The sequence below is a fragment of the Austwickia sp. TVS 96-490-7B genome, assembly GCF_019331795.1.
Classification (GTDB): domain Bacteria; phylum Actinomycetota; class Actinomycetes; order Actinomycetales; family Dermatophilaceae; genus Austwickia.
Genome location: NZ_JAHPZL010000008.1, coordinates 279,104 through 336,774, shown reverse-complemented (window position 1 = coordinate 336,774; position 57,671 = coordinate 279,104). Strand labels below are relative to the sequence as shown.

Annotated in this window: 52 protein-coding genes, 2 tRNA genes, 2 pseudogenes and 1 riboswitch (1 of these 57 cut by a window edge); of the genes and pseudogenes, 46 read left to right on the top strand and 10 right to left on the bottom strand. The window is 62.8% G+C overall.

Features of this window, described 5'->3' with window-relative positions:
• From KEM60_RS12110 to KEM60_RS12075, 8 genes are all read left to right on the top strand, one after another.
• Nucleotides 1-901, top strand: partial view of a ParA family protein gene (locus KEM60_RS12110; protein WP_255574660.1) — the 3' portion only. 20 nt of this gene lie to the left of the window's left edge; the window shows 901 of its 921 coding nt (coding positions 21-921); the start codon falls outside the window, past its left edge; the stop codon is at nucleotides 899-901.
• Nucleotides 902-930: 29 nt separating this feature from the next.
• Nucleotides 931-1,845: a ScpA family protein gene (locus tag KEM60_RS12105; protein WP_255574564.1), complete on the top strand. Its 915-nt coding sequence runs from the start codon at nucleotides 931-933 to the stop codon at nucleotides 1,843-1,845.
• Complete coding sequence (gene scpB / locus KEM60_RS12100; protein WP_255574563.1) at nucleotides 1,838-2,458, top strand: SMC-Scp complex subunit ScpB; 621 nt, start codon at nucleotides 1,838-1,840, stop codon at nucleotides 2,456-2,458. Before KEM60_RS12105 ends, scpB begins: the two co-directional genes overlap by 8 nt.
• Nucleotides 2,455-3,534, top strand: a complete 1,080-nt coding sequence (locus KEM60_RS12095) for a pseudouridine synthase (RefSeq protein WP_219107861.1) — start codon at nucleotides 2,455-2,457, stop codon at nucleotides 3,532-3,534. The genes scpB and KEM60_RS12095 overlap by 4 nt, the downstream gene beginning before the upstream one ends.
• Nucleotides 3,535-3,536: 2 nt before the next feature.
• Nucleotides 3,537-4,658 (top strand): prephenate dehydrogenase, encoded by a 1,122-nt coding sequence (locus KEM60_RS12090; protein WP_255574562.1) that lies wholly within the window; start codon nucleotides 3,537-3,539, stop codon nucleotides 4,656-4,658.
• A gap of 109 nt (nucleotides 4,659-4,767) precedes the next feature.
• Nucleotides 4,768-5,502: a (d)CMP kinase gene (gene cmk, locus KEM60_RS12085; RefSeq protein WP_219107860.1), complete on the top strand. Its 735-nt coding sequence runs from the start codon at nucleotides 4,768-4,770 to the stop codon at nucleotides 5,500-5,502.
• 152 nt (nucleotides 5,503-5,654) lie between these two features.
• Entirely contained in the window at nucleotides 5,655-7,121 is a 1,467-nt protein-coding gene (der, locus tag KEM60_RS12080) for a ribosome biogenesis GTPase Der (RefSeq protein WP_370626362.1), read from the top strand.
• 109 nt (nucleotides 7,122-7,230) lie between these two features.
• Nucleotides 7,231-7,304 (top strand) — tRNA-Pro (locus KEM60_RS12075).
• A gap of 288 nt (nucleotides 7,305-7,592) precedes the next feature.
• On the opposite strand, the pseudogene KEM60_RS16970 reads toward KEM60_RS12075, so the two are convergent.
• Nucleotides 7,593-7,973: pseudogene (locus KEM60_RS16970) on the bottom strand (ABC transporter permease); the annotation flags it as partial.
• A gap of 190 nt (nucleotides 7,974-8,163) precedes the next feature.
• On the opposite strand from KEM60_RS16970, the gene KEM60_RS16615 reads away from it, so the two are divergent.
• The 12 genes and pseudogenes from KEM60_RS16615 (at nucleotide 8,164) to KEM60_RS12020 (ending at nucleotide 22,677) form a co-directional block, all read left to right on the top strand.
• Nucleotides 8,164-8,316: a hypothetical protein gene (locus KEM60_RS16615; protein WP_255574561.1), complete on the top strand. Its 153-nt coding sequence runs from the start codon at nucleotides 8,164-8,166 to the stop codon at nucleotides 8,314-8,316.
• Between the two features lie 1,113 nt (nucleotides 8,317-9,429).
• Nucleotides 9,430-9,621, top strand: a pseudogene (locus tag KEM60_RS16965) (hypothetical protein); the annotation flags it as partial.
• A gap of 67 nt (nucleotides 9,622-9,688) precedes the next feature.
• Entirely contained in the window at nucleotides 9,689-10,288 is a 600-nt protein-coding gene (locus tag KEM60_RS12065) for a CDP-alcohol phosphatidyltransferase family protein (RefSeq protein ID WP_255574560.1), read from the top strand.
• Nucleotides 10,289-10,491: 203 nt separating this feature from the next.
• Nucleotides 10,492-10,881, top strand: coding sequence for a glycine cleavage system protein GcvH (gene gcvH, locus KEM60_RS12060; RefSeq protein ID WP_219107858.1), 390 nt, complete (start codon nucleotides 10,492-10,494; stop codon nucleotides 10,879-10,881).
• Nucleotides 10,882-11,055: 174 nt separating this feature from the next.
• Nucleotides 11,056-11,493 carry an FHA domain-containing protein gene (locus tag KEM60_RS12055; protein ID WP_219108192.1) on the top strand — a complete coding sequence of 146 codons (438 nt, stop codon included), beginning with the start codon at nucleotides 11,056-11,058 and terminating at the stop codon, nucleotides 11,491-11,493.
• A gap of 121 nt (nucleotides 11,494-11,614) precedes the next feature.
• A complete protein-coding gene (locus KEM60_RS12050; protein ID WP_219107857.1) occupies nucleotides 11,615-12,124 on the top strand; it encodes a bifunctional nuclease family protein in 510 nt (169 codons plus the stop codon).
• A gap of 266 nt (nucleotides 12,125-12,390) precedes the next feature.
• Nucleotides 12,391-12,975 (top strand): MerR family transcriptional regulator, encoded by a 585-nt coding sequence (locus tag KEM60_RS12045; RefSeq protein WP_219107856.1) that lies wholly within the window; start codon nucleotides 12,391-12,393, stop codon nucleotides 12,973-12,975.
• Nucleotides 12,976-13,019: 44 nt separating this feature from the next.
• Nucleotides 13,020-13,122: riboswitch (glycine riboswitch) on the top strand.
• 75 nt (nucleotides 13,123-13,197) lie between these two features.
• Nucleotides 13,198-16,077, top strand: coding sequence for an aminomethyl-transferring glycine dehydrogenase (gene gcvP / locus KEM60_RS12040; RefSeq protein ID WP_219107855.1), 2,880 nt, complete (start codon nucleotides 13,198-13,200; stop codon nucleotides 16,075-16,077).
• Nucleotides 16,078-16,220: 143 nt separating this feature from the next.
• The gene (locus KEM60_RS12035) at nucleotides 16,221-17,714 is read left to right on the top strand and encodes a glutamate--cysteine ligase (protein WP_219107854.1); all 1,494 of its coding nucleotides are present in this window, start codon (nucleotides 16,221-16,223) and stop codon (nucleotides 17,712-17,714) included.
• A gap of 162 nt (nucleotides 17,715-17,876) precedes the next feature.
• Nucleotides 17,877-19,079, top strand: coding sequence for a pyrophosphate--fructose-6-phosphate 1-phosphotransferase (locus KEM60_RS12030; RefSeq protein ID WP_219107853.1), 1,203 nt, complete (start codon nucleotides 17,877-17,879; stop codon nucleotides 19,077-19,079).
• Nucleotides 19,080-19,547: 468 nt separating this feature from the next.
• Nucleotides 19,548-21,566: an FG-GAP-like repeat-containing protein gene (locus KEM60_RS12025; RefSeq protein ID WP_219107852.1), complete on the top strand. Its 2,019-nt coding sequence runs from the start codon at nucleotides 19,548-19,550 to the stop codon at nucleotides 21,564-21,566.
• A gap of 142 nt (nucleotides 21,567-21,708) precedes the next feature.
• Entirely contained in the window at nucleotides 21,709-22,677 is a 969-nt protein-coding gene (locus KEM60_RS12020) for a cation diffusion facilitator family transporter (RefSeq protein ID WP_370626361.1), read from the top strand.
• Nucleotides 22,678-22,682: 5 nt separating this feature from the next.
• Here KEM60_RS12020 and KEM60_RS12015 read toward each other — a convergent pair whose 3' ends face one another.
• A complete protein-coding gene (locus KEM60_RS12015) occupies nucleotides 22,683-24,236 on the bottom strand; it encodes an Hsp70 family protein (RefSeq protein WP_219107851.1) in 1,554 nt (517 codons plus the stop codon).
• A 225-nt stretch (nucleotides 24,237-24,461) separates the two neighbouring features.
• Here KEM60_RS12015 and KEM60_RS12010 point away from each other — a divergent pair, with 225 nt between their 5' ends.
• Nucleotides 24,462-24,953, top strand: coding sequence for a DUF664 domain-containing protein (locus KEM60_RS12010; protein ID WP_219107850.1), 492 nt, complete (start codon nucleotides 24,462-24,464; stop codon nucleotides 24,951-24,953).
• 486 nt (nucleotides 24,954-25,439) lie between these two features.
• On the opposite strand, the gene KEM60_RS12005 is transcribed toward KEM60_RS12010, so the two are convergent.
• The gene (locus KEM60_RS12005; RefSeq protein WP_219107849.1) at nucleotides 25,440-25,949 is read right to left on the bottom strand and encodes a hypothetical protein; all 510 of its coding nucleotides are present in this window, start codon (nucleotides 25,947-25,949) and stop codon (nucleotides 25,440-25,442) included.
• A gap of 634 nt (nucleotides 25,950-26,583) precedes the next feature.
• Here KEM60_RS12005 and KEM60_RS12000 point away from each other — a divergent pair.
• Nucleotides 26,584-28,527 (top strand): collagenase, encoded by a 1,944-nt coding sequence (locus KEM60_RS12000; protein ID WP_219107848.1) that lies wholly within the window; start codon nucleotides 26,584-26,586, stop codon nucleotides 28,525-28,527.
• A 3-nt stretch (nucleotides 28,528-28,530) separates the two neighbouring features.
• On the opposite strand, the gene KEM60_RS11995 is transcribed toward KEM60_RS12000, so the two are convergent.
• Nucleotides 28,531-29,235 (bottom strand): GntR family transcriptional regulator, encoded by a 705-nt coding sequence (locus KEM60_RS11995; RefSeq protein WP_219107847.1) that lies wholly within the window; start codon nucleotides 29,233-29,235, stop codon nucleotides 28,531-28,533.
• A 145-nt stretch (nucleotides 29,236-29,380) separates the two neighbouring features.
• On the opposite strand from KEM60_RS11995, the gene KEM60_RS11990 reads away from it, so the two are divergent.
• From KEM60_RS11990 to KEM60_RS11920, 15 genes are all read left to right on the top strand, one after another.
• Nucleotides 29,381-30,151, top strand: coding sequence for a 1-acyl-sn-glycerol-3-phosphate acyltransferase (locus KEM60_RS11990; RefSeq protein ID WP_219107846.1), 771 nt, complete (start codon nucleotides 29,381-29,383; stop codon nucleotides 30,149-30,151).
• Between the two features lie 69 nt (nucleotides 30,152-30,220).
• Nucleotides 30,221-32,332, top strand: coding sequence for an ATP-dependent DNA helicase RecQ (locus tag KEM60_RS11985; protein ID WP_219107845.1), 2,112 nt, complete (start codon nucleotides 30,221-30,223; stop codon nucleotides 32,330-32,332).
• Between the two features lie 92 nt (nucleotides 32,333-32,424).
• A complete protein-coding gene (locus KEM60_RS11980; RefSeq protein ID WP_219107844.1) occupies nucleotides 32,425-32,667 on the top strand; it encodes a FeoA family protein in 243 nt (80 codons plus the stop codon).
• Nucleotides 32,664-34,649 carry a ferrous iron transport protein B gene (feoB, locus tag KEM60_RS11975; protein WP_219107843.1) on the top strand — a complete coding sequence of 662 codons (1,986 nt, stop codon included), beginning with the start codon at nucleotides 32,664-32,666 and terminating at the stop codon, nucleotides 34,647-34,649. The genes KEM60_RS11980 and feoB overlap by 4 nt, the downstream gene beginning before the upstream one ends.
• A 408-nt stretch (nucleotides 34,650-35,057) precedes the next feature.
• Nucleotides 35,058-35,315, top strand: a complete 258-nt coding sequence (locus KEM60_RS11970; RefSeq protein ID WP_219107842.1) for a DUF3263 domain-containing protein — start codon at nucleotides 35,058-35,060, stop codon at nucleotides 35,313-35,315.
• Nucleotides 35,316-35,375: 60 nt separating this feature from the next.
• Nucleotides 35,376-35,603 carry a hypothetical protein gene (locus tag KEM60_RS11965; RefSeq protein WP_219107841.1) on the top strand — a complete coding sequence of 76 codons (228 nt, stop codon included), beginning with the start codon at nucleotides 35,376-35,378 and terminating at the stop codon, nucleotides 35,601-35,603.
• Nucleotides 35,604-35,634: 31 nt separating this feature from the next.
• On the top strand, nucleotides 35,635-37,644 hold the full coding sequence (locus KEM60_RS11960) for an ATP-binding protein (RefSeq protein ID WP_219107840.1): 2,010 nt from the start codon (nucleotides 35,635-35,637) through the stop codon (nucleotides 37,642-37,644).
• Nucleotides 37,641-39,647 (top strand): ATP-binding protein, encoded by a 2,007-nt coding sequence (locus KEM60_RS11955; RefSeq protein ID WP_219107839.1) that lies wholly within the window; start codon nucleotides 37,641-37,643, stop codon nucleotides 39,645-39,647. Before KEM60_RS11960 ends, KEM60_RS11955 begins: the two co-directional genes overlap by 4 nt.
• Nucleotides 39,648-39,751: 104 nt before the next feature.
• Nucleotides 39,752-39,839, top strand: a tRNA-Leu gene (locus tag KEM60_RS11950).
• Between the two features lie 192 nt (nucleotides 39,840-40,031).
• Nucleotides 40,032-40,310 (top strand): hypothetical protein, encoded by a 279-nt coding sequence (locus KEM60_RS11945; protein ID WP_219107838.1) that lies wholly within the window; start codon nucleotides 40,032-40,034, stop codon nucleotides 40,308-40,310.
• Nucleotides 40,307-40,633, top strand: a complete 327-nt coding sequence (locus KEM60_RS11940) for a type II toxin-antitoxin system PemK/MazF family toxin (RefSeq protein ID WP_219107837.1) — start codon at nucleotides 40,307-40,309, stop codon at nucleotides 40,631-40,633. The genes KEM60_RS11945 and KEM60_RS11940 overlap by 4 nt, the downstream gene beginning before the upstream one ends.
• A gap of 37 nt (nucleotides 40,634-40,670) precedes the next feature.
• The gene (locus tag KEM60_RS11935; protein ID WP_219107836.1) at nucleotides 40,671-40,823 is read left to right on the top strand and encodes a hypothetical protein; all 153 of its coding nucleotides are present in this window, start codon (nucleotides 40,671-40,673) and stop codon (nucleotides 40,821-40,823) included.
• 899 nt (nucleotides 40,824-41,722) lie between these two features.
• Nucleotides 41,723-42,418, top strand: coding sequence for a transposase family protein (locus KEM60_RS11930; RefSeq protein WP_219107835.1), 696 nt, complete (start codon nucleotides 41,723-41,725; stop codon nucleotides 42,416-42,418).
• Between the two features lie 361 nt (nucleotides 42,419-42,779).
• Nucleotides 42,780-43,094, top strand: a complete 315-nt coding sequence (locus KEM60_RS11925) for a hypothetical protein (protein ID WP_219107834.1) — start codon at nucleotides 42,780-42,782, stop codon at nucleotides 43,092-43,094.
• A gap of 359 nt (nucleotides 43,095-43,453) precedes the next feature.
• A complete protein-coding gene (locus tag KEM60_RS11920; protein ID WP_219107833.1) occupies nucleotides 43,454-43,942 on the top strand; it encodes a transposase family protein in 489 nt (162 codons plus the stop codon).
• 260 nt (nucleotides 43,943-44,202) lie between these two features.
• On the opposite strand, the gene KEM60_RS11915 is transcribed toward KEM60_RS11920, so the two are convergent.
• From KEM60_RS11915 to KEM60_RS11905, 3 genes are read right to left on the bottom strand one after another with little or no spacing between them, the layout of a single operon-like run.
• On the bottom strand, nucleotides 44,203-44,622 hold the full coding sequence (locus tag KEM60_RS11915) for a DUF350 domain-containing protein (protein ID WP_255574557.1): 420 nt from the start codon (nucleotides 44,620-44,622) through the stop codon (nucleotides 44,203-44,205).
• A complete protein-coding gene (locus KEM60_RS11910; RefSeq protein ID WP_219107832.1) occupies nucleotides 44,619-46,004 on the bottom strand; it encodes a glutathionylspermidine synthase family protein in 1,386 nt (461 codons plus the stop codon). The genes KEM60_RS11915 and KEM60_RS11910 overlap by 4 nt, the downstream gene beginning before the upstream one ends.
• A gap of 1 nt (nucleotide 46,005) precedes the next feature.
• On the bottom strand, nucleotides 46,006-46,758 hold the full coding sequence (locus KEM60_RS11905; RefSeq protein ID WP_219107831.1) for a hypothetical protein: 753 nt from the start codon (nucleotides 46,756-46,758) through the stop codon (nucleotides 46,006-46,008).
• Between the two features lie 217 nt (nucleotides 46,759-46,975).
• Here KEM60_RS11905 and KEM60_RS11900 point away from each other — a divergent pair, with 217 nt between their 5' ends.
• Both KEM60_RS11900 and KEM60_RS11895 read left to right on the top strand, forming a co-directional pair.
• Nucleotides 46,976-47,293: a primosomal protein gene (locus tag KEM60_RS11900; protein ID WP_219107830.1), complete on the top strand. Its 318-nt coding sequence runs from the start codon at nucleotides 46,976-46,978 to the stop codon at nucleotides 47,291-47,293.
• Between the two features lie 190 nt (nucleotides 47,294-47,483).
• A complete protein-coding gene (locus tag KEM60_RS11895; RefSeq protein ID WP_219107829.1) occupies nucleotides 47,484-48,335 on the top strand; it encodes an undecaprenyl-diphosphate phosphatase in 852 nt (283 codons plus the stop codon).
• A 13-nt stretch (nucleotides 48,336-48,348) separates the two neighbouring features.
• Here the strand turns inward: KEM60_RS11895 and corA are convergent, their stop codons facing one another.
• On the bottom strand, nucleotides 48,349-49,326 hold the full coding sequence (corA, locus tag KEM60_RS11890; protein WP_219108189.1) for a magnesium/cobalt transporter CorA: 978 nt from the start codon (nucleotides 49,324-49,326) through the stop codon (nucleotides 48,349-48,351).
• A 72-nt stretch (nucleotides 49,327-49,398) separates the two neighbouring features.
• On the opposite strand from corA, the gene KEM60_RS11885 reads away from it, so the two are divergent.
• From KEM60_RS11885 to KEM60_RS11865, 5 genes are all read left to right on the top strand, one after another.
• Nucleotides 49,399-50,088, top strand: a complete 690-nt coding sequence (locus KEM60_RS11885) for an MSMEG_4193 family putative phosphomutase (RefSeq protein ID WP_219107828.1) — start codon at nucleotides 49,399-49,401, stop codon at nucleotides 50,086-50,088.
• A gap of 9 nt (nucleotides 50,089-50,097) precedes the next feature.
• Complete coding sequence (locus tag KEM60_RS11880) at nucleotides 50,098-50,667, top strand: DUF3090 family protein (protein WP_219107827.1); 570 nt, start codon at nucleotides 50,098-50,100, stop codon at nucleotides 50,665-50,667.
• On the top strand, nucleotides 50,595-51,542 hold the full coding sequence (locus tag KEM60_RS11875; RefSeq protein ID WP_219107826.1) for an SCO1664 family protein: 948 nt from the start codon (nucleotides 50,595-50,597) through the stop codon (nucleotides 51,540-51,542). The genes KEM60_RS11880 and KEM60_RS11875 overlap by 73 nt, the downstream gene beginning before the upstream one ends.
• Nucleotides 51,543-51,563: 21 nt before the next feature.
• Nucleotides 51,564-52,850 (top strand): cysteine--1-D-myo-inosityl 2-amino-2-deoxy-alpha-D-glucopyranoside ligase, encoded by a 1,287-nt coding sequence (gene mshC / locus KEM60_RS11870; RefSeq protein ID WP_219107825.1) that lies wholly within the window; start codon nucleotides 51,564-51,566, stop codon nucleotides 52,848-52,850.
• A gap of 123 nt (nucleotides 52,851-52,973) precedes the next feature.
• Nucleotides 52,974-53,345 (top strand): VOC family protein, encoded by a 372-nt coding sequence (locus KEM60_RS11865; RefSeq protein WP_219107824.1) that lies wholly within the window; start codon nucleotides 52,974-52,976, stop codon nucleotides 53,343-53,345.
• A 171-nt stretch (nucleotides 53,346-53,516) separates the two neighbouring features.
• Here the strand turns inward: KEM60_RS11865 and KEM60_RS11860 are convergent, their stop codons facing one another.
• Complete coding sequence (locus KEM60_RS11860; protein ID WP_219107823.1) at nucleotides 53,517-54,848, bottom strand: trypsin-like serine protease; 1,332 nt, start codon at nucleotides 54,846-54,848, stop codon at nucleotides 53,517-53,519.
• Nucleotides 54,849-55,207: 359 nt separating this feature from the next.
• Nucleotides 55,208-55,927, bottom strand: coding sequence for a copper homeostasis protein CutC (locus tag KEM60_RS11855; protein WP_219107822.1), 720 nt, complete (start codon nucleotides 55,925-55,927; stop codon nucleotides 55,208-55,210).
• A 170-nt stretch (nucleotides 55,928-56,097) separates the two neighbouring features.
• Between KEM60_RS11855 and yaaA the strand changes: the two genes are divergently transcribed.
• Together yaaA and KEM60_RS11845 are read left to right on the top strand one after the other, a co-directional pair.
• Complete coding sequence (gene yaaA / locus KEM60_RS11850) at nucleotides 56,098-56,883, top strand: peroxide stress protein YaaA (protein ID WP_219107821.1); 786 nt, start codon at nucleotides 56,098-56,100, stop codon at nucleotides 56,881-56,883.
• A gap of 177 nt (nucleotides 56,884-57,060) precedes the next feature.
• On the top strand, nucleotides 57,061-57,671 hold a 611-nt coding region (locus KEM60_RS11845), incomplete at its 3' end, for an acyltransferase (protein ID WP_219107820.1).

The following is a 57,671-nucleotide window of genomic DNA, read 5'->3' as shown; positions in this document are numbered from 1 at the left end:
GGATGACGACCCCGACACGACGGACTACCACCCCACGATCCCCGGAACCACTCCGGTCGGACAGATCGGAGCCACTGGGCGACCCATGCCCAGCTTCCCCGAGCCACCACCGCTGCACAGCCATGGCCCCGCCCGAGTCATCGCCATGTGCAACCAAAAAGGCGGTGTCGGCAAAACCACTAGCACCATCAACCTCGGAGCCGCGCTCGCCGAGGTGGGTCGCCGGGTGCTTCTGGTCGATTTCGACCCCCAGGGCGCTCTTTCAGTGGGACTGGGCATCCGAGCGCATGACCTGGATGTGACGATCTACAACCTGCTCGTGGAGCCAGGGCTGGATATCCACGATGTCATCGTGCCGACCAAGATGCCCGACTTGGATGTCGTCCCCGCCAACATTGACTTGTCTGCGGCGGAAGTACAGCTCGTCGGTGAGGTCGCCCGAGAGATGGTGCTGGCCAGAGCGTTGCGACCCATCCTGGATGAGTACGACGTCGTCCTCATTGATTGCCAACCGTCTCTCGGCTTGCTGACGGTGAACGCGTTGACCTCCGCGCATGGCGTGATCATCCCGTTGGAGTGCGAGTTTTTTGCGATGCGGGGGGTGGCCTTGCTGGTGGAGACCATCGACAAGGTGTGTGATCGGCTCAACCCGCGGCTGATGATCGACGGGATTCTAGCGACCATGTATGACGGGCGGACGCTGCACAGCAGAGAAGTGGTGCGCAGCGTTGTCGATCACTTCCAAGACCAGGTGTTCCACACGGTGATCACCCGGACGGTGAAGTTCCCAGATGCGACGCTGGCGGCGGAGCCAATCACGGCGTATGCACCAGGGACCAGCGCAGCAGAGTCCTATCAGCAGTTGGCGCGAGAACTCATCTCGCGTGGGGGTGCCGCCTGAACAGCACGTCCGGTGCTGTCACGTCCGAGGTGGGGGCGTCGACGGCTGCCTCGGGGTCGGCGGGGGGCACGTTAGGTGCGGTGGTCCCCGGTGGGGTGCTCACCAAACGTGGTGCCGCCACTCCGTTTGAGGTGCACCTGGATCAGTTTGACGGGCCATTTGACCTGCTACTCGGACTGATTGGTCAGCATCACCTAGATGTCACCGAGATCGCGCTGGCTCGGGTCACCGACGAGTTCATGGCGCATTTACGTCGGTTGCAGCAGGAGAGCCAAGAGTGGGATCTCTCGGAGACCACGGAGTTTTTGCTGGTCGCTGCGACCTTGCTGGAGTTGAAGGCTGCCAGGTTGTTGCCGCGTACGGGCGAGGAGGACGAGGACCTGGAGCTGATTGAGGCTCGGGACCTGCTCTTTGCCCGTCTGTTGCAATATCGAGCGTTCAAGGACGTTTCCGCGGTGTTTGCGGAGCGCATGTCTGGGGTGGGGCGGATCTTCCCGCGGCAAGCAGGGTTGGAGCAGCGTTTTGCTGCACTGTTGCCGGAGCTGACGTGGCGGGCGGAACCGGAGGCCTTTGCGCGGACCGCAGCGGTGGCGATGACGCCGAAGATGCCACCGACGGTGCAGGTGGAGCACCTTCATGCGGCGCGGGTGAGCGTGCAGGAGCAATCCGTGATCCTGATTGGGATGTTACGTCGCGTGGGAGCGTCGACATTTGTCGAGCTGGTCCGAGATGCGGAGAGCACCCTGGTGGTGGTGGCTCGTTTCTTAGTGGTGTTAGAACTTTTCCGAGATGGCGCGGTCGTATTTGAGCAGGGAGAAGCGTTAGGCGCGTTGACGGTGCAATGGATCGGTGGTCAGCACGTGGACGAGGTGTTGTCGCACCGGTTGGGGCGGGAGTACGACGACACAGTCGACGCAGAGGAAGGTCTGATTCCTGGTGACTGAGCATGAGGTCAACGGTGCGACGCAGGGGCGCCGCCGTCCGGACGTGGATGTGTGGGACCTGCCCGGGGGACCGAGAGCTGCCTTGGAAGCGGTCTTGATGGTGGTTGAAGAACCGGTGGGAGCGCGGGACTTGGCGGAGGTGCTGGGACTGCCTGCGACCCAGGTGAAGCGACTGTTGCAGGATCTCGCGGAGGAATATGCCCGTGACCGGCGGGGTTTCGATTTGCGGCAGGTCGATCAGGGGTGGCGTTTTTACTCCCGGTTTGAGTATGCCGAGGTGGTGGAGCGGTTCGTGATGGACGGTCAGCGGGCCCGGTTGTCACAAGCCGCCTTGGAGACCTTGGCCGTGATTGCTTATCGTCAGCCGGTGTCCCGGGCGCGGGTGAGTGCGGTGCGTGGCGTCAATGTTGACGGCGTGGTGCGTACCTTGCTGACTCGTGGTCTGATCCGGGAGGTTGGGACCGATCCTGACCATGGGGCCGTGGTGTACGGCACGACTGAGTTCTTCCTCGACCGGCTGGGCCTCGCCTCGCTGGACGAGTTACCTGCGTTGGCGCCCTATCTGCCCGACGTGGACATGCTTGACGAGATCGCACGAGAGGGCGGCACATGAAGAGAGCAGGAAGTGCGGGATCGGGCCGAGGGCGTCCCGGCGGGAGTGGCCGGTCAGGTCGTCCGGAGAATGGCCGGTCTGGGGCTGGTCGTTCCGGTGCGGGTCGCGGCGGCCGTCCGGCCGGGGAGGGCCGTTCTTCGTCCGGTTCGGGATCGGGGAAGGGTAATCCCGCTGGGAAAGGAGCTGCCGCCGGGAAGGGAGCAGCCGCGGGGAAAGGTCGTCGTACGTCGGCTGGACCGGCCCGCGGCCAAGGCGGATCGGCGCGGCGAGGCCCGGCGAGTTCGCCACGACAGTCAGCGCCGCGGGCGCCGCAGCGTGGCCCGGCTGTCCCGGTGGTGGATGTCCACGACCCGGACGGAATCCGGTTGCAGAAGTTGTTGGCTGGCGCCGGAGTGGGCAGTCGTCGGGCGTGTGAACTCCTGATCAGCGCAGGTCGGGTCGAGGTCGACGGACAGGTGATCCGAGAACTGGGAGTGCGGGTCGACCCGATCCGTCAGTCGGTGCGCGTCGACGGCGAGCGGATCGTGTTGGACGCCTCTCGCATCTATTTGGCGCTGAACAAGCCGCTAGGGGTGGTGTCCACGATGAGCGATGAGCTGGGACGCCCCTGTATCGGTGATCTGGTGCAAAACCGCTCAGAACGGTTGTTCCACGTCGGACGATTGGACGCCGACACAGACGGATTGTTGCTGTTGACCAACGATGGTGAGCTGGCAAACCGACTGCAACACCCGTCGTACGGAGTGCCGAAAACATATGTGGCAGCGGTGCCTGGTCCGGTGGCGCGAGATGTGGGCCGGACGTTGCGTGCGGGGGTCGCGCTCGAAGATGGTGTTGTCGCCGTGGACAGCTTCCGGCTCATCGATTCCCTGCCCGGAAAAGCGGTCGTCGAGGTGGTCTTGCACGAGGGCAAAAAGCACGTCGTACGTCGTTTATTGGAGGCTGTGGGACATCCAGTGGAAACGTTGACCCGGGTGCAGGTGGGACCGGTGCGGTTGGGCGACTTGAAGACTGGGCGGACACGGCCGTTGAACGGCAAGGAGATCGCCGGGCTGTACCAGGCCGCTGGGTTGTGAGCGTGACGTCGTCGCCGGTCGTGGGCACGGTACGGGTGGTGGGGGCTGGGCTGATCGGAGCGAGTGTCGGGTTGGCGCTGAGTCGCACCGGAGTGACGGTGCTGCTCAGCGACCCGTCGCCGACAGCTGCGGCGCTGGCCAGCGACCTTGGTGCTGGACGCGTGGCTGGACCGGCGGACCCCATGCCTGATCTGGTGGTGGTCGCGGCACCCCCGGATGTCACCGCTGCTGTGGTGGCGACCGAGTTGCTGGCATGGCCATCGGCGACGGTCACGGACGTGGCCTCCGTGAAAGGAGAAATCCTCACCGGGGTGCAGCGGGAGCTGGCTGCCCGTGGCGCTGATCCTGGCGCGGCGGACAGATATGTCGGCTCGCATCCCATGGCCGGTCGGGAACGCAGCGGCGCAGTGGCGGCGCGCGAAGACCTGTTTGTGGGCCGCCCGTGGGTGATCGCCGATCGAGATGGTGCGGATGCGGCAGCGGTCTTCATGGTCGACTGGCTGGTCGCTGCGGTAGGGGCTTCACCGGTGCGGATGGCTGCCGATTGTCATGACGCTGCGGTGGCGGCAGTGAGCCATGCTCCGCAGGTCGCGGCGAGTTTGGTGGCGGCCAGATTGCGTGATCTGCCCATTGAGGCAGTGTCTTTGGCAGGGCAAGGGGTGCGCGATGTCACCCGGATCGCGGAGAGCGACCCGGTGTTGTGGACCCAGATCCTGGCTGGAAATGCGGAGTCGGTGTCACAGGTGTTGGTGGCGCTGCAGCAGGACCTGGGAGAGGTGGTGGCGGCATTGCATGAGCTGGCTTCCTCAGGTGAAGCTGCGGGAGCGCGCGCGGTGTTAGCGCGCACGGTGGCGGCCGGTCAGGCGGGGCGAGCTCGGATTCCCGGCAAGCATGGCGCAGCTCCGACGCGATATGGCGTGGTGACAGTGGTGGTGCCGGATGAGCCTGGACGGATCGCCCGGCTGCTCACCGACGTGGGGGAGGCAGGGGTCAACCTGGAAGACCTGCGGTTGGAGCACGATCTGGGACGCGAGGTGGGAGTCGTTGAGCTGCTGGTGGTCCCTGCAGTGGTGGAGTCGTTGGCCCAAGCGCTCATAGCGCTGGGGTGGAAAGTGCATGTGTGACCAGTGTTTCTGATGTGATCGAAGCCTGAGAGCGGTCAGCGCCAGCAGGGACCGTGCTCGTCGCCAGACGTTAGAAAAATCGCCGGGATCGAGGCTAGTCTCTGGCCTCGTGACCGCGACTCATTCCTCCCAGCCCGCTGCTTCCGCTGACCCCGTCGGTACGCCGTCTGTCCCAGGTCTGGTGGTGGCCGTGGACGGGCCGTCGGGGTCGGGCAAATCGAGTGTGTCCCGGCAGGTCGCCGCCCGTTATGGCCTGTCTTATCTGGACACCGGGGCGATGTATCGCGCGGTGACCCTGTGGTGTCTGCGGCAGGGCATCGCTCTGGAAGACGCTGCGGCGGTCGCTGAGGCTGCCCGACGAGTCCCCTTGGTGATGGGCACCGACCCGCAGGCACCGTCGGTGCTGTTGGACGGTGTGGACGTGGGGGAGGAGGTGCGCGACTCCGCCATCTCAGCGCAGGTCTCCCAGGTCGCCACCAACCTCGCGGTGCGGGAGCGCCTCATTGATCTGCAACGGGAGTACATCGCCCGGGGGGCAGCTGGTGCAGGGATTGTCGCGGAGGGGCGGGATATCACCACGGTGGTGGCACCACAGGCTGAGGTCCGGGTGCTGCTGGTGGCCAGTGAGGCTGCTCGGCTACGCCGAAGGTCCTTGCAGCTGCATGGTCAGGCCGGTGATGGGATGGTCGAGCAGGTGCGAGACGAGGTGGTGCGTCGGGATCGCGACGATGCGACAGTCGCTGAGTTCACCGAAGCAGCACCGGGTGTGGTGGTGGTGGACACCTCTGAGCTGACGTTTGAGGAGTCGGTCGCCGCAGTCGAGGCGTTGCTGCCGTTGCGCTGACCGTCTGGTCCTGGTGCGTGCTCCTCTCGGGGTAGCTGTGCAGGTGTGGTGGCGTCGATGCGGCTATTCCGTGCGCTGTCCGCGACAATGGAAGATGCCCGGTGCGCGTAGACGTCGTACCGAGGCTCTCGCATCGACGAATGAGGACGGACGTGACCAGCGATACCCCCGCAGTTCCCGACGACGCCAGCGTGGCAGCCGCGCTGTTGGCGGGGTTGGAAGAGTTCGAACTCGAGGACGAGGATCGTGACCTGATCTCCGGGGCGGATGCTGCTTCGGATGATGACGACCTGATGCAGGATCGTCCGGTGGTGGCGATCATCGGACGACCCAACGTGGGTAAGTCCACGCTGGTCAACCGGATCATCGGTCGACGTGAGGCCGTGGTAGAAGATGTGCCAGGGGTCACCCGAGACCGGGTGGCCTATGACGCGGAGTGGACGGGGCGCCGGTTCACTCTGGTCGACACGGGCGGATGGGAGGTCGATGCCTCCGGGATCCACCTGCGGGTCGCCGAGCAGGCGGAGATTGCTGTCGAGCTCGCAGACGCCGTCATTTTCGTGGTCGATGCCACTGTGGGCGCCACAGACACCGACGAGGCTGTGGTGCGGTTGTTGCGCCGCGCAGGCAAACCGGTGGTGCTGGTCGCTAACAAGGTCGATGACCAACGCGGCGAAGCCGACGCAGCGATGCTGTGGAGCCTGGGATTGGGTGAGCCCTTCCCGGTGTCTGCGCTGCATGGTCGGGGCACTGGGGACGCCTTAGACGCTGTCCTGGCGGTGCTTCCGGAGCGGTCAGCGATCAGCGGGCTCTACCAGCGAGGTGGCCCCCGGCGAGTCGCTCTGGTGGGTCGGCCGAACGTGGGTAAATCCAGCCTGCTCAACAAGCTCGCTGGGTCTGAGCGGGTCGTCGTAGACGACCTGGCCGGGACGACGCGGGACCCGGTCGATGAGGACGTGGAGATTGGCGGGAAGACATGGCGCTTGGTGGACACAGCGGGGATCCGGCGTCGGGTGCACCAGACGCGAGGGGCTGACTTTTACGCCTCGTTGCGGACCCAGGCGGCTTTGGAGAAGGCGGAGGTCGCCGTCGTCCTGATCGACGCAGGACTGCCCATCGCCGAGCAGGATGTGCGGGTGGTCCAGCAGGTCATCGACGCCGGTCGAGCCTTAGTCATCGGCTACAACAAGTGGGACACCCTCGATGAGGAACGCCGCTACTACTTGGAGCGGGAGATCGAGCGGGAGTTTATCCAGGTGCCCTGGGCGCCCCGGGTCAACATCTCTGCGCGCACAGGTCGGCATACCGACAAGTTGGTCCCCGCCTTGGAGACCGCTTTGGAGTCCTGGGATACCCGCATCCCCACAGGCCGGTTGAATGCGTTCCTCGGTGAGGTGGTTGCCGCTCATCCGCATCCGGTGCGCGGGGGCAAGCAGCCACGCATTTTGTTTGCCACGCAGGCGTCGACGCGCCCGCCGCGGTTTGTGATCTTCGCGTCTGGTTTCGTCGAGGCTGGCTACCGGCGGTTCCTGGAGCGGCGTTTGCGGGAAGAATTTAGCTTCGAGGGCAGCCCGATCGAGATTTCGGTGCGAGTCCGGGAGAAGCGTCGCCGTCGATGAACGCAGGGCTTCCGCGCTGTTCACTGCGGGTACGCCGGGTGGCTCGTGGGACCGATTCGATGGATCGGCTGCTGGTGAGGTAATCTCTACCTCGCTCACATGAGCCCACCGGGACGTGGCGCAGCTTGGTAGCGCACTTGACTGGGGGTCAAGGGGTCGCAGGTTCAAATCCTGTCGTCCCGACGGTGGCACCGCAAGGTGCATGAAAACCGGGGTCCGATATCGGACCCCGGTTTTCTGCTTTCTAAGTGGCAGCGAGGTGGACCTGGCATTTTCCTTCCTGGAGGGGGTCAGATGCGGGTGTCCCGTCGGTTGAGGACGAGCGTGGTTCAGCGCGATCAGCAGCGCGGTCAGGACTGCTGAGGCCACGATGATCCTGCCAATGTCCTCCGGCGTGATCGCACCGCTGTCGGTGAAGGAGCCGGTGCCCAGCAGTGTTGTCCGGGTAGCGAGGCCGCAGGGCAATCCGAAGGCGAGCTTGCCGACCGTGATCACCGCGAGCACGAGCACGATCTGCATGATCGCGGTGAGACCGGCTACGACTCCGGCTTTGGCGAGCACGATGCTCAGTGACCGTGTGGGTCCGCTCATGAGGGCGTTCCAGTTACTGCCACGGTGTTCTGTGCGCCAGACGAGGGAGCCGAGGATGGCGATACCGATAGCGAGTGGGAATAGGCCGTAGAAGCCCACGGACTGCAGCCACACGGTGTCCCAGCCGTTCTTGGGATGTGTGCCGCGTGCAAGCTGGGTCGCTGCGCCGGCAAGTACCAGGACGATCGGCAGGAGCGCGACGAACTGGTCGCCTTCGTAGTCGGCGGCTCTTGCCAGGGCGTAGTACCCCCATGGCGTCACATGGTTCAGCGTGGCGGGCAGCCCCTGAGAGAACACCGCTGCCACACAGCCCAGGGCGCCGACCCCGAGGGCCACGAGCTGATTCTCGACTTTCGCCGAGAGCAGGACGTGCAGGGCGAGGACGGCGAGGTTGACTACGAGCACGCAGAGGATGAAGCCACTCCAGTGACTGAGAGGGACAGACACGCGAATGCCTGCCAGGAGCCTGCCCGCGCCCAGCACGATGATCCCGGTGCTGAGCGTCACCGCCGTCACGATGCTGCCGAGCGCGATGAGCTTAGCCCGGCACACCGCGCCGGGGGTGAGACCCGAGGTTGACTGCAGCAGCCAGCCGTTGCTCTGATGCTCGATGTCGGTCTGCCGTGAGGCCAGGACCGCCAGCAGCAGCGGGGAGACCAGGGGGATCCCCAGGGACATCCCGGCGAGTAGCGGGTTCCATGCCCCGGCCTCGTCAGGCGAGAACCCGGGACTGGAGACGACCGTGTAGAGCGCGAGGGCAGCTACCACCCCTGCGGTCTGGCGGTCGTCCAGCCGGGGCACGGCGACCTCGCCTGCCTCGGTCAACCGTGCGTCGAAGGAGCTGAGTCGCGATGTGGCGCGCTGAGGGCGAGAACTGTCGCGTACCCCGATACGTCAGCTGAGGGCCGCTGTCGTGATTCACCACGACACGAGGAGAATTTAAACGCCTAATTGTGCGAATAGCCAAGGCCGAAAAAGTTCGTAGCACCACGTCGCATCCGTTGGGCATGCCCATGTAACTTCGCCTCCATTGGGGTCCCTTGGCGTGAGTGGATGCCTGCCAGAGTGCGAGGGGTAAGGGGGCCACGCAGTCCCTTGCTCCTCTTCCTGGTGAAGTTCTATGACTCCCTACCTGAAGGGCGTGGCAGAGTTGCATGCCTTTACCGCAAATTCTTCCTCGTCAAGTTTAGGGATGTTGATGTCTACCTCATCGCAACCAGGTGATATTGGATATATTGCAGTTGATTCGAAAGCTGCCGTGCGCCAACAGCGCACACCCCATGGGAGAGATAGGTGGCTGGGGGACAAGGTGGAGCTGTGGCAGGCTTCCTGATCTGGGGCGACCTCGACCTCTTCTTTAATTCCATTCGACTCGTATGACCTGCGAATCATGGTGCGGCTGGGATCGGGATGAAAGTCGACGGTCTAGGCGGTGGATGCTCCTGAGCCTGCGGCAAGGGTGAGGCCAGCTCCGTGCACGTAGCTGCGCACAACCTCCGACGTGCGTCATACATGCGTAGTGCATGACAGTGAGGTATCTCCCCACGCAATCGTTGAAGGTATCTCAGTGGGGTGTGGACCATGAACCATCTACTCGCGTAGGTCTAATGGCGCGTAGAAAGCACCCCTGGACATCCGGGCAGAGGGAGTGCTGCGATGGCAACAAGGGTGACGTGCGGCTTCATCGAACGCGCACCGGGATCAGCCTCCGCGCCGTCAGCGTGGTCTTGCGCTCTCGCTCTTCTACCTTGTGGTCGATCGTCGAACTTCTCCGTTGCTCCTGGACCGAGCCGAAGAAAACCTCGACCACACAACGATCGCGTCGAAGCTGGCACCCGCGATCCACGAGGCAGCCGGTTGGTGCCAGAGGATCGTGGCCACGCTCAACGAAAAACTAGCCTCTTCAGGCAGGAGGGCGCATGCCACACCGGCGGAGATGACGCCGTACCAGCCAATCCGGCGGTTAGGCTCCCTAGGTGGAGCTGGAATCCGACGGGTCAAGAGCGGGGGAGGACCGTATCTGGACGGTCGCGAATGTGCTGTCCATGCTGCGACTGGTGGGGGTCCCTGTCTTCTTGTGGTTGATCGTGCTTGGCGAGGATGGGGCAGCTCTGCTGGTGTTGGCACTGTCTGGGGTCACCGACTATTTGGACGGGCAGGTCGCCCGACGTACTCACACCGTCACCCGATTGGGTCAGGTCTTGGACCCGGTCGCTGATCGGCTTTATATCCTTTCCACGCTGATTGGGTTGCTCGTGCGTGGGGTGCTGCCGTGGTGGTTCGCTGTGGCGCTGCTCTCCCGGGACCTGTTGGGGGCGGGGGTGGTCCGTTGGGTGCGTCGAGCGGGTTTCCGTGGCCTACCGGTGCACTTCGTGGGCAAGGCTGCGACATTCAACTTGCTCTATGCCTTTCCGTTGCTCCTCCTGGCGCAATGGCGCCCGGGATGGTCCTGGTGGGTCCTGCCAGTGGCGTGGGCGTTCGCGATCTGGGGTCTCTTGCTCTACTGGCTGGCCCTGGTGATGTACGTCGTTCAGGCTCGTCGGATGGTGGCTGAGCCCGATCTGACAGCGGAGTGAAGCCCCCACGGAGGGGGACTCTTGTCCCGGAGCTATCGGATCATGGGTCTGTCTTGGCTGAATTCGTTGCACGTCACCTGGGCCGCACCTAGGCTCGGTCCCGGACCGGTCGTCGTCACCGTCATGGCGGGGTCGGTTGCCCACCCTCGGGACCGGGCATGAGTTTTCAGGGGCGGGGCACCCGCCAACGTCGAAGGAGCGTCATGAGCGAGCTGGAGTACCCCCAGGACCTGCGGTACACCGCAGAACACGAGTGGGTTCGCATCGGCAACGGCGAGACCGTCCGCGTGGGGATCACGAGCTTTGCCCAGGAGGCCCTGGGCGACGTGGTCTATGTGAGCCTCCCAACGGTGGGTGACACCGTCGAGTCTGGCGACTCGTGTGGCGAGATCGAGTCCACGAAGTCGGTCAGCGACCTGTACAGCCCGTTGAAGGGCGAGGTGACCGCCATCAACGACGCGCTGGACGCGACACCGGAATTGGTCAACTCTGACCCGTACGGCGACGGCTGGATGTATGAGATGACCGTGTCGGATCCGGAGCAGTTGGATGCCTTGATGGACGTGGACACCTACATCGGGCAGTTGTCCTGACGATCCCGCTGACCCGGTGCGGTCCCACCTGATGGCGGGCTGGGCCGCACCGGACGGGTTTTCGTCGGGTATCAGGTAGCCTGACCTCCGCCCCTCCCCGTCTCACGCTGTTAAGGAAGGTGACCGACGGTGACTGACAGTCCCCTCGAGAACCAGATTCGCCGACAAGACCCGATGACCATGCGTTTCACGAGTCTGGGTGACATCGAGGCGCATTCGGGGATGGACCGAGGTTTGTCCAACGAGGACCACGCCACCATTGAGGCGTTGCGTCCGAGCACGGCGTTGCTCTTGGTGCTGAGGGGCCCCAACGCCGGTGCGCGCTTCCTGCTGGACGCGCCGTTGACCACGGTGGGTCGACACCCGGACAGCGACATCTTCCTCGACGACGTCACTGTTTCCCGGAAACACGCGATCTTCGAGCAGGAGGGTGACACGTTCACCGTGCGAGATGTGGGGTCATTGAATGGCACCTACGTCAACCGGGAACGGATCGAACGGATCGCGCTACGGACGGGTGATGAGGTGCAGATCGGGAAGTTCCGGCTGATCTTCTACACGGCTGGGCGCCGTGGCGGGGCCACCGGCTCCATCGATCCCTCTGGTCTCTGAGCGGCCACCGCGAAGGCATCTGTCTACGGGATGACCCGTGGGGAGTTGCCTTCGCCAGGATCGGTGTTCGGTGCGCAGCCCGACCGGGCGCAGGGGCAGGGCGACACGTATCGTGGTGCCCGTGAAGGATCTCGATGTGCTCGGCGTCCGCGTGGAAATGCCCACGAATCAGCCGATTGTGCTGCTCCGGGAACGGGATGGCGACCGCTACCTGCCGATCTGGATCGGCGCTGCTGAGGCTGCGGCGATCGCCTACGCGCAGCAAGGCGTCGTCCCCCCACGCCCGCTGACCCACGATCTGCTGGTGGATGTGATCGCCGCGCTCGGGCATACCCTCACTGAGGTGCGGATTGTGGAGTTGCGAGACCGGGTCTTCCACTCCGCGCTGGTCTTTGCAAATGGGGTGCAGGTGAGCTCTCGGACGTCGGATGCCATTGCGTTGGCTTTGCGTACCGGAGCGCCTATTCGCGCCGGAGACGCCTTGATCGACGAGGCCGGGATCACTGTGGCCGATGACGAAGACGATGAAGTTGAACGGTTCCGGGCTTTCCTTGACCAGGTATCGGCTGAAGACTTCGACCAACCCGGTGGCCCATCAGGTCCCGACCTTCCCGGTGAGCATCGCGGCTAGTCATCGGGGGTCCCAGGCCGTTTCCCAGCACGAAGTGAGACAACTGTCCACGGCGTGTCGCAGAGCGGGTCATTGACGCTGGTGCGCAGCCCTCGTACCGTCACAGGTGAATCACGTAGTCGTGTTTCTCCGCGAGCGAGCCGCCCGGGGTCCTTGTGTCGAGTACGCCGCCAGGGAGCCACACGAGGCGGATCGCACGGTCCGCGAGCGATCTGCGGAACTGCCGGCGTGGTGCCGGACAGCAGTCGGGTGTGTAAGGAGGGGCCGTGGGCCCTACGAACGAGGCAAAGGCGGGGCATCCTGCCACAGCCGCCCAAGGTGTGCTCTTCGACGGTGACCTTCCCGTATGGGATGCCACTGCGGGGTACCGCGGACCGACAGCCCAGCGGGCTGCCGGCATCACCTACCGGCAGCTGGACTATTGGGCCAGAACCGGCCTGGTAGAACCATCAATCCGGGAGGCCGCAGGTTCTGGCTCAGCCCGGCTGTACAGCTTCCGTGACGTGCTCGTCCTGAAGGTGGTCAAACGCCTCTTGGACACCGGTGTGTCGCTGCAGCAGATCCGGGTGGCAGTGGAGCATCTGCGCGAACGCGGGGTGGATGACCTAGCTCAGATCACGTTGATGAGCGACGGGGCCTCGGTCTATGAGTGCACGTCCACTGACGAGGTCATTGACCTGGTGCAGGGTGGACAAGGGGTCTTCGGGATTGCGGTGGGTCGGGTGTGGCGTGAGGTCGAAGGTGAACTAGCACATTTGCCCACCGAGCGCCTCGGTGAAGACGGAATCACCACGATCAGCCACGAAGGCGACCAATTGGCTGCGCGACGGCGCGCTCGCAAGGTCGGCTGACCAGCCGCGCGTAGAGGCGCCGCGGTGTTAACCTGTCGGCGCCGCCACGCTGAATGGGAGAGACCTCGGCACAATTCCGTTGTGCCCGAGGCGCCGAAGGGGCAAGCATCCCCGGAACCTCTCAGGCACCAGGACCATTCGGACAGGCACCTTGAAGCCGTGAGGTGACAAGCGGGGAGGACGCGACGACGCGCCCGCGCGCCGGACGACAGGAGCACCCCGTTGACGACCCATCCTTCCGCGTTGCCTGAGTTCGCCGCGCGTCATATCGGCCCCCGCTACGAGGACATCGTCGAGATGCTCACCGTGATCGGGCGCAAGGACCTCGACGACCTGGTGTCGTCTACGCTTCCGGAAGCGTTACGCGATCAGCTTCCATTGCCGATCACCCCGGCCGACTCTGAGCAGGCGGTGCTGGACGAGCTGCGCCGTATCGCCGCGCAGAACGTGCCGATGACCTCTCTCATTGGTCTCGGCTACTACAACACCGTCACCCCGTCGGTCATTCAGCGCAACATCTTGGAAAACCCTGGCTGGTACACCGCGTACACGCCGTACCAGCCGGAAATCTCTCAGGGACGGCTGGAAGCGCTGCTGAACTACCAGACGATGATCGCTGATCTGACCGGACTGGACATCGCCAACTCGTCGTTGTTGGACGAGGCCACAGCTGCTGGTGAGGCGATGACGTTGATGCGTCGCGCCACCAAAGCTGCCAAGGAGGCGGTCCTCCTGCTGGACCGGCAGGTGTACCCGCAGACCGCAGCAGTGGTCAAAGCGCGGGCGTTGCCGCTGCATATCGACGTCATCGACGCGGATCTCTCCGATGTGGACGGTGCTGACGCATTGATGGCGTTGACCGCTGGACGCCCGGTGTTCGGCGTGATCGTGCAGTGTCCTGGCACGGATGGCACCCTGCACGACTGGCGCAGCCTCGCCGATGCGGTGCACGCCCAGGGGGGATTGGTCACCGCCGCGCAGGACCTGCTGGCCGTCACCTTGATGGTGGAGCCTGGCAGGTGGGGAGCTGATATCGCGGTCGGCACCACGCAGCGATTCGGTGTCCCCATGGGCTTCGGCGGCCCGCACGCCGGTTACCTCGCGGTGCGGGAGCGGTTGGCACGCACCATGCCGGGGCGGCTGGTCGGGGTCAGCGTGGATGCTGATGGCGCCCCGGCGTACCGACTGGCGTTGCAGACCCGGGAACAGCACATTCGGCGAGAGAAAGCGACCAGCAACATCTGCACCGCGCAGGTATTGCTCGCCGTCATGGCGTCGATGTATGCCGTCTACCACGGACCGGCAGGGTTGCGCCGTATCGCCACCCGCGTGCACGGACACGCCGAAGCCGCCGTACAAGCCTTCCGGGCTGCTGGATTGGCAGTCCACGGGGAGTGCCGTTTTGATCGGGTCGTCGTCCGTGTGCCTGGGCGCGCCACTCAAGTGATGAACGCCGCGGTCAGCGCCGGCTACAACCTGTGGCAGGTCGACCCGGACACGGTGGCGATGAGCTTCGACGAGGCCACCACCCCCGCTGATGTGACCGCGGTGTTGGCCGCGTTTGACGTCCGCGAGGTCACCGAAAGCCGTCCGCAAGAACCAGAATGGCCCACGGAGCTGTGTCGTGACGGTGACTTCCTCACCGCCGACGTGTTCAACACGTACCATTCCGAGACCCAGATGATGCGCTACCTGCGGCGTCTCGCTGATAAGGATTACGCCCTGGACCGCGGCATGATCCCGTTGGGCTCATGCACGATGAAACTCAACGCCGCCACAGAAATGCAGGCGATTACCTGGCCCGAGTTCGCCGGGATGCACCCCTTTGTGCCTGCTGACCAGAGCGCTGGCAGCCGTCGGATCGTCGCTGACCTGCAGGCCTGGCTCACTGCGATCACCGGGTACGACGAGGTGACCTTGCAACCGAATTCCGGGGCATCCGGTGAGCTCGCCGCGCTGATGGCGATCCGCGCCTACCACCGTGACCGCGGTGAAGAACAACGCGACATCTGCCTCATCCCGGCCAGCGCCCATGGCACCAATGCGGCCAGCGCCGCCATGGCTGGTTTCCGCGTCGTGGTGGTCAAGACCGCAGATGACGGCAGCATCGATCTGGAGGACCTGCGGGCCAAGGTTGACAAGCATCGGGATGTGCTGGCCGTGATCATGATCACCTACCCCTCCACCCATGGCGTTTACGAGGACACGGTGAGCGAACTGTGTGATCTGGTCCATGCCGCTGGCGGGCAGGTTTACGTCGACGGAGCCAACATGAATGCCCTGGTGGGCTTGGCCAAACCTGGACATTTTGGCGGAGACGCCAGCCATCTCAACCTGCACAAGACCTTTGCTATCCCGCACGGCGGCGGTGGCCCTGGTGTCGGTCCGGTCGGCGTGCGTGCTCATCTCGCGCCGTACCTGCCCAACCACCCCATCGACCCGAGCGCCGGTCCACGGACCAGCCCAGGGCCAGCGGCGGCGGCACCGTTCGGATCAATGGGGGTCATGCCGATCAGCTGGGCCTACATCCGCCTGATGGGAGACGCCGGTCTGACCCGAGCCACCCAGGTTGCTGTGCTCAACGCCAATTACGTCGCCGCCCGGCTGCGGGCGCACTTCCCGGTGCTCTACAGCGGACCTGACGGGGTCGTCGCCCACGAATGCATCCTGGATCTGCGGGATATCACCAAGCGCACTGGCGTGACCGTCGACGATATCGCCAAACGCCTCATCGACTACGGTTTCCACGCCCCGACGATGAGTTTCCCCGTGGCGGGCACGTTGATGGTCGAACCCACGGAGAGTGAAGACAAGATCGAACTCGACCGGTTCTGCGACGCGATGATCGCGATTCGCGCGGAGATCGCCGAGATCGAATCCGGCACTATCACTGCGGACCGGTCCGCGCTACGGGGCGCCCCACACACCGCGGCCTGTCTGGTCCAGGAGTGGACTGCCGACTATGCGCGTGCTGACGCTGTCTACCCTGGTGGCCAAGACCCGGCTACGAAGTATTGGCCGCCGGTGCGCCGCATCGACGGGGCCCACGGGGACCGCAATCTGATCTGTTCGTGCCCAGCACCACAGTCCGACGTGGACTGAGCTGACCCTGCCGGGATGACCCCTGGCGCATCTGGCGATGTTTTCCCTGTCGCTGTCAGATGCGTCAGGGGTCTGCACTGTGCTTTGCTCGACTTCTTGGCAGGATTCCGGTCAGGAATGCTCCAGTCGATCCGGGAGGGGCGATGGGCGCAGGGGTAAACGGCACGGACTGGGACAACCAGGTCCGTCAGCGTTACCGGGAGAAAGTCCGGCAAGACCTGGACGTCTTCGAACGGATGCTGGCCAGTCAACGGTTTGACGGGGGGACTCCCACGACGGGGTGCGAGGTGGAACTGAGCCTAGTGGATGCCGATCTGCGGCCATCACGGTGCGGTGCTGACCTGCTCACTGCCCTCGACGACCCGTCATTTGTCCCTGAATTAGGGCGTTTCAACGTGGAGATGAACATCACTCCGCGAGTACTCGTGGGGGACCGCGCCTTTGACTTGGAAAAAGACCTCGACGAACGCTTGGCAAATCTTCGTCGGATCGGGGCCGGGATGGGGGCGAGTCCGGTGTCGGTGGGGATCGTGCCGACATTAATGCCATCAGATCTCACTGACGGATGGATGAGCCGGGAAAATCGATTTCAGGCTTTGAACGACGCCATCATGCGGGCTCGCGGCGAGGATCTGTGCATCGACATCGAGGGGCACACGGGGGAGAGGGTGGCGTTCTACAGCGATTCGATCGCTCCGGAAAGTGCCTGCACCTCGTTTCAGTTGCATCTTCAGGTGATGCCGCAACGCTTTGCCCGGGTGTGGAATGCCGCCCAAGCGTTGGCTGGCCCGCAAGTCGCGGTCGCAGCGAACTCGCCGTACTTTTATGGGTCCTGCTTGTGGCATGAGACCCGGATCGTGCTCTTCCAGCAGGCTGCAGACACCCGTTCGGTGGAGCTGGTCAACCAAGGGGTGCGGCCCCGAGTGTGCTTTGGCGATCGTTGGATTACGTCGATCTTTGACCTCTTTGAAGACAATGTGCGGTATTACCCGGCGTTGTTGCCCGAACTGTCCGACGAAAATCCGGTGGCGGTCTTGGACGAGGGGCGAGCCCCGCAATTGACTGAGCTGATGCTGCACAACGGGACGGTGTATCGGTGGAACCGGCCGATCTACGACACCAGTGATGGCCGTCCTCATCTTCGGGTGGAAAACCGGGTCTTGCCGTCTGGGCCGACCCCAATCGACATGGTCGCCAATGCCGCGTTCTACTACGGCCTGGTGGCTGCATTGTCGGCTGAGGATCGTCCAGTGTGGACGCAGATGAGTTTTTCTGCTGCCGAAGCTAACTTCCGCAACGGTGCCCGCGACGGGATGCTCGGCCGGATGTATTGGCCTGGCTACGCCACCCTCACTGCCGAAGAACTCACGTTGCGCCACCTCCTGGGAATGGCTCATGACGGTTTGTCTGCGGAAGGGGTGTCCAGTCGGGCGGCTGACCGGTATCTCGGGGTGATCGAAGGGCGTTGCCTGTCCCGCCAGAATGGTGCTTCCTGGCAGATCGACACGGTACGTCGATGGGAGTCCCAAGGACTGGATCGAGCCAGCGCTCTTCGTGAGATGCTCCGCCTCTACATCGAATTCGCTGCCACCAATGAGCCGGTACACACCTGGGCGCTGCCGGAGGATCACGATTGACCGTCCTCCGTCAACGGCAGACGCGCGCAGGGTGGGCAGCAGATCCTGGTGGGTCCGGCGGGGCGAGTGGGTCGGGAGCTGCGCCGACGCCTCGGTCAGAGCTGGGTAGACACGCACTAGGCTGAGGAGCTGTCAGTACGTCGACCCTGGAGCTGATGCAGCATGACCATTCGCCGAGTGGCCCTTCTCACCGCGGGCGGATTCGCCCCCTGTCTGTCCTCCGCCGTGGGCGGTCTCATCGAGCGTTACACGCAGGTGGCCCCCGAGGTCGAGATCATCGCCTACAAGCATGGATATCAAGGCTTGCTCACCGGCGACTACATCACCGTGACCGACGAGGTGCGCGCCAAAGCCGCCTTGCTGCACGAATTCGGTGGCTCCCCGATCGGCAACTCCCGGGTGAAGCTCACCAACACCACTGACCTCATCGCTCGCGGGCTGGTCCCTGATGACGGCACCGACCCCTTGGCGTTTGCTGCAGAGCGGCTGACTGCTGACGGCGTCGACGTCCTGCACACCATCGGTGGAGATGACACCAACACCACCGCGGCTGATCTCGCCGCTCACCTGGAAAAGACCGGCCATCACCTGGTCGTAGTGGGTCTACCGAAGACCATCGATAACGACATCGTGCCGATCCGCCAGTCGTTGGGTGCCATGACGGCTGCGGACCAGGGTGCCCGGTTCGCGGCGAATGTCTTGGCTGAGCACAACTCTGGCTCGCGGATGCTCATCATCCATGAGGTCATGGGCCGTAACTGCGGCTGGCTGACTGCGGCGACAGCCAAGGCCTACCGCGAATGGCTGGACACCCGCGAGTGGCTCCCGGAGATCGGGCTGTCTCGACAGGCGTGGGACATCCACGGTGTGTACGTCCCGGAGATGGACCTTGACATCGACGCTGAGGCCAGCCGACTCAAGACCGTCATGGACGAGGTCGGCAATGTCAACATTTTCCTCTCCGAGGGTGCTGGGGTCTCCGACATCGTCGCGCTCATGGAACGCAACGGCGAGGAGGTCCCCCGGGATGCGTTCGGCCACGTCCGCCTGAACGACATCAACCCGGGCGCCTGGTTCGGCAAGCAGTTCGCCGAGAAGGTGGGGGCGCAGAAAGTCCTGGTCCAGAAGTCCGGATACTTCTCCCGGTCGGCGGCGGCAAACGAGGCTGACCTGGCGCTGATCGCGCAGATGACGACCATGGCTGTCGATGCGGCGTTGGCTGGCACGCCTGGCGTGATTGGCAACGACGAGGAGCGCGGTGACGAGTTGCGCCCGATCGAGTTCGAGCGCATCGCTGGGCACAAGCCGTTTGATGCGTCCGCTCCGTGGTACCAGACGATGTTGAGCGAGATCGGCCAGATCTGATCGCGAGTACGTCGTAGGGGCCGGTGCCATCGCACCGGCCCCTACGCTGTCTGAGGGGTCTGTCGGGGGCGCGGGCTGGCGTCCGAAATGGACCGATACGTCGGCGTTTTGGATGAGCAAAGCTACTCGCCGGTCATATTAAAAATGCATGTGATGCGGCATGAGTTGCGCATCTTCTCTATTCCGTACGATTGTCCAAGAATGTGCTGTGCGAAGATGTTCGCACTCATTCTGTCGATCTCTTGACGTCGCCGGGTTATTCTCATTCAGCTGGCCGCGCAGGCTAGTCAAGGCGCCTCCGTCGGGTTGATCGATGAAGAATTCGCCGTACATTAGCTCATCATTCCGGCGTTGGTGCCGAACGTTCTACAGAGTCCGTTGTGGCCGAATCTGACCGGCAACGGATGTCGATGCAGGGGGTTCTGGTGGCGCATACGCGTCACGACACCAAACGCGAGGAGAAGCGAAGTGCAGTTACGACGACTGACCCCTCTGGTCGGTGGCCTCCTGCTGACCCCGATCTTCGTGGCGCTGCCGCTCGACCTGTCCCAAGCAGGCCCGACACCCCACCCCGTCCAAGGTGACTCATCCCAGACACCACTGGTAGAACGACCCGCGAGCGGGGTTGACGGCGCTGACCATGCCACCTCACCAGAGATTTCCCAAGCCCGTCAGGAAGTCACAGACACCAGCGCTGGGGCCCAACGACTTCCCGATCAGGGCGTCACCGTCCTTAAACTCACCACTCCACAACCGGTCAAAGAACACCTCAGCGCCGTCGGTCTCACCTGGAAAAACGGGACTGGTGGAGCTACAGCAGCGCAGCTACGCACGTTCAAGGACGGCCGCTGGGGCGAGTGGGAGACGATGGAAGTCGATCCCTCCACCGGGCCGGATAGCGGCGCACCGAAAAAAAACAGCGTCCCTGCTGATCAACGCAAGATCGGTAGCGAGTTGTACATGGTGTCCGGGGCCACCCAGGTCCAAGCACGCATCCTGGGCGCACCCGGACATGCCCCCGTGGACCCACAACTCACCGTGATCGACCCCGGGGAATCTGAGGCCGATGCCACCGTAGGCACCGCTCAGGTCGGTGCCGCCCAGGCCGTCACTCCACGACCAGCGATCTACACCCGAGCCCAATGGGGAGCCGACGAATCCTGGCGGACCGGCACCCCAGAAAACAACACCCCCCGCGGCATCGTCATCCACCACACCGCCGACACCAACAACTACACCGCCGACATGGTGCCCGGCATGATGCGCTCGATGTACCGCTACGCCACGAAGATCCTGGGATGGGATGACATCGCCTACAACTTTGTGATCGACCGGTGGGGACGGATCTGGCAGGGCCGAGCGTGGCTCTATCCTGAACAGCCAGTCTTCCCCGCAGCGCAGCTCAGCAACAACGATCGCGGTGTCGGGGTCTCAATGCTCGGCAACTATGAAGAGGAACGACTCTCAGGGTCAGCTCGGGCCGCACTGGTCAAGCTCCTCGCGTGGAAGGCCAGCTTGCACGGCATCAACCCGCTCGGCAGCACCACCTGGTACAACAACAAAACCGACCGGTACGAGACAATGCCCACCATCAATGGGCACCGCGACCACTACTACACCGCCTGTCCAGGGGCCAACCTGTACCCCCTCATCCCCGGAATCCGCAAGGACGTCGCTGCCGCCATGTCCTCCCCAAGCGGACCGGTCACTCCCAGCAGCACCGTCTTCCGAGACTTCGACGGCATGCAGGACTCAGACGTGTTAGGGCGGGACCCCTCCTCCAAACTCACCTTGTCCAGCCCCAACGGCAAGGGCGATATGACCCCGATGGAACTGATCGGCGGTCCCGGATGGGACAAATTTGACGTCGTCACCATCGTCGGCGACTGGAATGGCGACGGCACCCCGGACATCATCGCCCGCAAAAACACCACCGCTGAACTGTGGCTCTATCCCGGCGATGGCAAGGGCAGCTTCTACGGCTCCAAGACCATCGGGTTCAACTGGAACGGCATGCAAGCCGTCATCGCACCCGGCGACTGGAATGGTGACGGCAAACCAGACATCATCACCACCAGCAAAGTCGACGGCAAGATGTACCTCTACTCCGGCAACGGACGTGGCGGGTACAGCGCCGCCGGCGTGGTCATCGGTCACGGCTGGCAAAACATCCGTGCGCTCGCGGGAGTGGGTGACTGGAACGGTGACGGCAAGGTCGACGTCATGGCGATCACCCATGACGGCCGTGGAATTATCTATTACGGCGACGGAAAAGGTGGATTTCCCCGGCAATTCGTCCTCAATGGTGATTTTGGTCGGTTTGCCAGCCTGGTCGGGATCTGGAATGCCTATGGTGACAAGAAGTCCGCAGTTCTCGGTGTGACATCTGATGGTTCTGGGTATATCAGCAACCGCACCGGAGATGCCTCTGTCGACACCAAGAAAATCGGCGAGTCATATGCGGGATTCACTGTCTTCTCCGGCTGATTGATGAGATCTCAGCACGTTTTTTCCATGGTGGGGTGCCGCGCGAAAAGCGGTGCCCCACCACTGTGTTGCTGGCTTGTCAGGGGCATGGTGAGCCTTACCTACCTGGTCGCAGCCCTACCAGGCGGACATACTGGATTCAGTGACGACATCTGAGAATGCCCGCGCCGATCTCACCCGGTATGCCTGGCTCTCCATTGCAGCCGCTATCGCCACGATCGCGATGAAGACCCTGGCCTATCTGGTCACCGACTCGGTTGGGCTACTCTCCGACGCCGCTGAATCAGTGGTCAACCTTGTTGCCGCAGTCGTGGCGCTCATCGCATTACGCGTCGCCGCCAGACCCGCCGATGACGGACATCATTTCGGCCATGCTAAAGCCGAATACTTCTCCGCTGCCGTCGAAGGCGGCATGATCGTCGTTGCAGCCTGCGTCATCGTCTTCACCGCGGTCGACCGGATGATCCATCCGCAGCCCCTGGACAACGTCGGGATCGGGCTCGCCGTCAGCGTGCTCGCCTCCGTCATCAACGGAGCCGTCGCTGTTGTCCTGATGCGTGCTGGCAAGGAGCATCGCTCTCTCACCCTGTCCGCAGATGGCAAGCACCTCCTCACCGACGTATGGACGTCCGTCGGAGTCGTCGTCGGAGTTCTTCTCGTCGGGATCACTGGATGGGAGCGACTCGACCCCATCGTGGCGCTACTCGTGGGAATCAACATCATCGTCACCGGATATCAGCTCCTGCAACAGTCAGTCGACGGTTTGATGGACGTCGCCTGGCCGGAAGAAGACAACACCACCTTCTCCCAGATCCTCACCACATTTGCCAGCGCCGAGGTGGCCTTCCACGCCGTACGAACCCGCGAAGCTGGCCATCAGAAATTCGCTGAAGTTCACGTCCTTGTCCCTGGCCAGTGGAGCGTCCAACGCGGGCATGACCTCGTTGAAGACATCGAAGCTGCAGCCTCGCAGAGCTTCCCTGGGCTGCAACTCATGTGTCATCTCGAGCCGTTGGAGGACCCTCGGTCCTACGAAGACAACCGTGTCTACGTCAGCGTCGACCAGCCCGCTGGTGATGCGGAACAACCACCCGGAGAGACCCTCTCCTGAAGGGGTCACCACGCTTGGAGTCGATGCTCCTGCTGATATCCCGTTTCCAGATCCTGCAGACACACCTGGACGATGCCGTTCGCGTCGATGCTGTAGGTCTCTCGCACGGCCGGACCATCATCTCGTCGTTCCACTGCCACGCCGGCCAACACCGCCCGCTCCGACGATCCTCCAGCGCGACTGCCCCGACGAGCCTCGTCCCGCTGCAGCATCGGATCGAAGGGAAAGACCACCTCAGCAAATGGCACGAGGTCGCCGTACGGTTGACCATCCACATCCACGTCGGTGTACTCCACAAACCGGAACCACCCCACGTTGTGTGCCGCACGATACTCCCGGGTGATGACCGTGGCGCCGGTCTGCGGCAAGGGTGCCGTCCGATCCAGGATCGGATCGAACGTCAAATCCCGACCCCCGGCAGCTTCCCGGAATACCCCGAAACCCCGAGACAGCCGATCCCGCAAGTGATACCCCGCTTCCGGGTCAGCAGCGATCGCCAAGCCGATCGCTGTCGAGGCTGCCGGGTACGGCGATCGGTGCACTCGTCGACCGAAGCGGGCCCGCAACATCCTCGGCACCAACGGCAACCCGCTCGCCCCGCCCACGAGATAGACCCCGGCGACTTCGGTCAGGTCAGGTTCTCCCTCGTCCAGTCCATCGATCAGGGGAGCCATCGCCTCCACTGTCGACTCCACCAAGGTCGCAGCCCGGGCGTAGAAATCATCGGTCGGCACCACAATTTCGTCGGTGCCGACTTCTAGCGCGATCCGCCGGGACTGTGGCGAGAGATGCTCTTTCGCTTCGCGGCACTCCTCTACCAACTGCCGGTATTGACGGCGTGTCAACTCCGTCCGTGACGTCTTCGCTGTCTCTAAGGCGCACTCCACCAGCGCCTGATCGAAATCATCCCCGCCCAACTGGTTCATCCCCAACGACGCAATCACGTCATGGTGGCTGCCATCCACACATACCAAGGATGCATCGAAGGTGCCTGCTCCCAAGTCGTACACCACAACCCTGGTCCGGCGTGAACTCAGCGTGCGTCCCCGATGATGGGTGTATTCGAAACCAGCAGCTGAGGGCTCATTGAGCATGCCGGTCACGGTGAACCCCGCCCGCCGGAACGCCTCCAAGGTCAAGAATCTCTGGGTGCCATGCGCATGCGCCGGGACAGCTACCACGGTGGCCCCCAAGCCATCTGCACCGAGACGTGCCGAAATGCTGCTGCGTTCAGTCAACGCTTCCCGTACTGCCGTCATATATCCGGTCAGCAGCGTTAACAACGGCACCGCGCGGTCACCGACCTGCACCGGCAGATCCGCGCTGACATCCGGTCGTGCCAGCAACCGCTTGAACGACCGGACTAACGGCCCGCCTTCAGCCGCAGCCGTCAGCGCAGCAAACCCATACACCACATCGTCGCCACGGCAGGACACCACCGACGGAAAAAACTCGTGCGCATCGCCTTCGTCATCAAGGAACGACGCGACCGGATAGTTACCCCGGTCCGCGAAAGCGACAAACGTGCGGGTGGTCCCGAAGTCGACACCGAGGTCCATGACCATGAGAGTAGCAACGGGAACCACCTGCTCCAGACCCCCAGGGTGTCGCCGGAGAACTTGGCACTGAACAAGACTCACCTTCAGCTAATGTCCATAGCTGGGCCTGGGACACCTGCTAGACAGTCAGCAAGCTGCCCTGCGCGCCGAAGGATCCGCATTAGCTGTCGCCCCTCGCTACCCCGGGAGAGGCTCGTGAGAACGACTTTAAGCAGGAGGCGGCTGGTGGAGCATGACGAAATGATCGAGCAGATAGAGGCACAGCTTAACGACGTGATCGAAATGGCGCAGATCCTTGCTGCTCAGAACGTAGATAGGGCACCTCTCCCGAGCGCGTGGAGCGTTGCGGGGCTCTTGAACCACCAGCGCTACGTCACCCGTTTCTGGATTGCCAACGTCATTGCGGGAAAGAACCTGCCGGTCCCGTGGACGGACGATTCGCCCGATGAGGACTGGACGTCCCCTGATGGGGCGACCGTGAGCACATGTTCGGATGAGTTGTTAGCTGAATGGCGGACGATGCGCGAGGTGCTAGCGGCGTACCCGCCTGGCGAACCGGCCTGTGAGGCTGGCGAGGATGGCACGAGGCCGTCTGTGGCGTGGGTATTGGCACATCTACTCGCTGAGGTGAGTCGTCACGCGGGCCACCTGGACATCGTGCATGAACTACATCGTGCACGTCAGGCGTCGAACGATGGAGAAAGCTCAGGCGAGTGATCCCATCGATCCCCGCAGACTCGGAGGTCCGTCGACTCCTGCTTGTCGTACTCATGGTGTGTGCGGTGAGCGGTCGTAGGGTAGCGGCCGCGGACGATGAGAACGTGACCAGTGCCAGCCTTTGCACCGCAGAGATCTTCTGGATGTCGGCCATGCAGGCATGGATTCTGGAGGAACAGTTGCCACACATGTTGAGCTACGACTACTTCGTGAGCGTGCCATCTTCAACCGCTACATCACCCGGGCGGCGATGCCCGAGACGACCTCACCTGAAGAAGACACACGGCGCGTGTTGGCCAGCCATTCGCCCGGCCGCCCCCAACGTCGCAGACTAACGCTCAGTGTGGCGCCTATTCCAAACACCCAGGCAACTCGTTAAAGTTGCTGCCACAACCGCTGGTGCAACTGACCATTCACCGAGTAATGCCCCAACGGCTGCAACCACAGTGATCGTCGCCATCAGTGTGAGGATCACCTTCGACAAATTCATTGTGGCCAACACCCGGTAACCGTGACCGGCCGGAATGCCAAGTGAATTCCCATGCCATTGTCTCTTTCGCAGGGCCAAGCCCCGGCTGATCTGATCGCCAGAATGGCGGCAATAGCACCGCCGCTCAATGCGCCTATGCCAGTCCAAGATGTCAATTCGGCAGTCAGCGCCGCAGCTCCGGTGCCGAGAGCAAGACTGGCAGCGAGTTTGCCGCTGGCCCAGCGGTCAAGCCAGAGTTCCCAGTCGTACCAGGTGTTGTTGAAGCCATCATGCGAACCAGCAAAAGTAACAGTTTCTGCCGGCACCGTGAATGAATAGGCCTCACCGGAGGTGTCCAGGCCTTTGGCCACACCGGTGACGATCTGCTCGTTGGCCTGGTTCACCGCCTCCTGGACCGTTGACGCTCCCTGTGGATCAGCCAGGCGCTTTCCCATGGGAGGCAGGAACGCCCAGCGATTCCCCATCAGTTGCACGTATCGGTCATACCGGTTGATTAACTCAGACATGCCGTCGCCTTACTCGCGTGGTAAATATCAGAATTCACTGAATTGGAGACCGCTGTCTGCTCTGCAGCTGTTTCACCGCGGCAAGAGACTTAATTCACCCATCGTCAGCTCAAAGAAGTCTTGAGCGCCTTCATGGCCCGAGTGATTTGAATATTATCATTGATGGGGTGATGTTTTGCGGGTAACCGATAAACTTGAGGACGTGTTTCACGGCTGAGGTGAGGGCGCGGCTGCGATGTTCTCGTGACCAGCAATAGTGGCCTCTGGTGGGCCATATGGGGCGAGTCGTCATCGGCTGGTCACAGGTGGCGCGCGGCTTGCATCACCCCACGGGTGTCCTGGCGGGTCTGGTCGTGGGGACGTGGGCTGGTATAGGTGGCCCATTGGCCGAGTGGCGGAGTCGGCGGCCCCGGGGGACTGGGGAGCACCTGAAAGACGTTAAACAGTCAATCAATTCCCAAGTTGGTAAAAACTCGCCCTGGGAGTCGATCTGCCTGAGCTGACACGCGAATGGTGTGTGACATATTACCGGGAATCGACGCCTCAACCGCGTCGACGGTCCCTGGCCACACCAGGTGAACCGGACACGTCACACCCCATTTTCGCGGCAATTCCTGCCACCCCAGGAGGCACTGTGTCCGTCGTACCCACCACCACCCGACGCCTCACCGCAGGTGCACTGTCCCTCGCCGTACTCCTGCCCGCCCTGACCACTCTCACCGCCCCTTCTACGCACGCCGCCCCTCACCCCACCGCGCGAGATCACACCGTCGACAGCCACGGACCCCACTCACTGGTTTTCCGCGAACCTGACCTCAGGCAATCCCACGCAGCTCGAGACCTTCCCCCCAAACAAAGCCCCGACCTGCTCCGCCGTGCCCACGACCGACAAACCCCGACACCGAAGGCCGCGCCACCACACCTCCGAGACAACACACCCGGATGCCGCGCTGAGGACTTCGCCGCCCGACGAGGCACTGAACTGGCCGCTTTCGTCGCCACCTCCGAGACGACCTGCGTCAACACCCTGTTCTCCCTCACCGGGAACCTCGCCAAAGCCACCTTCGCCGAAGCCAACATGACGGCGCTCGCCCAGGACCTCACACGCCGTTCCGCCCGATATGACGGCACCGACAGCACCGGCGTAATGCGACAGATCCTCTTCCTCCGCGCCGGATATTTCGTGAACTACTACCGACCCGCCGACACTGGCCCCTACGGCACGACCCTGACCGCCGCCACCCGAGGCGCCCTTGATGCATTTTTTGCCTCGCCGCATGCTTTCGATGCCACCGCTGCTGCCGGTGATGTCCTAGAAGAAGCCGTCACCCTGATCGACAGCTCCTCACAGAACACCCGATATCTGTGGGTCGTTAAGAAACTCCTCTCCGGATACGGGCCAGCGCAAGCTGCCCACCGCTCGCAGAAAGCGGCCACCAACAAGGCCTACACCGTGCTCTTCCGTGGGCATCAGGTGCCAGGATTCCCAGAAGCTGTCGCGGCCGACCCTTCTGTGCTGAAACTCTTGAAGGAATTCGCGCTGACTCACGTGAACCTCCTAGCCACAGATGATGCTTATCTGACGACTAACGCCGGCACGGAACTAGCCCGCTTCCTCAACGACGCTCCTGTCAAAGCCATCGCAAAAACCTACGTCGTAGAGCTGTTGAAAGCCACCAACATCACGGGGCCAGGAGCTGGATTATGGGTGAGCGCCGCAGCCATGGTTCAGGACGCTGACCCTGATGCCTGCGCTGACTACGGCACGTGCAACCTCACCACTCGCCTCACCGCGGTGACCTTGCCAGTCCAGCATCGGTGCGATGCCCATCGCACCATCCGCGCTCAAGCCATGAATGCCCGACAACTCGCCGACACCTGCGCCTCGCTGATTCGTCAGGATAGTTATGTTCAAGGCATCTTCGGGACCAATACCCCGGTGCGCAATGATCACAATGAATCGCTGGAAGTGGTCGTCTTCGACAGTCCCGCCGACTATAGCCGATACGCCACGGCCCTTTACGGCATCAGCACCGATAATGGTGGGATGTATCTCGAAGGAGACCCCGCCGATCCGAAGAACCAGGCCAGGTTTGTTGCTTACCGCTCAGAGAAGAGCACCGATTTTGCTATCTGGAATCTCAACCACGAATACACCCACTACCTCGACGGTCGATACACAATGTATGGCAGTTTCGAGGAGAACATGAAAACACCCACCATCTGGTGGATTGAAGGCATAGCCGAATATGTCTCCTACCATTACCGCGGCCTGACCTACGACGCAGCCGTCCAGGCAGCAGCGGCCCGGACCTACCGGCTGAGCACTTTGTTCGACACCACCTACGATCACGACCAGACCCGCATCTACCGGTGGGGTTACCTCGCGGTGCGGTTCATGGTGGAGCAACATCGCGCCGAGATGGAGACCGTGTGGAGCTTCTACCGCACCGGTGACTGGGCTGCCGCCCGCTCTTACCTCAAAGACAGCATCGGCACTGCGTACGACGACGAGTTCAACGACTGGCTTGACGCCTGCGCCAAGGGCGGATGCGTCGTTAGCGCCGCTCGGCACTGACGCTCACTGTCCGGGGACGGCCACTCCCAACCGTCGGTCATCGGCGGACTCGCCACGCACATCCCGTAGGTGCTTACGCATCGCGGATTCGGTGGCGGCGCCGTCCCCGGACAGCACCACGTCCAGGAGTTCCTCATGCTCGCGGGCCTGACGCAACAACTGCCCGTCCTGTGCCATGGCAGCTAATCCCAGCAACCGGCTTCGGGCCCGCAGCCGGCGTACGACGTCGACCAGCGCGTCATTACCGGCCTCGGCGAGCAAACCGAGATGGAAACGGGTATCCGCCTCGACGTACGCGACCAGGTCGTCCCGACCGGCGGCCTCCACGATGCGCCGAGCCACGGGACGTAACGCCTCGATACGACGTACTCGACCAGCGTCGAGAGTGAGACTGAGCGTCACCACCGTCGGGATCTCCAACAAAGCCCGAGTCGCCACGAGATCGTCCAACTGGTGGGGAGTGGGCTCACACACCCGAAAGCCCTTATTGCGCACCGACACGACCAGCCCGTCCGAAGCGAGGTCCAGCATGGCTTCACGCACCGGGGTCGCCGACACGCCTAGCCCCTCGGCTAAGGAGGGCACCGAGTAGACCAGCCCAGGTTGGAGTCGTCCGGAAACCAGCGCGGCCTCCAGAGCTTGCCGGGCGGCGTCACGCAGGTTTTCGCCGGGGGACAGTCGAGGCAGGGCCGGTGCATGCTCACTCATCACCAGCAGTATCCGGGGGGCTTGGCGAGGATGACGGCACATCGGCCGAACCGGGCTGTTCGGGGCGCCCAACGGGCGCCAGAGACCCGGTCGTCGCCGTGGGACCGATGTCCATCGCTGGCGTGGCCTGCATTACGGTGAGCCCATGGAACCGGTCTATGACTCAGTCGTCGCTCTCACCCGCGCCGTCTTCGCAGCCCAGGGTCTGCGTTTCCGGATCACCGGGGCTCATCACGTGCCGCGGGAAGGGGCCGCAGTGATGGTCATCAATCACACCGGTTACATGGACTTCACGTACGCCGGGTTTGCGGCGGAACGCGCCGGACGGCTGGTCCGATTCATGTGCAAAGACTCGATCTTTCACCACCGGGTGGCAGGGCCGCTGATGCGTGGCATGAAGCACATCCCGGTGGACCGTGAAGCTGGCGCAGCGTCGTTCAAGACTGCATTGAAAGCGCTGCGTAGCGGCGAGATCGTGGGGGTGTTCCCTGAAGCGACGATCAGCCGCAGCTTCGAACTTAAAGAGTTCAAATCTGGTGCGGTGCGCATGGCCCAAGCGTCTGGCGCCCCGCTCCTGCCTGTGGTGATCTGGGGGAGCCAGCGGGTTTGGACGAAGGGCAAGCCGAAGCGGATGGGGCGGACCGGGACGCCGATCGCGGTGCGAGTTGGTGAGCCGATTCCGGTCCCCAAGAATGCTGATCCGGCGGAGATCAACGCCGAGCTGAAACGCCGGATGGCGGAAATGTTGGAGATCGAACAGCGGGAATATCCGACGTTGACCGGAGCAGATCTGCAATTCCTCCCGGCCCGACTGGGGGGGACGGCGCCGTCGCTGGAGGAAGCCACCGCTCTGGATGAGCAGGAGGCGCATGAACGCCGCCTCGCTAAGGGATTGGCCGCTGCCCCACAGGAGTGATGGTTTTTCCGGCCACGCCGGTATGGCGCCGACTCGTCGCTGTCGGTCTCGACATCTAGGGTGAGGCTCATGTCCTCCGCTGAGCTGTCCCCGCAGGACGAAGCGATCGCAACTCGTGTCATCACTACGCTCGCTGGCCCACACGCTCAGCTTCGAGAAGACCAACAAGAGGCTGTCGCAGCTCTAGTGCGTCCTGCTGCCCGGGTGGTGGTCGTTCAAGCGACCGGGTGGGGTAAGTCTGCGGTGTATTGGGTGGCGACCGCGATCCTGCGGAGCCGGGGCAGCGGCCCCACTCTCGTGGTGTCACCGTTGTTGTCGTTGATGCGAGATCAGGTCGGCGCGGCAGAACGCGCCGGGCTGCGATCGGCAACGATCAACTCGGCAAACCGGGACGACTGGGATGCGGTGTGGTCGAGTTTGTCCGCCGATCAGGTCGATGTGCTGTTGGTCTCTCCCGAACGGTTGGCCGATCCGGGTTTTGGCGCGCAGATGTTGTCCCTGCTGGCAGGACGTCTGGGAATGGTGGTCATCGACGAAGCGCACGCGGTGTCCGACTGGGGCCACGATTTCCGACCGGACTATCGGCGGGTCGCGCAGGTGTTGGGCCGGCTCAATCCGCAGACGCCTGTGTTGGCGACGACAGCCACCGCGAATGCCCGGGTGAGCGCCGATGTTGCTGCCCAACTTGGCAATTCGACGTTGGTGCAGCGCGGTCCGCTGGCGCGCACCAGTTTAGAGCTGGTGGTAGTGCCCGGCTTGGATCCGCTGGGCCGTCTGGCCTGGCTGGTGCAGCATCTCCCGTTGTTGCCGGGGTCAGGGATCATCTATGTCCTCACCAAGGAGGAGGCAGATCGGGCAGTGTCGGTGGTCCGCGACGCTCACGGTGATCGCTACCCCGTCGCGGCGTACACCGGTGCTTTGGAGAGTGCGGAGCGGGTCCGGTTGGAAGAAGACTTGCGGGCTAACAAGTTGACCGCGTTGGTTGCGACGTCGGCATTGGGGATGGGATACGACAAACCGGACTTGGGATTTGTCGTCCATCTGGGATCACCGCCGTCACCGGTGTCGTATTACCAGCAGGTGGGCAGAGCCGGTCGCGCCATCGATCATGCGGTGGTGGCTTTGCTGCCCGCGGATGGCGATGAAGCAATCTGGGAGTATTTCGCGACCGCCACCATCCCGGTGCCGGAGCAGGTGGAGCGTCTCCTGAAGGCGATGCCGGGGCCCCGCGATTCGCCGGTGGGGGTCGTCCGGTTGGAAGCGGAAAGCGGTCTGCGTCGCAGCAAGGTTGACCTGTTGTTGCGCCAGTTGGCGGTGGAGGACGTGGTCGTACGACGGCCGGAGGGCTGGCAGAGCACCGGCCGTCGCTGGGTGTACGACGCGGACCATTACACACAATTAGCTCAGGTACGACGCGGCGAGGCGCAGATCATGCGCCGATATGTGAGGGGCGAATCCTGTCTGATGGCGTTGTTGCAGGACAGTCTGGATGACCGGTCGGCTCAGCCGTGCGGGCGCTGTTCGGTGTGTCGAGGAGGGTTGCCCGCTGGGTGGTCCGGGAGTGCCGAGGCGCCGACGGTGAGCCGGGTCCGTCAGGTGCTGCGTTCTCGGGTGCATCGCTGGGAGCCGCGCAAGATGTGGCCAGGTGGGAGTTGTGGACGCCGGGGGCGGATTCCCGAGCGTAGTGCCGTGGTTGAGGGGCGAGTGCTGATCCACGCCGATGCGCCGGAGTGGACCGTGGTGCTTCGGGAGTGCCGGGTCGCAGCTGCGACTGCGGCCGCGGTCCCGGAGGAATTGTTAGCGGCAGCTGTGACGGCGTTGTCACAGTGGCGCCATGAGTGGCCAGCGAGGCCTGGGCTAGTGGTGGCTTTAGACACGGGGCGTCTTCCCGGTGTGGCGGCGGGGGTGGCCGAGCATCTAGGGCAGGTGGGTCGTCTTCCGGTGATGTCATGGCAGTGGGGCGGGGGAGTGGCTCCAGTGCAGGCAACGTCGGCGGTGTCGGCGTCATGGTGGAGTGATCGGCTTGGCGTGGACACCGTCCCGAAGATGGCGCCCGGTGAGGTGGTCCTCTTGGTCGTCGATGCGAGCGCGACAGGGTGGTCGGTGACGATGGCTGGGGCGGCATTGCGGGCGGCGGGGGCGGCGGTGGTGCTGCCGTTAGTGATTCACCGTCAGGTGTGAATGCCGCTGCAGCTCATGAGAAATCGTGCTGACATGGGTTTGCGCACCACGTTACTTAGGTAACGCTAACCTTTGGTCGTAGGATAGAAAGCATGAATCGGACTCCCGCCTCCTCCGCTCCGCTCGGGGCGCCACACACGCTGACATCTGTGGGAGGAGACGACCGATCTCGACAGCGGCTCGCCGAACTAGGGCTCCGCCCCGGCGCGAACGTCACCGTGCTGCGCCGTACAGCCGGCCAAGGACGCATCCTCGCCGTCGCAGGATCGCGGGTGGCGGTCGACGCCGCGACCGCGAACACCCTCATGCTGCACATTGAGAAGGACCAGGCATGACCACCCAGACCGACGAGACCTCCACCACTCGGCCGGACCGCCAGCCACCGTGCTGCGCCGACGGATCCGGGACCAGCGCCGGACCTGACAACCCCGTCATCGCCCTCGTCGGTGCCCCCAATGTCGGCAAATCCACCCTCTTCAACACCCTCACCGGAGCTCGGCGTACGGTCGGCAACTGGCCTGGCACCACCGTCGAAGTCGGCTCCGGGATCTGGCCCACCCGACATGGCCTCAGCCGTGCTGCGACCGTCCTTGACCTACCCGGCGCCTACAGCCTTGACCCGCTGTCCCCGGACGAAGCCCTGACCCGAGCCTTGCTGCTCGACGCCCCCGCAGCAGGACGACCGGACCTGGTAGTGGTGACCGCTGACGCGGCTCACCTCGCCCGCAGCCTCCACATCGTCGCCCAACTCCGAGAGCATCCCTACCGCGTGGTGGTGGCTCTCACCATGAGTGATGTCGCCCGACGCCGAGGAATCACTCACGACATCCCCACCCTCGCCGAGGCCCTGGGCTGCCCCGTCATCTCCGTCGACCCGCGGCAACGCCAAGGCCAGCATGACCTGGCCGCTGCCGTCGAGACGGCCTTGGCCGCTGCGGTCCCAGCGCCACGTACCGTCAACCTGCCCGACCGCGACGATCACCCCGTCGACCCTCTCGACCGGGATGACGAACGCTTCACCTGGATCACCACCGCAGTCACCCGCGCCACCCAGCACGACGGCGCTGATCGCCAGTCCCACTCCGACCGCATCGACGCCGTCGTCACCCACCCGGTGGCCGGTCCGATCATTTTCCTGGTCACCATGTGGGTCGTCTTTCAGATCACCACTACGGTCGCCAAACCCCTCCAAGACGCCCTTGGCTCCTTTTTCTCCGGTCCGGTCAGTGATGGCGCGCGCGCCCTGCTTACCTTTGCCGGGCTCCAAGACACCCCCGTCAAAGGTCTTGTCATCGACGGACTGATCGCCGGGGTCGGCATGTTGCTCACTTTCGTTCCCCTGATGGCGTTGATGTTCCTCCTCCTCGCGCTTCTAGAGGATTCCGGATACATGGCTCGCGCCGCTGTCGTCACTGATCGCCTGATGCGGCGACTCGGCCTCCCTGGTCGTGCCTTCCTGCCGCTTGTCGTTGGCTTCGGCTGCAATGTCCCCGCGATCAGTGCCACCCGCATCCTCGGCCAGGCCCGGCAGCGGCTACTCGTCGCACTCCTCGTTCCTTTTACTTCCTGTAGCGCTCGCCTCACCGTCTACGTGATGCTCGCTGGGATCTTCTTCCCCGATCACGCTGGCAACGTCGTGTTCGCCATGTATCTCCTCTCCATCCTGCTGGTCGTCCTCACCGGCCTCGCCTTGCGCGCCACTCTGTGGCGCACCATGGGCTCCGAACCACTCATCCTCGACCTGCCGCCCTACCAACGTCCCACCGCCCGACTCTCCCTGGCAGTGACCTGGACTCGGCTACGCGGATTCCTCCACACCGCAGGCGGCATCATCGTCGCCACCGTCGTCGTGGTCTGGGCCCTGCAATCCACCCCCGTCCACAGCGGCAGTTTCGGTGATGTCCCCACCCAAGACAGTGCTTACGGCGTCGCCGCGCACACCATCGCCCCCGTCTTCGCCCCCGCCGGTTTCGGCCAATGGCAAACTGCGAGTGCGTTAGTGGTGGGCTTCGTCGCGAAGGAGGCTGTCATTTCGTCCTGGGCGCAGACGTACGCCGTTGATGACCCTGAGGACAGTGGCGCTGAAGCCCTCGCCGGGCACATCCAGCAGGCGTTTGACCAGTCCTCTGGGGGGCATCCGCTTCCAGCGGTCTTGGCGTTCCTCGTCTTCCTGCTGGCTTATACCCCCTGTGTCGCCACGCTCGCCGCGCAGCGTCGGGAGATCGGGGCTCGCTGGACTCTGTTTGGTGTGGGGGTGCAGTTGGTTGTCGCCTGGACACTCGCGGTCGTGATCTTCCAGATCGGCCGGTTCTTCTGATGAGTCGCGCCGCGGCTGGCCCGCTCCGTGAGGTACTCACCGCTGTCCAGGAGGGCGCGAGCACCCTCCTGGAAATCAGCGCCCGCACCGGGTGCGACCAGGACACGGTCGCTGCAGCCATCGACTTACTTACTCGGCATGGGCATCTCCGGCTGGGCCCGTCGCCGCGTAGCTGCGTGACCACCGGATGCTCCGGTTGTCCCTCTGCCTCCCCTCAGGGGTGCGGGACCGGGCATCAGTACCCCACCGGTCCGATCCCAGTGACTCTCATGAGCAGGTCACCTTCGCCAGAGAGCCCAGTTAGTCACCCCTGAGGGCTCCCTTGCATCCCCTGGCTGTGACCCCGGATACCGCTGCGCCTCAGTCGAGGCGCAGCGGTGCCGATGAGGTCCGCGAAGGAGGTGGCAGATGCGTCGACGTCGTTCCACCGGTCTGTCGAACCGGGACCGCAGCGTGATCGATCTCGAACGGGAATGGGGTCAGTCACCGGACGTGCTGCATTTCAAATATGAAGCTGCACACCGTGACTTGGGTCTCAGCCCGACCGGGTACGCACTCGTCCTCAATGGACTGATCGCCGATCCCGCCGCCTTCGAATACGACCCGGTGACCATCGGACGCCTCCGCGACGTTCAGCGAACCCGGCGTACACCCGGACTCGGCTGACTCGCCGACCCGTCACCCACCGGCCAGCCGGCGATCCCACCCTGCCCACAGGAGCCACACATGAGCATGATGCAGGTCCGTCTCATCACCATCGACGGCACAGAATGGTTGACCCGTCCCTTTGACGGCGATCCTAATGATCACCTCCAGCGCCTCATCCACGACGAGCACATCGACAGTTACGAAATCGTCGTGACCGGGACCTCCCAGCGCACCTTCGCCGAACCGGCCACGGTCAGCTTCACCCGCGACCACATCGTGGCCCTCTGGGTCGAAGCTGTCGGCTGACCCGCCCCCACCGGGCGGGGAACCCCTCGCGATGCCATCTCCATCCGACACCTCTGATGGCGACGTCGCTCCGGCGTACGTCGTCCTCACCAGCCGTGGGATCACCGTGTCCCATGTGCTGTGGTCCTTCGTTGCTGGAGCACTCGGTTTCATCACTGTCAACCCGGCACGTGGCATTCCCGACGTCTGGATCCTCCACGTCGTTTTGATCCTTGCACTCGCCCTGGCTAGTCAGCCAGGGCGTGACGGGCGACGAAGCCCCTCGGCCCTCGTTGCTGTCCTCATCTGTATGGCTGGCTTCACCGTGGGCGCGCTCCTCGCTGGCGCCGCTCCTACTGAGATCCTGCGAACCGCGATCGTCAACCTTGTTTCCGCGGTGACGACCGTCCAGCTCTATCACCATGGGCACTCGCCTCGGTCGTGGATTCCACGCACGCCTGGTGAAGCGATCATTCTGTTGGTCTGCTTGGTCGTGGGGTCTGTGCCATTTGTGTTTTTGGCGGCTTTCCCCGATTCTGGCTTGGGTGGCGCCGCGACCATGGCGCAAACTCAATACGCCATCGCCCGATATCTCGCAGCTGTCTGCATTGGCGCACACTGCATCATCCCGTTGTATTTTCGTCCCGCAGAAGAGCACCTCCACGCTGCCCGCCGGGGGCGACTTCCGTTATTTATCGCGGTATATGCATCATGCATTCTCATCCCTAACCTCTTCCCGCACTACCCGCTGACCTGGCTTTTCATCGCACCAGCCGTGTGGGCTGGAGTGACTTTACCGCTACGCACCGCCAGCGTCGCCCTTTTTCTTGCCAGCGTCATCGCGATCCTCACCCCCTATCCCCGGTATGCGCCGCCGCCGTACCCTTTCCTGCCCGCGCCGCAAGCCATGCTCGACTGGTCTTTCGCATTTGGTACCCACCTGATGCTGTTGTTGGTGATTTTTCGAGAGCAACAGCTCCGCCTCACCGTACAAATGGAAACCCTCGCCGCCACCAGGCGCTCCGAGCACGAATTGATGAACGCCGTCGTGGAGTCCATGAGTGATGGGTTACTCCTGGTCGACTCCACCGGGACCGTGCTCATGCACAACGCTGCCGCTGAATCCCTCGCTCACCGCGGCCTGCCCACTCGCATCGACCCCGAAGAAATCGATGTTTTCGGAATCCAAGCCGCCGACACCCGTCGCATCGTCGACGCCGTGGAGATCTCCCGCATGCTCACCCCCGCGCGCGGTGAAGAACGACACCTGGACGTCCTCCTGCCACGACCGGATGGCGATGCCCGACTGTCAGTGTCTAGCTCCTCAGTGACCACGCATCGCGACGTGATGACCCTGCTCACGTTCAAGGACATCAGCGAAGCCTGGATCCGACAGCAAGAACTCGAATCTTTCGCCGGGACCGTCGCTCACGACCTCAAAGGGCCTCTCGCCGCTCTATCCGGTTGGATGGAAGCCGCCGAAGACGAACTCGCCGCTGACGACCTCGACACCGGACGGATGGCCCTCGGGCGCGCTCGCGACGCCATCGAACGCATGCGCGCCCTCATCGACGACTATCTCGCCTTCGCCGTCAGCCGCGGCGGGACCATCCGACCCGTTGACCTCGCTCTCGCTGACATCGTCGCCGAGATCGTCGCGGTCTCCCCGGACACTGTCACCTTCGACCTCAACCTCCCTCACCATGTGCACGCCGACCCGTCCCTGATCCGCCAACTCATGGCCAACCTGATCGGCAACGGCATCAAATTCACTCGCCCCGGTATCCCAGCCCACCTGCACATCAGCAGCGACCACCACAACGGGCAGATCACCGTCACCGTCGCCGACGAAGGCCGAGGACTGCACCCTGGCGACGAGGCACGCATCTTCGGCCGACTCACCCGAGGGCAGCAAGGCCCCGACCAGGTCAGCGGGACTGGCCTGGGACTGGCCTTATGCGAAGCGATCGTCACCCGACACGGCGGGACCATTGGGGCGTTCAACAACGACTGGGGCGGGGCGACCTTCACGTTCACTCTGCCCGCGGCAGGCGACCCGTGACCGCCCCCACCTCCCACGACATCCCAGACCGCCAGCTGTGGCTCGGCCTGGACGGCGCCGCCATGATGATCATCCTCGCTGTCCCGCTGATCATGATCGGACACCTCACCCATCACCCCGGAGAACGCATCGCCGCAACCTGGCCCGGACCGGCCCTGTTCTTGGGAGTGGCCTCGCTGTGCTGGAGCCCACAAGGCCTGCGCCGTCGGCAGATGACCCACGTGATCGCCGCGCTCGCAGGGGTCTGTGTGCTGATCGGATTGGCCTGTGGCGCCGGAGTGGTCATGGTGGTGCGCACCACGGTCGTGGATGCTGCGGCAGCGATGGGGTTGCTCGCGTTTTACCGACAGTTCAGTACGGCGTCGGGATGGTTCCCCGAGGAGCGACGCGATGTGGTGTTACTGAGCCTCGGAACATGCGGCACCACGGCCGTCACAGTACTGGCGGGTGGCGCCCCAGACACGGTCTGGGATGGCTCATTGGTGTCGCTGTGTTGGTGGACGGTGCGCATCCACGTAGCGCTGGTCTTCGGTTCGTTCACAATTTTCGCGTTGTGGCACGGTCCTCGGCCGGTGCACAGCCGGATCGCACTGCCAGGAGCGTTACCAGCATTGGCCGTCGCGGGGGGTGCCCTACTTGCAGCGCCCTACCTGGTGAGATATCCCCTCGACTGGTGCGTCTTCCTTCCAGCGGTGTGGATCGGGTTGACGTTGACACCGCGGTGGGCGTGCCTAGCCTTGGATTCGATGGCCGTGGCGGTGCGGCTGTTGGCCGTGTCGCCATGGTCAGTGATCGACACCACCGGGAACTTTCCAGCAACCCTGCTGATGGACCTGTTGTTATGTGTAGCAGCGACGCTGTCATTGATGATCGTGGTATTTCGGGAAAAAGTCGCCCGATTGTCCGCTGCGGTCCGGGACGCGGGGCTCGAAGAACAAGATCGAGTGGAGTTGCTGCAGTCAGTGATTCGGTCGATGACTGACGGGGTGCTATTGACCACAGAGTCCGGCCGGTTAGCCATGGCCAATCCGGCCGCCCGGTCCGTGCTGGGCGCCGGAAATCGAGGTTCACTGTCAGAGGACGACTGGGTGGCTTGCCGCGGCGTACGGACACTGGACGGGACGCTGCTCAGCGACGAGCAGCTACGTGACCTGCTTTTTCGGCAAGAGCGAGATGTGGAACGGGTGACAATCGCGCTGCGTGATCCAGCCTCAGCGGAAGACCGATACTTCAGCGTGACGGTGCGCAGGTTGGCCCACCGACGCGACGAATTGAACTTGGTGCTACTCACCGACACCACCCACGAACACACCCGGCGGCGCCAGCTGGAATCATTCGCGGGGACGGTCGCTCACGACCTAAAAAACCCGCTGACCGCATTGTCATTGTGGGTCGAAGAAGCCGAACTAGAAATAGAAGCTGACCCCAAGGCGGGAGCGCGAGCGTTGGAGCGGGCGCACAGCTCGGGGGAACGGATGCGGCACATCATCGACGACTACCTCGCCTACACCGTCACCAGGGAGGGGGTGTTGCGGCCGTCGTCGGTGCCATTGGCACAGGTGGTCACGGAACTCATCGCGGTGTACGGCGACGGACCGGACGGCCCGATATTCACCGTGGAAGGTACGGCGATCGCCCATGCCGACCCAGCACTAGTGCAGCAGGTGCTCTCGAATCTGCTGGGAAACGCCGTGAAATATGCCCATCCGGACCGTGCGCTCGCGGTGACGGTGCGTCTCGGCGTCGACGATGATCCCGGATGGGTGCGGGTTGTCGTGGCAGATAACGGCATCGGCTTGGCGGGTGTGGATACCGAATCGATCTTCGAGCCGTTCGCTCGGGCCGCATCGGGTGCGTCAGCACACCAAGGTGTCGGGTTGGGTCTAGCGTTGTGTCGGGTTGTCGTGCAGCGTCACGGTGGTGTCATCCGGGCGTACCCCAACGCGGCGGGGGGCGCGACGATCGAGTTCACGTTGCCGCGAGCGCTGGCCCTGTCAGCCTGACCCTGGGAGCGCTCCTTGCCTGGACGTTTTCGCTGCGGAACGTCCTGCATGCTAAGGTTTCGTGCTGTTGCAGGCCACTGAAAAGGCCCGCACATATGACACCTGTCCGGGTGGCGGAATGGCAGACGCGCTAGCTTGAGGTGCTAGTGCCCTTTATCGGGCGTGGGGGTTCAAGTCCCCCTCCGGACACCAACACAACGAGGCTCCTGACTAGAAACTCTATGGTCAGGAGCCTTGTTGCATTTCAGGGCATTGAATCAAGCTGCGGGTCTTACGGTCTTGAAGTGGGACCCCTGTCACCCTTTTCCGCAGCGCACCTGTCGCTGCGGAGACGCCCCTCTGTAGGTTTGCTTGATCGACCAATCATGCATCACGATATGCAGCATGAAATTGATGCGTCATGGTGAGACGGTCATCCGGAAGAGCCTGCCGCTGATCGAGCAGGATCTGCACGATATCGAGATAGTCCGTAGGTCCCCGGAGTTCGAGGGGTGCACTGAGGCGGTGGTGCTCAACCACCTGGTGCGGGTCGGCATAGACGCCGTGAAGGACCTGCAGATGGAACAGGGGTACGGCGTGATGGCTGCCCAGCGCGACGAGGATCGTGCCCAGCGCCAGGCGACCGTTCGCCGCCGGCGTCCGAGCTGGGCCGACGAGCGTTGATCTGGCCCCTCCAGCGTGGCCGCATCTATGTAGCCACGCTGGGCAGCCTTGAGGAGAAGTTCTACCTCGTGGTGTCGAACAACCAGCGCAATCGCTTTCTGGATTCTGTGCTCGCAGTTCGCTTGACGACCTCGTCCAAGCCCCCGTTGCCGAGCATCGTGGAGATCGATCCCACACGTGACCGCGGCTTCGAGGGTCGGATCGTGTGCGATGACATCGTCGAGATCTTCGAGGATGAAGTCGCCCGTGACCTCGGTGCGCTTTCTCCTGAGACCATGCGGAAAGTGGACATCGGCCTGCGGGCCGCACTGGGGATACGGTGATCACTTGTACAGCCCAGCTGGTGTCACCGGATGACCTGTGACCGGTCGCCAGCACTCCTTGATCTCAACATCAATGTGGAGCTGGACCTACGACGTCATTGGTGAAGCCGAATGTTGCCATGCGGGCCTCCTCGGCGGTTATGGCTCAGTGCGCATGATCGACCGCGGCGAAGCTCTGGTGGTGGAGTAGCTAAGGTAGGCAGGCGCGCAGACCCACCGCCCTAAAGACGTATATGCCGATTCCGGCGCCGATGTAGCCCTTGTCGGTCAGAGTGGGCAGCCTGGTTGTAGCAGCGGCGCGTCTGGGGCAGGACCTGGTGCAGGTTGGGGTCATGAATAGCCCGACACGCAGGCCACGTTTTCGTGGGCCTGGGCAAGGCGGCACGGTAGGTGATCACGTGGGATCTTGATTCTGTTGGGGTTTCTTGGTCGAAATCGAACCAGGCTTCAGTGCCTCACTTCTTTCACGTCACAACGCCGTTCCCGCTGGTCACGGCACCGCAAAGATTCCAGCGGCTTTCTCCTGGTGGGCACACCCGCGTCAATTCAGCGATCGAGACCAGTTCCGACACGCGACGCTTTGTCCCCAACTTCTTTAATCCACATGAGACTCATCAAGTATTATTCGCGAGGGATTTCCCTCTTGTGGGAAACCACAAAGCTTGCAGGTCGCAGACCCCTCCAGTGAGTGGGGCGCCCCATATCCTAGCGCTCACAAATAACGCCCTTACTGAAATATTACCAATTTGACCTCGAATATAAGGTATTGAGGCAGGGCATTTACTCAAAATAGTTTCTTGATGAAATCAATACTTCCTTGAAGTGCAGGTCTCACTTCAAGGCTATGTAAGGGCGTTATTCACGAGGCGTTAGAGACCCATGTCCCGCACCCCGGGAAACAATCGATACACACCTGTCACCATACGATATATAAAAACATCGGCCGCTTTGAGATCATTGGGTTACCACACTCAAATCTCTCAGGGAAGCGACCGATGCGGTACCAGTCGTGCAGCAGGACTCGATCACGATGCACTCGATGAACTCGTCAGGCGGGTCATCGACATTTTTCACTCCCGGGGAATCGACTTGAGTAGACACCGGTTGCCCGTCAAAGAACAAGTCATCCTCACCCTGGAACTCCTACGGAACACTCTGGCACAGATGTTCCTAGCTGATCTGCTGCATATTTCACAATCCACCGCTTCTCGAATCTATCGCAGGATGCTCCCGGTCATCAATGAAGCACTCATCTTGACAGGTATCCCCATAGAGCAAGCAGCAAGTGATGGCCGAGCCATCCTCATCGACGGCACGTACGTTCCAACTGGCAACCGCCCAGCTCAGGGGCAAGATGTCACCAAAGCCAACTACTCCGGTCAACGCCGTTGCCAGTGTTTAAGCATCCAGGTCGCTTCCACCTTGGAAGGACAACTCTTAGCGATCTCCCCACCGGTTCCCGGAGCTCGACATGACTCTGCTGCTCTCGACCTCACCGGCTGGTCACAGATCCTCGCAGAAAACCACACGCCATGGATAGCCGACACCGCTTACATCGTCCATGGAGCACGAACGCCTCTCACAAAGAAGAAAGGACAAGAGCGAACCGACAACGAAAAACACTACAACAAAGAAATATCCAGTATTCGCGCCCATGTCGAACACGCCATCGGACACCTTAAACAATGGAAAATCCTCGCCACCGGCTATCGAGGCAGACTCACCGAACTCCCCGATATCATTGCCGTCATCACCCGACTCGAGCTCTATCGACTTGGCTGGTAGCCAAGAATGACACTAAAGCCCTCGTGAATAACGCCCTAAGGTACATTACTGCTGGCGATCCTCCCTAAGGAGGGGGCTTGGGTCTATCCTCGCGTGAGGCTCATGGCACTGTAAGGCCGGGACTTACACACAGTAGTACCTTCCCATCTGCGGTTTTCGCACTCATGTCAGCTAGCTGCCCTCTCCTTAAGCGAGTTGAAACTGTGGACTCGAGAGGAGTCTCTGCATCCAGATCTCCCTCCCCACCTAAGGGTAGTGAGATCTCGAATCCATTGATTACGATTACTGAAGACGTGGATAACATAGAAAGGGAAAGTCATTGCGTTGGGTAGTGGCAACTCGGAAAGGGAAAGCCTCCGTCGTGGCCATAGCCTTGCTGGTGGCAGCCACGACAGGGTGCGCATCTCCCGAGGATAAAAATAATGAAGAATATCAAAAAATACGTAAATCAGTAACGGAAAAAGAGGTGCATCCGGATCTAGTGTCGGAAGTTATTGTCCACCACAGGTGGGGAAACTGTTCGACTGCAACTATTTTATATAAAACGGGAGGGGATTCATGTCGCGTAATTGTAAAAAACGATAAGGGAGCATGGGAGACTTTCGTGACAGAACAGAAAGCGGTCGATAGGGATGCAATTTCAAGTGAAGCCGAGTGTATGGGTGTTATTCACTAGGCGTTAGCAGCCCGCACCCCGGACCCCGGGAAACAATCGATACACACCTGTCACCGTACACATATATAAAAACATCGGCCACCTTGAGATCATGGGGTTAGACGACTCAAAAATCTCTGGAAGGCGGCCGATGCGGTATCAGTCTCCAACAGGACTCGACCCCGATACACTCGGCAAGCTGACTGCTCGGATTGTCGAGATTTACCACTCCAGCTGAGTCCACTTGAGTAGACATCGGTGGCCCGTCAAAGAACACGTCATCCTCACCCTGGAACGTCTACGGAATAATCTGTCACAGATGTTCCTTGCTGACCAGGTAGATGATTTCACCATCGACAGCTTCTCGAATCTATCGCAGGATGCTCCCGGTCATCGACGAAGCTCTCCTCTTGACAGGTATCCCCCTAGAGCAAGCTGCCAGTGATGGACGAGCCATCCTCATCGACGGCACGTACGTCCCAACTGGCAACCGCCCAGCTCAGGGGCAAGAGGTCACCAAAGCCAACTACTCCGGTCAACGCCGTTGCCAGTGTGTCAGCATCCAGATCGCTCACCACACCACATGGATCGCCGACACCGCCTACATCGCCCAGGGCGCAATGACACCCCTCACAAAGAAGAAAGGACACGAACGAACCGACAACGAAAAACACGACAACACAGAAATATCCCGCATTCGCGCCCATGTCGAACACGCCATCGAACACCTGGAAACAACGGAAAATCCTCACCACCGGCTATCGAGGCAGACTCACCGAACTCCCCGACATCATCGCCACTATCACCCGACTCGAGCTCTACCGACTAGGGTGGTAGTCAAGAATGGCCTAGAAATGCCTCGTGAATAACGCCCAAAATCTCGAGTGAAGAGTTCACTGTGACAGATAGCGGCTGACTTAGGCGTGGCTGCCATCTCTCGAGAGTGCGCCCCAAGGTCACCGTGCGGCGCGGTCACAAAAGGCTCTTTGGGATGTCCTGATAGGCGCTGGGAAAAGCCAAAATCTGTTGCTTAGCACCGGATAGCGATTGAGCGGTCTCGCGGGCAGTGCTTGGGTGAAATATGGATTGATGCCTGCTGCAGCAAGCCCACTTTGAGCATGTCTCACGGTCAGGAAATGGACGCACAGATGATGAGGCTGACCGCGAGCATGGATGATGCAGCGACGACCGCGCCGGGGTGAAAATGCTCATCGACGGCGATCTGACGTAGCGATCCTGGGGTGATCAGGTCAAGTACGAGGAAACTCACCGCCTGCAAGATGACGCCAAGGGCACCGAATCCGCAGGTCCAGGCGAAGGCGTCACCAAAATGTGAGGCGCCGTTGGTGAAGATCGCGGTGGCCTGGACTGCGCCGAGTCCGATGAATGCGGCACTGACGATGATGGCTGCATTCACTGACCGGTCTTGGTAGATGCGAGCGCCGAGGCGTCCTGGGGTGATCAGGTCGATCACAAAAAAACCGGCGACGAGTAGGGCCACTCCAAGCAGGGCATAAGCGCCGCCGTACATCACACTGGTCAGCATCATCGGTTCCTTCGCTGCGGGTCGTAGGGGCGGTCTTGAATGTGGCGGTCTTCGACGGTGGGCTCCCCGAGGGGAAACATTGGTGGGGGTGATGGCGTCGTGGACACGCCGGGAGCCCCCTGTCCGGGCAGTGGGGGAGGCTGCGATCCGGGGACGGCGTCTTGGACCGATGCGCCAGCGTCAGCAAGCCATGCTTGGCGCACCTGGGAGGTGGGCGCTGAGTTCGACATCACGTGGGGGACAAACCGGGCGCGATCATCGGTGATCCACCCGTCGCTTTCTCGGATGCCGAGGCCCGCAGCGTGGCCGTCAACGATCCAGCTGCCCCACACCACCTTGTTGCCGTCCATGTCCGGCAGCGGCGCCCACTGTTGGAAGCACAGACCTTCGGAGCCGCCACCGCCGGGAGAGGTGAGCTCCACGCCGTCCGCGTGGATGCGGATGCCGCTCCCTTCCCGACCGTGCAAGGGTTTTGCGACCCACTCGGTGAGCGGGCCGGGACTGTCCAGATATGCCGGGAGTAGGAGTTCGTCGTCGGGGTAGAGATGCCAGAGAGCCGCTAGGAGAGCTTTGTTGGAGAGGACCACTTTCCAGAGCGGTTCGATCCAGGTGGTGGCTAGCGGGGAGTGAGGGACAGCTTCGACGTGGCTGCCGAACTCTTCGGCCAGCATCGCTTCCCACGGGTACAGCTTGAAACAGGTACGGAGGGGGCGGTCGGAGGTGTCGGTGAAGCAGCGGTCGGTCGCGGACCAGCCGATGTCTTCGATGGTGATTGACTCCGTGGCTAAACCTGCCTGATCAGCGGTGTCTCGTAGGTAAGTGACGGTCATCTCCTCCTCTCCGGTGATTTCGTCGCTATGGTGCGCGAAATGGATCGGGCCGGGAGCGAGACGAGGTGCAATGGCTTGCCAGGCTAGGACGAGTCGTTCGTGCAAGGAATTCCATTGGTCTCGGTCAGGATACAGATCCTCCAGCCAATACCACTGGGCCACAGCAGATTCGACGAGTCCGGTCGGGGTATCTGCGTTGTATTCCAATAGTTTTGGTGCAGACATCCCGTCGTATCGCAAGTCAAAACGGCCATACAAGCTGGGAGGGTCGGCAGCTAAGGATTCCCCAGCGCGGCGTAACGCCCCAGGAGGAAGCCCCAGATTGCCCATTGCTCCGGTCACCAGGAAACGGGCGGCCTCCAGGCACATGTCGTGCAGCCGTTCGGTGGCGGCTTCCACCAGGTCGACCTCGTCGGCATCGATCTCGTAGCAGGCTTTCTCATACCAGTACGGCGTCGTGGTGCCGTCTGGATGGGTGGTTTCGGGATAGACCAGTCCTTGAGAGCGGACCCGCTGCAACCAGTCCGGTCGGGGATCTTGGGGGTGCCGGTGCACGTCAGCTCCCTCCCTTAGCTCCGGAACCGCCGAACCCGCCGCGGGAAGACGTGGAGACTTTGCCCCCGGAAACTGTTTTCGATGTCACTGTCCCACCACTGTGATTCATTCCGCCGCGCGTGAAGGTGGAGCCGCTGGGTGGGGCAAAACTTCCGTACGTCGCCGGGCCGCCCACCGAAGGGGCCGACCGGCCCCACGGGATGAAATACCACCCGTGTCCACCGCCGCGGTAGTGGCTTCCAGACGAACTGGACGATCCTGACGTGGCAGCGGTGGGGCTGGTCGAGGTGGCAGGCGCGGGCACTTGCCCGGGGGGACAGGTGCCCTGCCAGAAGGTGGATGTCGGGGTGGGTGACGGCGTACCGCTCGTGGTCGCACCGGACGGGGCCGTGGTCGCTGGTGATCTCGGGGAGGTGGTGGCGTCTGGCGCCGGGACACACCCGGGGGCTGAGCCGGGAGTCGTCGGGTCGGAAGACGCGCCCACCACGGGCTGGGCGGTGAAATCTTTCTCCGGGGGGAGAGGGTCGTTGGAGCAGACCGAATCCTCCAACCTGATCCCGGTTTTCTTGTCGACGCAAATCCCGGCGTAAGTGGGTTGTTCTGCGGAGTCGAGCTGGGCTTCTTCCTCCGCACCACAACCGGACAACGCAGCGGCAAGCACAGCAGTCATCCCCAAACAGACCAGGGTGCTACGACGGCGGAAGGGCTGAGCCGACAGACGAGAGTCGTCGCCGTCCAGGTGACCTCGAGCCATGGATACGCTCCTCGGATGCGGTCGGTGCAGAGCCAGTCATAGCTCCTGGTCTATCGCTGGGGTGTCCCCAGGTGAGACCACGCTAACTGATACCGGCGGTGACGCAGGCCAGGTTGTCCCAGGTGAGCCGTCCGTTCTGGCGCCCAATCAGCAACGGTGACAGGGATCCTCGGCGTACCCAGATGACCTGTGGGCACAGACGCGATAACGTGCGTGCATGAGCGCAGATCCCCGAGCCGCCTTGGCCACCTTCGTCGCCGCCCTCGAGCGTCATCTGGAGGCAGCATCCTCACGGCGAGGAGAAAACGATCCCGCAGTCGTCGCGGCCTATCAGGATCTCGCGGTCGCGTTCGACGCCTACGACGATGCGCTGATGGAAGCGTTTGGTGAGGTGACGCCGCTGGACATCTACAGCGGCGATGATGAAGACGACCTGGACGACGAAGATCTCGACGACGAGGATCTCGACTTCGACGACGAGGACGACCTGGAGATCGAGGACGACCAGGCCACTCCGGTCGCTCCCCACCGCTGATCGGTCTAGCTGACCCGTCGTGGCGGCGCCCTGGGGCACCTCTGCGCCGTTGACGAGGAAAGACTCCAGTGTTGATGCCCGCGCCACAACCCCGTGGCGCGGGCATCAACGTTTCCTTCGATAGGCTTCGTGCGCGCGAAGCACGTCGTCCGCGCTGCTCACCCCAGCCACCTCGACCGAGAGACCATCAGTGGAACTGACCTACCTAGACGCCGTGATCCTCGGCATCGTTGAAGGCATCACCGAATACTTACCGATCAGCTCCACGGGGCACCTGACGGCGACCGAGAAAATCCTCGGCCTGCAGGTCGATAACCCTTCAGTGACCGGGTATACCGCGACCATCCAGATTGGTGCGATCGCTGCGACCTTGGTGTTCTTCTGGAGCAAGATCTTCCGGTTGGCCAAGGCTTTCTTCGCCGGGTTGTTCCATGCCGAGGCTCGGGCTTCCCATGACTGGACGTTGGGACTGGCAGTGATCTTTGGGTCGTTGCCGGTCGGGATTATTGGCTACTTTGCGCGGCACCTCATCTCAGGTCCGCTCCGGTCGCTGACGGTCGTGGCGATGGGGCTGATCCTGTGGAGTTTGGTGATGTGGCTCGCTGAGGAAAAGTACGCCCGCTCCGTGCGGGAAGGCAAAGAACGCGCTGAAGATGACGTCACCATTATGGACGGCGTCATCATCGGCTGTATGCAGTGTTTCTCCCTCATTCCGGGTGTGTCCCGATCCGGGGCGACCATCTCAGCTGGACTGTTCCGCAATGTCAACCGTGTGATTGCCACAGAGCTGTCATTCTTCATGGCGATCCCTGCGCTGACTGCTGCTGGCCTCTACGGACTCGTGGACGTCGACTTCAAAGTCGTGCCGATCGGGCCGATGGTCGTCGGGATCATCGTGAGTTTTGTCGTCGCCTACGCGTCTATCGCCTGGCTGCTGAAGTTCGTGGCGAACAACTCGCTGATGGCGTTCATCTACTACCGCATCCCGGCCGGAGTGATCCTCGCCGCTGCCGTCGGTTTCGGGTTCATCTCCCCGACCTGACCGGGCAGGGTGGTCACAGCCAGTCGGCGCGCCGGAACGTGATGTACAACCCGACACAGGCCGCGACCATCACTCCCAACACCACGAAATATCCATATTCAGTGTGCAGCTCAGGCATGTGGTCGAAGTTCATCCCATAGATCCCCGCGATCATCGTGGGGACTGCCGCGATGGCGACCCATGCCGAGATGCGGCGCATATCCTCGTTTTGCCGCAACCCCTGCTGAGCCAAGTGGGCAGCGAGGATGTCAGAGAGCAACCGGTCATAGGACTCGGCGTGATCACAGACCTGCAGCAGATGGTCCAACACATCGACGAAGAACGGTCGCAGTTGCTTGTGTGGGATCAACGTTTTGGACTCGGTGAGCATCCGACGTAACGGCGCCACCAGCGGGACCGCGCCACGTTTAAACTCCAACACCTCTCGTTTCAGCTTATAAATATCCGGACCAGCAACGCCTCGGTCCCCAGCAAAGACCGCTTCCTCAATCGATTCCAAATCCTGGCCAAGTTCGACATCGATCGCCCGGTAGGTGTCGACGACCAAGTCCATAATCGCATGCATCACCGTCATCGGCCCTAACGCCAACAATCGAGGATTTTCCTCCAACCGGCGGCGTACTCCCGCCAATGGGTTCGCTGCGCCGTACCGCACCGTCAGGACAAACCGGTCCCCGAGGAACATCATCAGTTCCCCGGTCTCCACATCGCTGGTCTCCTCGATATACCGCAATGTCTTCAAGACCACGAATGTCGAATTCTCATACAGGTCGATCTTGGCGCGCTGATTCCCTTTCAGCGCGTCCTCCACCGCTAACGGATGCAGTTGGAGCTCCTCGTCGTACTCGGCGAATTCCTCTGTCGTGGGATCCTTCAACCCGATCCACAGGAACCCCGGGGCGTCGCTGAGCCGCAACCGGTCCAACTCGTCACTGGGGTCACCGCATTCGAAACGACGCCCCTGCCGGTATACGGCTTTGTCCACGATCACCCGGACATTCTGCTCCCACCCTGGCCCCTGGACGAGGCGCAGCCCCCATCCTGTCGCGATAACATCGCCAGCATGGCCACTGTCCTGCTGATGAGGCACGGCCGGACCACGGCCAATACTGCTGGGATTCTTGCGGGTTGGACTCAGGGCGTCGATCTCGACGACACCGGCTGCGACCAGGCCCGCGCCTGGTCCACCCTGCTGGCCGCGATCCCGCTCACGCTGGCTGTGACCAGCCCGCTCCTTCGGTGCTGCCACACCGCTGACCTGGCCCTGGCCGGGCAGGACATTCCCCGACGTACCGACGACCGACTGGGGGAGTGCCGCTACGGGGCGTGGACTGGACGTCACCTTGCCGACCTCGCTGACGACCCGCTGTGGCGCACGGTGCAGGACCAACCCGCCGCCGCCCGATTCCCGGACAGTCCCACCAGCTCGGGAGAAAGCCTCGCCGACATGTCAGCCCGGTCCGTCGCCGCGATCCGAGAGATCGACACCGACATCACCACGACGTACGGCGACGACGCGATCTGGCTCGCTGTCACCCACGGTGACGTCATCAAAGCCATCCTCGCCGACGCCGCTGGCGCCCACCTCGACCTGTTTCAGCGCTGGCAGATTGATCCGGGAAGCCTTTCCATCGTGCGATACACCCCCACCCGGCCCTATCTGCTGCGCGTCAACGACACCAGCAGCCCCTGGCAACCACCGCGCCAGCGCACCACCACTGACGCCGTACCCGGAGGAGGCGCAGGCGACTAAGGTCAGGACATGGCCTTGATCTCCTATGACCAACCGGACCGTTTCGTGGTCGGCACGATCGGCGAACCCGGACAACGGGAGTTCTATCTCCAAGCCAGCACCGGCAACCGCATCACCACTGTCGGCGTCGAAAAAACCCAAGTCACGGTCCTCGTCGACCGCGTCAACGACCTCCTCGACGAATTCGCCGCCGGACTTGCCAGCGAACAAGCCGCCCAGGCCTACCAGGACGACGCCCCGCTGAGCACGCCCGTCGATGAAGAATTCCGCGTCGGCACCATGGGTCTGTCTTGGGAACCTCGCACCCTCAGCCTCGTCTTGGAACTTCACGCTGTCGGTGACGCTTTCGACACCGTCGACATCGAAGAACTCGCCGACGCCGACGACCTCAGCGACGACCCCGCCACCGACCCCCTTCAACTGGTTCTGCGCGTCACGCTACCCGCCGCGATGGCTCGAGCTTTCGCCCGCCGTGGTCTGCGCGTCATCGCCGCGGGACGCCCCCAATGCCCCTTCTGCGCCGGCCCCATCGACCCCAACGGCCACATCTGCCCTCGAGCCAACGGATACCGACGCTGAACACCCCCCACCAGCCCCACCCCACCGACGACGCTGCCGTCCACCGCGCCCTCCACAGCGGCACCCTCACCGTCGTCGGACGCCTCACCGACGCCTCCAACGCCGCCATCCTCGTCACCGTTGACGGCTTGACCAACCCTGCCGGACACCACTACGCCGTGTACAAACCCATCGCCGGCGAACGCCCCCTCCATGACTTCCCCACCGGCACCCCACACGCCAGCTTGGCCGCACGAGAAGTCGCCGCAGCCCTGATCGACCGCGCCGGCGGCTGGAACCTCATCCCCACCACCGTGATGCGTGACAGCACCCTCGGCCCCGGCTCCCTCCAACTATGGATCGGCCCACCACCACCCGGAGCTGATGACACCGACACCCCCAAAGATCCCCCCGATCCCGAGGTCGTCGCCCTGCACCCCACCGGCCACACCCCACCCCACTGGCTGCCCATCCTCGACGCCACCACCGCCGACGGCACCCCCGTCACCCTCTCCCACGCAGACCACCCCACCCTCGCCTCCCTCGCCGTCCTCGACGTCGTCCTCAACAACGCCGACCGCAAAGCTGGACACATCCTGCGCGAGACCACCGGTGACCTGCGCGCCATCGACCACGGCCTGACCCTGCACCACCACCCCAAATTGCGCACCATCCTCTGGGGCTGGCAAGGACAACCCCTCCACGCCGCGGACATCGACCGACTCCACCAACTCCACACCGCGCTCACCAGCACCGATCTCACCTCCACCCTGGGTGCTTTACTCACCGACACCGAAATCGACGCCCTCCACCAACGCACCCACCACCTGCGTGACAACCCCCGCTATCCCGCTCCAGACCCCCACCGACCCGCCATCCCGTGGCCGCCCCTATGAACGCACCGGTAGGCTTCCGCTGTGATCGCCTGGGAAACACCTGACCTGCCGTCCCTACCCGAAACGGCCCCCCTCCCTACCGTCCGTGACACCCACCGCGGTCCCATCACCCTCACCCCCGGACCCACCGCCCGCATGTATGTCTGCGGCATCACCCCCTACGACGCCACCCACATGGGCCACGCCGCCACGTACGTCACCTTCGACATCCTCGGACGGCTCCTGCGCGACACCGGCCGCGACGTCACCTACGCCCAAAACGTCACCGACATCGACGACCCTCTCCTCGAACGCGCCACTCGCGACGGCGTCGACTGGCGCGACCTCGCCACCAGCGAAATCCAACTCTTCCGCGACGACATGACCGCCCTGCGCGTCATCCCACCCAACCACTTCGTCGGCGTTGTCGAATCCATCGACACCATCGCCGCTCACGTCGCCACCCTCCTCACCAACGGCGCCGCCTACCGCCTCCCCGTCCCCGACGACGACCCCCTCGGTGCCACCCCCGACGGCAACGGTGACATCTACCTCGACATCACCGCCCGCCCCGAGTTCGGCGCCGTCAGCGGCTGGGACGCCAACGCTATGGACGCCGTCTTCGCCGACCGCGGCGGCGACCCCCACCGCCCCGGCAAACGACACCGATTCGACCCCCTCCTGTGGCGCGCCGCCCGCCACCACGAACCATCATGGCCCTCAGAAAGCCTCGGCGCAGGCCGCCCGGGCTGGCACATCGAATGCACCACCATTGCACTCAACCATCTCGGCATGGGCTTCGACGTCCAAGGCGGCGGCACTGACCTCGTCTTCCCCCACCACGAAATGAGCGCCACCCAAGCCGCTGCCCTCCACCACCACGACACCTTCGCCCAGGCCTACCTCCACCAGGCGATGGTCGGATACAACGGGCACAAGATGAGCAAATCCCGTGGCAACCTCGTCCTCGTCTCCCGGCTACGAGCCGCCGGAGAAAACCCCAACGCCATCCGCCTCGCCCTGCTCAACCATCACCACGGCACCGACTGGGAATGGACCGACCACGACCTCACCCAAGCCCGACACCGCCTGAACCAGTGGGCCCACGCCGCCACCCTCCCCAGCGCACCTGACGCCCACCGACTCCTCAACGACGTCCGACACGCACTCGCCGACGACCTCAACACCCCTCGCGCACTCACCCTGATAGACACCTGGACTGACATAGCGCTCGCCGGTAACCCCCACGCCGAAAACACCGAAGACGCACCTGCTTTGATGCGTGATCTGGTCGACGCACTCCTCGGGGTGGACCTCCCACGCCGGTGAGCTGATGCGTGATCTGTGCTTCACCGGCAAACGGCTGAGCCAAGCCCAGGAAAAGTAGCTCGCTACTGTTGTGCCGATGACAAAGTGGTGGTGGTTGACTGTGCCGCGGTATTGACTACTCGCATGAACCGTGAATCTCATCAGCGTGGACCGGTGCGAGCCGTCATGTTCTTCGTGGATGACCAGGAAGCTGCGGCTACCTGGTATCGCGACAACATCTTGGGTACGGGCGAGATCACCGAAAACGAGGGCTACTGGTTTCTTAATGTCGACGGCACCGAGATCGGCTTCCATCCAGCAGATCCAGATCGCAATCCATCGGGGGGCAGCGTGGTGGTCTATTTCGCCACCCAGCACCTCGATCGGGCCCGCCAACAGGCTCTGCAGGCGAACGCTACGCATCATCGGGGACCGTTGGATATCAGCGCGGATCGAGCGATCTGCCAGCTCATCGACCCCTTTGGGAACGTGTTCGGGCTCGACGGTCACCGCTGACCTCCACCAAGCAGCATCGCCGCACCCGATTCCCTTTAGCACTTTTGGGACGCTTGTCAGGGCACTGGTTGTGACAGCAAAGCGCTCGGCGGCCGTCTCCGAAGAAGGAGTCGGCCGCCGAGCGGTCGTCATCGAGTGATAAATCACTCTAGACAGCGATAACAGTCACTGTCAGCGGTGATCCTTGGCCCAGGCCTTCGCTTTCTCGGCCTTGCCCTTCATGTCGTCCTGCGAAAGGACGCCTTCGTGGCGGGTGTCCGGGATTTCCTTGCCCTTCCAGTAGAAGACCACCGTCGGCATCTTGGTGACGCGGGATTCCTTGGTCAGATCCTTGTTTTTCTCCACGTCGAGCAGAGCCAAGCTCCACGACTCTTTGCCGTCTCGGTGGGCGCCAAGGATTGCGCCAGAGGAGCGGTCGCAGTCGCTGTTGTTGACGGCGCAGAAGACCACAGCGACCGGGCGCACCTCGCTGGCTTCCTTCACCTTGGGCCACAGTTCAGGGGTGACCCACATGTAGAGCGGTGCCTTGTCATCAGGAGCAGGAGACGAGGTGCTGCTCGGGCTCGGCTGAGCGCCTTTGACGTTCGGCGGCTGGGGACCTTTGACATTGGGGGGCTGGGGGTTGTTCCCGTTCGGCGGCTGAGGCGCGTTGCCATTGGGCGGCTGGGGGACGTTGCCGTTAGGTGGTTGGGGGTTGTTCCCGTTCGGCGGCTGAGGTGCGTTCCCGTTGGGCGGCTGAGGCGCGTTAGTGGTGTTCGGTGCGATGCCAGTGTGCTGCTGCACCCATGCGGCATGGCGTACCACTGAGCCGTAGCCGGAGCGGCTCTGCGGGTTGACTCCGTAGGACTCACTCCAGGAAAGCGCGCCGTACAGAACTCCGTCCTTGGTGACTGGGCCACCAGAATCGCCCTTCCACGGGGATCCGGTGCCGCCCTTAATGAGCAGATCCTCACCGCGGTAGTACGGGTTGGTGCCGCTACCCAGGAACGACCCTGTCGCTGACTTCAGCCGAGGACTGGCGGCGCCACCGGAGGAGGTCATGCCCCATCCCTGCATGAGCACCTGATCGCCTTGACGAAGCGGAGTCCCTGAGTACGGCAAGACTTTCCCGGGCGGCGTGGAGTCCAGTTTGAGGAGTGCGACATCCCCGTCTGGTGCGTTGATGATCTGCGCGACGTTGGCGTGCTCACCCTGGTTGGCACCAATCGAGTTGGTGTAGGCCCGGGTTGGACGCAGATCAGCGCAGTGCCGCGCCGTGAGCACCCACTGCGGACCGATGCGCGACGCCGAGCAGGAGAAGCCGCCATGGGACGGGGCGTACAACGACACAGCACCCTCGGGGGCGCTGGGAAACTCACCATTGACGATGTGCTTGGTGACCTCGTCGGGGGCACCGTCAGCAGCGGAAGCGGGCACTGCAGCCCCGGCGACGCTGACGAGCATGCAGCTCGCCAAGCCCCAGGTCACAGCCCGACGACGGGACACCGGCAAAGGATTCTTCATGAAGGACGCTCCAAAGAGGGTAGGGGGCGAGCAGGAATCAGGTGGGAAGTGATCCTTTTAGGGTGAGGATCGCCCCCACCATAGCAAGGTGGAGGCTCTTTATGACACCCCTAGGTCAGTCGTCCATGTCTACAATGTTGAAGTCCATATTGTCCACCGTCTTGGTCATATTTAGCGCACCGCAAGAGACGCCTAAGAGTTTGACCGCACTCGATAAATGCCCTGGTGAGAGCCATGACGAGCGGACGCTTCATGATGCCTAAGCCCACAACCAATCTCCGGTGTGACTTTCCCCACGACGCCCATTTGCCGCCGCGCAGAAAAGCGCCAAGAGCCTTCTTTTAAAGTTGTTTAGTCAACTAAATCAAAGGGTGATGAGCGAGCTCGACCATGCGCCGTACCAGATCTGGATCGGTCGCTTCGGTGCCGTTTTTCAGCGTCGGTGCCCGCAAGTGGATCTCGGTGATCCCGGACCCGGCGATCACCGCGGCGGCGTTGTCAGGTCGAATGCCACCGCCAGCGAGGATGACGATCCGACCCGCGGACTGCGTCTGTAGCGCTCGCAACCGGTCAATTCCGGCCAGGGCGCTTTCCAATCCACCCGAGGTGAGGATCCGGGTCACGCCCAGGTCGACTGCTGCTTCGAGGGCATCGTGTAGGTCTGGGGTGGCATCAAAAGCCTTGTGCAGCGTGACTTGGTGAGGTCCGCAGGCAGTGATCAGCCGTCGCAAGACGGGCTGATCGAGGCGCCCGTCGTGGGTGAGTGCCCCGAGGACAAACCCGAGGGGCAGTCTGTGCGGATTGGGCAAGGTCCGGATCGCAGCGATATCCGCTAAGGCCACCTTCTCTAGGGTGGGGTCACAGTGGAAGTCGCCACCACGCGGTCGGATCATGACCTGTACGCCAGCGCGGCGTAACTCGGTCAGAGCGACGGACACGGCACCCAGGGACGGGGTGGTGCCGCCTTGCCCGAGATCGGCGCAGAGCTCGACACGATCAGCTCCAGCGCGTTCAGCGACGAGCGCGTCGTCGACGCTGCCGACGCAGATCTCCACTTGTACGGCGGTGTTTTCGGCCATGGATCCTTCAACGGGATGTGTCTCGCGATGCACGCAGCCGACGAAAACCGTTGTGGCTCTTGTCATCTGCCGTGTGAACTATACGCCTGGACGCTCGGTCGGGGATCGAGCACGGTGACGGCCAGGGCGAGCGCTGCAGGTGCGCGCCGATCGGAAGGTACCGTGCCAGGGTGTTGACTTTGCTGTCCCCAGCGAAATCGCTGGACGAAAAATCTGCCCTGCCCACTGAGAAACACAGCCAGCCACGGATGCTCGATGACACTGTGCAATTGGTGGAGGTGTTGCGTCGTCGATCTCCGGAGGAACTGGGGGAGATGATGCGCATCTCGCCCGATTTGGCAGCCCGTAACGCCGACCGTTATGCCAATTTTGAGACGCCGCTGGGGTGGCACAATGCCCGCCAGGCCATCTTCCTCTTTGCCGGTGATGTGTATCGCGGATTGAATGCTGCTGACCGTTTTGATGCCCGCGACCTGACCGAAGCTCAGAAGACGTTGCGGATCGTGTCTGGGCTCTATGGCGTGCTGCGGCCGTTGGATCTGATCGCGCCGTACCGGTTAGAGATGGGTACGCGACTGGTCACGGATCGCGGTGACAGTTTGTATCGGTGGTGGGGTTCGTCGATCACTGAGCTCATCGCAGCTGACCTGCAGGTATCTCCGGGGGCTTCGGTGGTGGTGAACTTGGCGTCGGTGGAGTACAGCTCGGCGGTGGACTTTGATGCTTTGGACGCCACAGTGGTGTCTCCTCGGTTTGAGGACCAGGGGCCTCGAGGCGATTGGAAAGTCATTTCGTTTGCTGCAAAACGCGCCCGTGGATTGATGGCTGGATGGATGGTGCAGCATCGCGTCCGCTCGCTCCGGTCATTGACTGACTTTGATGAGGGTGGTTATCGATATGTCGCAGAGCTCTCTCGTCCAGATATGCCGGTTTTTCGTCGTCATCGCGCGTCCTGAAGCGTCCTAAACGGGACTTCTGGGGCGGCTGCGCTGATTGAGGTCAATGCGTCGCTTCGTTGCTGGGAATCATCCTCGAACTCCCCGTTAATCTGCGATCACGAGCGGTGATGTCGCGCTGACATTGCGTAGCTCACAGGCCGGGGCAGATGGGGTGAACTGCGAGGAGGAGACGTCATGTCGAGTCTGTCGGAGATGCCGGTGCAGGCGCCGACGCTGCGCGCGGTGACCTCGCAACGTCGGCCGGATATTCAAGGGCTGCGTGCGATCGCGGTGGGGCTGGTGATCGTCTATCACGCTGGGTTGCCAGTCCCAGGCGGTTTTGTCGGTGTCGATGTCTTCTTTGTCATCTCTGGTTTTGTGATCACCGCCATGTTGATCCGTGAGATCGAGACTCAGGGGCGGGTGCGTTTTGCGCGGTTTTATCTGAGGCGTTTTCGTCGACTGACTCCGGCGTTGGCGTTGATGCTGAGCGTGACCTTGGTGATGTCAGCTGTCGCCTTGGGGCCGTTTGGCGCTCAAGCGGTGGCAGCACAGACGGCTCTGGGTGCTGTCCTCTTGGTAGCTAATGGAGTGATTGCGGTCACTACAGGTGGTTATTTTGATGCTCCTGCCGAGTCGAATCCGTTGCTGCATACCTGGTCACTGTCGGTGGAAGAGCAGTTTTACCTGTTTTTCCCTGCGGTGTTGAGCCTGGCATGGGTCGGCTGGCATGCCACTCGGGGGAGGGGTCGGCGGCATGGCGGTCGCAGCCGAGCTGTGCTCGTGGTGGCTGGGGTGGGGCTGCC

Coding starts and splice junctions, on each gene's coding strand:
- KEM60_RS12095 (WP_219107861.1), top strand. CDS start 2,455: ATGAAGAGAGCAGGAAGTGCGGGATCGGGCCGAGGGCGTCCCGGCGGG.
- KEM60_RS16615 (WP_255574561.1), top strand. CDS start 8,164: ATGCCTGCCAGGAGCCTGCCCGCGCCCAGCACGATGATCCCGGTGCTG.
- gcvH (WP_219107858.1), top strand. CDS start 10,492: ATGAGCGAGCTGGAGTACCCCCAGGACCTGCGGTACACCGCAGAACAC.
- KEM60_RS12055 (WP_219108192.1), top strand. CDS start 11,056: ATGACCATGCGTTTCACGAGTCTGGGTGACATCGAGGCGCATTCGGGG.
- KEM60_RS12035 (WP_219107854.1), top strand. CDS start 16,221: ATGGGCGCAGGGGTAAACGGCACGGACTGGGACAACCAGGTCCGTCAG.
- KEM60_RS12030 (WP_219107853.1), top strand. CDS start 17,877: ATGACCATTCGCCGAGTGGCCCTTCTCACCGCGGGCGGATTCGCCCCC.
- KEM60_RS12015 (WP_219107851.1), bottom strand. CDS start 24,236: ATGGACCTCGGTGTCGACTTCGGGACCACCCGCACGTTTGTCGCTTTC.
- KEM60_RS12005 (WP_219107849.1), bottom strand. CDS start 25,949: ATGTCTGAGTTAATCAACCGGTATGACCGATACGTGCAACTGATGGGG.
- KEM60_RS11995 (WP_219107847.1), bottom strand. CDS start 29,235: ATGAGTGAGCATGCACCGGCCCTGCCTCGACTGTCCCCCGGCGAAAAC.
- KEM60_RS11990 (WP_219107846.1), top strand. CDS start 29,381: ATGGAACCGGTCTATGACTCAGTCGTCGCTCTCACCCGCGCCGTCTTC.
- KEM60_RS11985 (WP_219107845.1), top strand. CDS start 30,221: ATGTCCTCCGCTGAGCTGTCCCCGCAGGACGAAGCGATCGCAACTCGT.
- KEM60_RS11980 (WP_219107844.1), top strand. CDS start 32,425: ATGAATCGGACTCCCGCCTCCTCCGCTCCGCTCGGGGCGCCACACACG.
- feoB (WP_219107843.1), top strand. CDS start 32,664: ATGACCACCCAGACCGACGAGACCTCCACCACTCGGCCGGACCGCCAG.
- KEM60_RS11970 (WP_219107842.1), top strand. CDS start 35,058: ATGCGTCGACGTCGTTCCACCGGTCTGTCGAACCGGGACCGCAGCGTG.
- KEM60_RS11965 (WP_219107841.1), top strand. CDS start 35,376: ATGAGCATGATGCAGGTCCGTCTCATCACCATCGACGGCACAGAATGG.
- KEM60_RS11960 (WP_219107840.1), top strand. CDS start 35,635: ATGCCATCTCCATCCGACACCTCTGATGGCGACGTCGCTCCGGCGTAC.
- KEM60_RS11945 (WP_219107838.1), top strand. CDS start 40,032: ATGAAATTGATGCGTCATGGTGAGACGGTCATCCGGAAGAGCCTGCCG.
- KEM60_RS11920 (WP_219107833.1), top strand. CDS start 43,454: ATGCTCCCGGTCATCGACGAAGCTCTCCTCTTGACAGGTATCCCCCTA.
- KEM60_RS11915 (WP_255574557.1), bottom strand. CDS start 44,622: ATGATGCTGACCAGTGTGATGTACGGCGGCGCTTATGCCCTGCTTGGA.
- KEM60_RS11905 (WP_219107831.1), bottom strand. CDS start 46,758: ATGGCTCGAGGTCACCTGGACGGCGACGACTCTCGTCTGTCGGCTCAG.
- KEM60_RS11900 (WP_219107830.1), top strand. CDS start 46,976: ATGAGCGCAGATCCCCGAGCCGCCTTGGCCACCTTCGTCGCCGCCCTC.
- KEM60_RS11885 (WP_219107828.1), top strand. CDS start 49,399: ATGGCCACTGTCCTGCTGATGAGGCACGGCCGGACCACGGCCAATACT.
- KEM60_RS11880 (WP_219107827.1), top strand. CDS start 50,098: ATGGCCTTGATCTCCTATGACCAACCGGACCGTTTCGTGGTCGGCACG.
- KEM60_RS11875 (WP_219107826.1), top strand. CDS start 50,595: ATGCCCCTTCTGCGCCGGCCCCATCGACCCCAACGGCCACATCTGCCC.
- KEM60_RS11865 (WP_219107824.1), top strand. CDS start 52,974: ATGAACCGTGAATCTCATCAGCGTGGACCGGTGCGAGCCGTCATGTTC.
- KEM60_RS11860 (WP_219107823.1), bottom strand. CDS start 54,848: ATGAAGAATCCTTTGCCGGTGTCCCGTCGTCGGGCTGTGACCTGGGGC.
- KEM60_RS11855 (WP_219107822.1), bottom strand. CDS start 55,927: ATGGCCGAAAACACCGCCGTACAAGTGGAGATCTGCGTCGGCAGCGTC.